49 protein-coding genes and 1 tRNA gene (1 of these 50 running past the window's edge) are annotated in these 57,671 nt (G+C 38.9%); 29 read left to right on the top strand and 21 right to left on the bottom strand.

Features of this window, described 5'->3' with window-relative positions; all coding sequences use genetic code 11:
* The 4 genes from EXE10_RS12425 to carA all read right to left on the bottom strand — a co-directional run.
* A protein-coding gene (locus EXE10_RS12425) for a hypothetical protein (protein ID WP_087553201.1) crosses the window boundary here: on the bottom strand, nucleotides 1–79 show its 5' portion. Its footprint begins 398 nt before the window's first position; the window shows 79 of its 477 coding nt (coding positions 1–79); its start codon is at nucleotides 77–79; the stop codon falls past the left edge of the window.
* Between the two features lie 67 nt (nucleotides 80–146).
* A complete protein-coding gene (gene greA, locus EXE10_RS12420) occupies nucleotides 147–626 on the bottom strand; it encodes a transcription elongation factor GreA (RefSeq protein WP_068973492.1) in 480 nt (159 codons plus the stop codon).
* Between the two features lie 91 nt (nucleotides 627–717).
* Nucleotides 718–3,951 (bottom strand): carbamoyl-phosphate synthase large subunit, encoded by a 3,234-nt coding sequence (gene carB, locus EXE10_RS12415; RefSeq protein WP_130113577.1) that lies wholly within the window; start codon nucleotides 3,949–3,951, stop codon nucleotides 718–720.
* A 13-nt stretch (nucleotides 3,952–3,964) separates the two neighbouring features.
* A complete protein-coding gene (gene carA, locus EXE10_RS12410; protein ID WP_068973494.1) occupies nucleotides 3,965–5,107 on the bottom strand; it encodes a glutamine-hydrolyzing carbamoyl-phosphate synthase small subunit in 1,143 nt (380 codons plus the stop codon).
* 328 nt (nucleotides 5,108–5,435) lie between these two features.
* Between carA and EXE10_RS12405 the strand changes: the two genes are divergently transcribed.
* On the top strand, nucleotides 5,436–6,014 hold the full coding sequence (locus tag EXE10_RS12405; protein ID WP_228256827.1) for a hypothetical protein: 579 nt from the start codon (nucleotides 5,436–5,438) through the stop codon (nucleotides 6,012–6,014).
* Nucleotides 6,015–6,243: 229 nt separating this feature from the next.
* Here EXE10_RS12405 and EXE10_RS12400 read toward each other — a convergent pair whose 3' ends face one another.
* Nucleotides 6,244–6,783 (bottom strand): DOMON-like domain-containing protein, encoded by a 540-nt coding sequence (locus EXE10_RS12400; RefSeq protein WP_068973495.1) that lies wholly within the window; start codon nucleotides 6,781–6,783, stop codon nucleotides 6,244–6,246.
* Between the two features lie 23 nt (nucleotides 6,784–6,806).
* On the bottom strand, nucleotides 6,807–7,130 hold the full coding sequence (gene yhbY, locus EXE10_RS12395) for a ribosome assembly RNA-binding protein YhbY (protein WP_068973496.1): 324 nt from the start codon (nucleotides 7,128–7,130) through the stop codon (nucleotides 6,807–6,809).
* Nucleotides 7,131–7,327: 197 nt separating this feature from the next.
* On the opposite strand from yhbY, the gene rlmE reads away from it, so the two are divergent.
* The 6 genes from rlmE (at nucleotide 7,328) to EXE10_RS12365 (ending at nucleotide 15,593) form a co-directional block, all read left to right on the top strand.
* Entirely contained in the window at nucleotides 7,328–7,978 is a 651-nt protein-coding gene (gene rlmE / locus EXE10_RS12390; RefSeq protein WP_068973497.1) for a 23S rRNA (uridine(2552)-2'-O)-methyltransferase RlmE, read from the top strand.
* 179 nt (nucleotides 7,979–8,157) lie between these two features.
* Nucleotides 8,158–10,047 carry an ATP-dependent zinc metalloprotease FtsH gene (gene ftsH, locus EXE10_RS12385; protein WP_087553203.1) on the top strand — a complete coding sequence of 630 codons (1,890 nt, stop codon included), beginning with the start codon at nucleotides 8,158–8,160 and terminating at the stop codon, nucleotides 10,045–10,047.
* Between the two features lie 263 nt (nucleotides 10,048–10,310).
* Nucleotides 10,311–11,165: a dihydropteroate synthase gene (gene folP / locus EXE10_RS12380; protein WP_130113576.1), complete on the top strand. Its 855-nt coding sequence runs from the start codon at nucleotides 10,311–10,313 to the stop codon at nucleotides 11,163–11,165.
* Between the two features lie 367 nt (nucleotides 11,166–11,532).
* Complete coding sequence (locus EXE10_RS12375; protein ID WP_228256828.1) at nucleotides 11,533–13,032, top strand: vWA domain-containing protein; 1,500 nt, start codon at nucleotides 11,533–11,535, stop codon at nucleotides 13,030–13,032.
* Between the two features lie 437 nt (nucleotides 13,033–13,469).
* Nucleotides 13,470–15,179, top strand: a complete 1,710-nt coding sequence (locus EXE10_RS12370) for a vWA domain-containing protein (protein WP_416346104.1) — start codon at nucleotides 13,470–13,472, stop codon at nucleotides 15,177–15,179.
* A 99-nt stretch (nucleotides 15,180–15,278) separates the two neighbouring features.
* Complete coding sequence (locus tag EXE10_RS12365) at nucleotides 15,279–15,593, top strand: DUF5713 family protein (RefSeq protein WP_068973501.1); 315 nt, start codon at nucleotides 15,279–15,281, stop codon at nucleotides 15,591–15,593.
* Nucleotides 15,594–15,646: 53 nt separating this feature from the next.
* Here the strand turns inward: EXE10_RS12365 and EXE10_RS12360 are convergent, their stop codons facing one another.
* On the bottom strand, nucleotides 15,647–16,048 hold the full coding sequence (locus EXE10_RS12360) for a hypothetical protein (RefSeq protein WP_130113575.1): 402 nt from the start codon (nucleotides 16,046–16,048) through the stop codon (nucleotides 15,647–15,649).
* 160 nt (nucleotides 16,049–16,208) lie between these two features.
* Between EXE10_RS12360 and EXE10_RS12355 the strand changes: the two genes are divergently transcribed.
* Nucleotides 16,209–16,285: transfer RNA gene (locus EXE10_RS12355), tRNA-Met, on the top strand.
* A 174-nt stretch (nucleotides 16,286–16,459) separates the two neighbouring features.
* Here EXE10_RS12355 and EXE10_RS12350 read toward each other — a convergent pair.
* The 4 genes from EXE10_RS12350 to EXE10_RS12335 form a co-directional block, all read right to left on the bottom strand.
* Nucleotides 16,460–17,503 (bottom strand): hypothetical protein, encoded by a 1,044-nt coding sequence (locus EXE10_RS12350; protein ID WP_130113574.1) that lies wholly within the window; start codon nucleotides 17,501–17,503, stop codon nucleotides 16,460–16,462.
* 5 nt (nucleotides 17,504–17,508) lie between these two features.
* Nucleotides 17,509–19,134: an NAD+ synthase gene (locus EXE10_RS12345; protein ID WP_130113573.1), complete on the bottom strand. Its 1,626-nt coding sequence runs from the start codon at nucleotides 19,132–19,134 to the stop codon at nucleotides 17,509–17,511.
* Nucleotides 19,135–19,517: 383 nt separating this feature from the next.
* Nucleotides 19,518–20,021, bottom strand: a complete 504-nt coding sequence (locus tag EXE10_RS12340; protein WP_130113572.1) for a hypothetical protein — start codon at nucleotides 20,019–20,021, stop codon at nucleotides 19,518–19,520.
* Between the two features lie 185 nt (nucleotides 20,022–20,206).
* A complete protein-coding gene (locus tag EXE10_RS12335) occupies nucleotides 20,207–20,998 on the bottom strand; it encodes an alpha/beta fold hydrolase (RefSeq protein ID WP_130113571.1) in 792 nt (263 codons plus the stop codon).
* Between the two features lie 332 nt (nucleotides 20,999–21,330).
* Between EXE10_RS12335 and EXE10_RS12330 the strand changes: the two genes are divergently transcribed.
* The 4 genes from EXE10_RS12330 to EXE10_RS12315 all read left to right on the top strand — a co-directional run bounded on the left by EXE10_RS12330 (nucleotide 21,331) and on the right by EXE10_RS12315 (nucleotide 26,292).
* Complete coding sequence (locus EXE10_RS12330) at nucleotides 21,331–22,287, top strand: metal-dependent hydrolase (RefSeq protein ID WP_130113570.1); 957 nt, start codon at nucleotides 21,331–21,333, stop codon at nucleotides 22,285–22,287.
* A gap of 400 nt (nucleotides 22,288–22,687) precedes the next feature.
* On the top strand, nucleotides 22,688–23,644 hold the full coding sequence (locus EXE10_RS12325) for a metal-dependent hydrolase (protein WP_068973508.1): 957 nt from the start codon (nucleotides 22,688–22,690) through the stop codon (nucleotides 23,642–23,644).
* Nucleotides 23,645–23,677: 33 nt separating this feature from the next.
* Nucleotides 23,678–24,523, top strand: coding sequence for an SDR family NAD(P)-dependent oxidoreductase (locus EXE10_RS12320; RefSeq protein ID WP_087552502.1), 846 nt, complete (start codon nucleotides 23,678–23,680; stop codon nucleotides 24,521–24,523).
* 17 nt (nucleotides 24,524–24,540) lie between these two features.
* Complete coding sequence (locus EXE10_RS12315) at nucleotides 24,541–26,292, top strand: NAD(P)-binding domain-containing protein (RefSeq protein ID WP_130113569.1); 1,752 nt, start codon at nucleotides 24,541–24,543, stop codon at nucleotides 26,290–26,292.
* Between the two features lie 87 nt (nucleotides 26,293–26,379).
* Here the strand turns inward: EXE10_RS12315 and EXE10_RS12310 are convergent, their stop codons facing one another.
* The 3 genes from EXE10_RS12310 to gltA all read right to left on the bottom strand — a co-directional run bounded on the left by EXE10_RS12310 (nucleotide 26,380) and on the right by gltA (nucleotide 31,207).
* Nucleotides 26,380–28,182, bottom strand: a complete 1,803-nt coding sequence (locus EXE10_RS12310; protein ID WP_130113568.1) for an aminopeptidase P family protein — start codon at nucleotides 28,180–28,182, stop codon at nucleotides 26,380–26,382.
* Nucleotides 28,182–29,741 (bottom strand): peptide MFS transporter, encoded by a 1,560-nt coding sequence (locus EXE10_RS12305; protein WP_130113567.1) that lies wholly within the window; start codon nucleotides 29,739–29,741, stop codon nucleotides 28,182–28,184. The genes EXE10_RS12310 and EXE10_RS12305 overlap by 1 nt, the downstream gene beginning before the upstream one ends.
* Nucleotides 29,742–29,932: 191 nt before the next feature.
* A complete protein-coding gene (gltA, locus tag EXE10_RS12300) occupies nucleotides 29,933–31,207 on the bottom strand; it encodes a citrate synthase (RefSeq protein WP_068973513.1) in 1,275 nt (424 codons plus the stop codon).
* A gap of 1,058 nt (nucleotides 31,208–32,265) precedes the next feature.
* Here gltA and sdhC point away from each other — a divergent pair.
* The 9 genes from sdhC to sucD all read left to right on the top strand — a co-directional run bounded on the left by sdhC (nucleotide 32,266) and on the right by sucD (nucleotide 44,023).
* Complete coding sequence (gene sdhC, locus EXE10_RS12295) at nucleotides 32,266–32,664, top strand: succinate dehydrogenase, cytochrome b556 subunit (protein WP_122071964.1); 399 nt, start codon at nucleotides 32,266–32,268, stop codon at nucleotides 32,662–32,664.
* Complete coding sequence (gene sdhD, locus EXE10_RS12290; protein WP_068973514.1) at nucleotides 32,664–33,029, top strand: succinate dehydrogenase, hydrophobic membrane anchor protein; 366 nt, start codon at nucleotides 32,664–32,666, stop codon at nucleotides 33,027–33,029. Before sdhC ends, sdhD begins: the two co-directional genes overlap by 1 nt.
* Before the next feature lie 12 nt (nucleotides 33,030–33,041).
* On the top strand, nucleotides 33,042–34,940 hold the full coding sequence (locus EXE10_RS12285) for an FAD-binding protein (protein WP_130113566.1): 1,899 nt from the start codon (nucleotides 33,042–33,044) through the stop codon (nucleotides 34,938–34,940).
* Nucleotides 34,941–34,954: 14 nt separating this feature from the next.
* Entirely contained in the window at nucleotides 34,955–35,665 is a 711-nt protein-coding gene (locus EXE10_RS12280; protein WP_068973516.1) for a succinate dehydrogenase iron-sulfur subunit, read from the top strand.
* Between the two features lie 579 nt (nucleotides 35,666–36,244).
* Entirely contained in the window at nucleotides 36,245–39,082 is a 2,838-nt protein-coding gene (locus EXE10_RS12275) for a 2-oxoglutarate dehydrogenase E1 component (protein WP_068973553.1), read from the top strand.
* Nucleotides 39,082–40,293 (top strand): 2-oxoglutarate dehydrogenase complex dihydrolipoyllysine-residue succinyltransferase, encoded by a 1,212-nt coding sequence (gene odhB / locus EXE10_RS12270; protein WP_087552497.1) that lies wholly within the window; start codon nucleotides 39,082–39,084, stop codon nucleotides 40,291–40,293. The genes EXE10_RS12275 and odhB overlap by 1 nt, the downstream gene beginning before the upstream one ends.
* Before the next feature lie 59 nt (nucleotides 40,294–40,352).
* Entirely contained in the window at nucleotides 40,353–41,786 is a 1,434-nt protein-coding gene (lpdA, locus tag EXE10_RS12265) for a dihydrolipoyl dehydrogenase (RefSeq protein WP_087552496.1), read from the top strand.
* Between the two features lie 167 nt (nucleotides 41,787–41,953).
* Nucleotides 41,954–43,120 (top strand): ADP-forming succinate--CoA ligase subunit beta, encoded by a 1,167-nt coding sequence (sucC, locus tag EXE10_RS12260; RefSeq protein WP_087552495.1) that lies wholly within the window; start codon nucleotides 41,954–41,956, stop codon nucleotides 43,118–43,120.
* Nucleotides 43,121–43,132: 12 nt separating this feature from the next.
* Nucleotides 43,133–44,023: a succinate--CoA ligase subunit alpha gene (sucD, locus tag EXE10_RS12255; protein ID WP_068973520.1), complete on the top strand. Its 891-nt coding sequence runs from the start codon at nucleotides 43,133–43,135 to the stop codon at nucleotides 44,021–44,023.
* Between the two features lie 122 nt (nucleotides 44,024–44,145).
* Here the strand turns inward: sucD and EXE10_RS12250 are convergent, their stop codons facing one another.
* Entirely contained in the window at nucleotides 44,146–44,907 is a 762-nt protein-coding gene (locus tag EXE10_RS12250) for a 3-oxoacyl-ACP reductase (RefSeq protein WP_130113565.1), read from the bottom strand.
* A 298-nt stretch (nucleotides 44,908–45,205) separates the two neighbouring features.
* On the opposite strand from EXE10_RS12250, the gene EXE10_RS21915 reads away from it, so the two are divergent.
* On the top strand, nucleotides 45,206–45,766 hold the full coding sequence (locus EXE10_RS21915) for a hypothetical protein (protein WP_228256825.1): 561 nt from the start codon (nucleotides 45,206–45,208) through the stop codon (nucleotides 45,764–45,766).
* Nucleotides 45,767–45,905: 139 nt separating this feature from the next.
* Nucleotides 45,906–46,148 (top strand): hypothetical protein, encoded by a 243-nt coding sequence (locus EXE10_RS12240; RefSeq protein ID WP_087552512.1) that lies wholly within the window; start codon nucleotides 45,906–45,908, stop codon nucleotides 46,146–46,148.
* Between the two features lie 82 nt (nucleotides 46,149–46,230).
* Here EXE10_RS12240 and rsmD read toward each other — a convergent pair whose 3' ends face one another.
* Nucleotides 46,231–46,731: a 16S rRNA (guanine(966)-N(2))-methyltransferase RsmD gene (gene rsmD / locus EXE10_RS12235; RefSeq protein ID WP_265937140.1), complete on the bottom strand. Its 501-nt coding sequence runs from the start codon at nucleotides 46,729–46,731 to the stop codon at nucleotides 46,231–46,233.
* A 49-nt stretch (nucleotides 46,732–46,780) separates the two neighbouring features.
* A complete protein-coding gene (mrdA, locus tag EXE10_RS12230; RefSeq protein ID WP_068973522.1) occupies nucleotides 46,781–48,850 on the bottom strand; it encodes a penicillin-binding protein 2 in 2,070 nt (689 codons plus the stop codon).
* A 279-nt stretch (nucleotides 48,851–49,129) separates the two neighbouring features.
* On the opposite strand from mrdA, the gene EXE10_RS12225 reads away from it, so the two are divergent.
* From EXE10_RS12225 to EXE10_RS12210, 4 genes are all read left to right on the top strand, one after another.
* The gene (locus tag EXE10_RS12225) at nucleotides 49,130–49,669 is read left to right on the top strand and encodes a hypothetical protein (RefSeq protein ID WP_068973523.1); all 540 of its coding nucleotides are present in this window, start codon (nucleotides 49,130–49,132) and stop codon (nucleotides 49,667–49,669) included.
* A 72-nt stretch (nucleotides 49,670–49,741) separates the two neighbouring features.
* Nucleotides 49,742–51,061 carry a hypothetical protein gene (locus EXE10_RS12220; RefSeq protein ID WP_087552491.1) on the top strand — a complete coding sequence of 440 codons (1,320 nt, stop codon included), beginning with the start codon at nucleotides 49,742–49,744 and terminating at the stop codon, nucleotides 51,059–51,061.
* A 77-nt stretch (nucleotides 51,062–51,138) separates the two neighbouring features.
* Nucleotides 51,139–51,792: an adenylate kinase gene (gene adk / locus EXE10_RS12215; protein WP_068973525.1), complete on the top strand. Its 654-nt coding sequence runs from the start codon at nucleotides 51,139–51,141 to the stop codon at nucleotides 51,790–51,792.
* Between the two features lie 81 nt (nucleotides 51,793–51,873).
* Entirely contained in the window at nucleotides 51,874–52,107 is a 234-nt protein-coding gene (locus EXE10_RS12210; RefSeq protein ID WP_130113563.1) for a hypothetical protein, read from the top strand.
* A gap of 18 nt (nucleotides 52,108–52,125) precedes the next feature.
* Here the strand turns inward: EXE10_RS12210 and EXE10_RS12205 are convergent, their stop codons facing one another.
* The 3 genes from EXE10_RS12205 to EXE10_RS12195 form a co-directional block, all read right to left on the bottom strand.
* Nucleotides 52,126–52,632 carry a GNAT family N-acetyltransferase gene (locus EXE10_RS12205; protein ID WP_130113562.1) on the bottom strand — a complete coding sequence of 169 codons (507 nt, stop codon included), beginning with the start codon at nucleotides 52,630–52,632 and terminating at the stop codon, nucleotides 52,126–52,128.
* 114 nt (nucleotides 52,633–52,746) lie between these two features.
* Nucleotides 52,747–53,448 carry an endonuclease III gene (gene nth / locus EXE10_RS12200; RefSeq protein WP_130113561.1) on the bottom strand — a complete coding sequence of 234 codons (702 nt, stop codon included), beginning with the start codon at nucleotides 53,446–53,448 and terminating at the stop codon, nucleotides 52,747–52,749.
* The gene (locus EXE10_RS12195) at nucleotides 53,448–54,248 is read right to left on the bottom strand and encodes an RnfABCDGE type electron transport complex subunit B (protein WP_130113560.1); all 801 of its coding nucleotides are present in this window, start codon (nucleotides 54,246–54,248) and stop codon (nucleotides 53,448–53,450) included. Before EXE10_RS12195 ends, nth begins: the two co-directional genes overlap by 1 nt.
* 358 nt (nucleotides 54,249–54,606) lie before the next feature.
* Here EXE10_RS12195 and gdhA point away from each other — a divergent pair, with 358 nt between their 5' ends.
* Both gdhA and EXE10_RS12185 read left to right on the top strand, forming a co-directional pair.
* Nucleotides 54,607–55,950: an NADP-specific glutamate dehydrogenase gene (gene gdhA, locus EXE10_RS12190; protein ID WP_087552488.1), complete on the top strand. Its 1,344-nt coding sequence runs from the start codon at nucleotides 54,607–54,609 to the stop codon at nucleotides 55,948–55,950.
* Nucleotides 55,951–56,129: 179 nt separating this feature from the next.
* Nucleotides 56,130–57,032: an alpha/beta hydrolase gene (locus EXE10_RS12185; RefSeq protein WP_130113559.1), complete on the top strand. Its 903-nt coding sequence runs from the start codon at nucleotides 56,130–56,132 to the stop codon at nucleotides 57,030–57,032.
* A gap of 60 nt (nucleotides 57,033–57,092) precedes the next feature.
* On the opposite strand, the gene EXE10_RS12180 is transcribed toward EXE10_RS12185, so the two are convergent.
* Nucleotides 57,093–57,671: META domain-containing protein (locus tag EXE10_RS12180; RefSeq protein WP_130113558.1), on the bottom strand; the 579-nt coding region annotated here is incomplete at its 5' end.

Below are 57,671 nucleotides of genomic sequence, written 5' to 3'. Positions count from 1 at the left end.
TCAACACTGTAAAATAGAGTGCTGTAGGTAATAATAGACAAAGTAGCAATGTGGAATTAAACAAATTTTTAATTTTCATTATTTAAATCAAAGAAGAAGGGCTGAATGATCAGCCCTAATTTTATCAAATATTTCTAGTTAAATAACTATGAAAGATATTCAACACTGACAACTTCGTATTCTACTTCACCTTGTGGTGTGACGATTTTAACTTCATCGCCTTCGTTCTTACCCAAAAGACCACGCGCAATCGGTGAATTTACAGAAATTTTGTGAATTTTAAAGTCAGCTTCATCATCGCCAACGATACGATAAGTCTTTTGCTCTTCTGTATCTAAGTTTTCGATGGTTACAGTCACACCGAAAACCACACGACCTGTTTGCTCAAGTTCTTTTACATCGATCACTTGGCAAGCACCGAGTTTACCTTCGATGTCCTGAATACGACCCTCACAGAAACCTTGTTGCTCACGCGCTGCATGGTATTCCGCATTTTCTTTTAAATCCCCATGTTCACGAGCTTCCGCAATTGCCGCAGTGATACGTGGACGGTCAACAGTTTTTAACTGCTGTAATTCTTTCTCCAAAGCAACCTTGCCTTCAGGAGTCATAGGATAACGTTGCATTGTTGTCCCTCAGTTTTGTATTTAAAAAATACAGGTTTATAAAATGAAAAAAGCCCGCCACCGAGAGGTGACGGGACTTCTCGGAAACGAATTAACCTAGTGTTTGCAAATCTTGCAAGCGATATACATCCATTGGCAATTTAATTGCTAAAGCTTGGCATACAGCATCAGCACCATTCAAGGTCGTTGTGTAATACACTTTACCTTGAAGCGCAGAGCGACGGATTGAGAATGAATCCTGCTGAGCTTGTTTACCTTCAGTTGTATTGATAATGAGGTGAATTTCGCCATTTTTCAAGCGGTCGACGATATTTGGACGACCCTCAGTGACTTTATTCACACGTTCAACTTCAATACCCGCTTGTTGAATAACATCAAAAGTACCACCAGTTGCGATAATTTTAAAGCCTAGATCAACAAGTTGTTGAGCAATACCCACAACACGAGGTTTATCTGAATCACGTACAGAAATAAATACGTGTTTGATTTCACCTTCAGTTGGTTTACCTGGTAAACGATCATTTGAGCCTAATACAGCTTTATAGAACGCTTCACCAAAAGTAGTACCTACACCCATCACTTCGCCTGTAGATTTCATCTCTGGGCCAAGGATCGGGTCAACACCTGGGAATTTATTGAATGGGAATACCGCTTCTTTCACTGCGAAGTGAGTCGGGATAATTTCTTTTGTGAATCCTTGAGATTCTAAAGATTGACCCGCCATACAACGTGCAGCAACTTTCGCTAAAGATTCACCGATACATTTAGAAACGAACGGCACAGTACGCGATGCACGTGGGTTCACTTCTAAGATATAAACGTCATTACCTTTTACAGCATATTGAACGTTCATCAAACCAACAACGCCAAGTTCTTTCGCCATAGCGATGGTTTGACGACGCATTTCGTCCTGAATTTCTTTAGATAAAGAATAAGGAGGAATAGAACATGCTGAGTCACCTGAGTGAATACCTGCTTGTTCGATGTGCTGCATGATACCGCCGATCACAACGTCTTTACCGTCAGATACGCAGTCCACGTCAACTTCGATCGCATCATCAAGGAAGTGGTCAAGCAGTACAGGCGCTTCGTTAGATGCTTGTACAGCATCACGTAGGTAGCGTTTAAGTTCGTCATCGTTATAGACGATTTCCATCGCACGACCACCCAGTACATAAGAAGGGCGTACAACCAATGGATAACCCACTTTCGCAGCTTCAGCCATACCTTCTTCAGCAGATTTTACAATGCTGTTGTTTGGTTGGCGAAGTTGTAGACGTTGAATCATTTGTTGGAAACGTTCACGGTCTTCTGCACGGTCGATTGCATCAGGAGATGTACCGATAATTGGCGCACCAGCTTCTTCAAGCGCACGAGCCAATTTCAACGGTGTCTGACCGCCGTACTGTACGATGATGCCTTTAGGCTTCTCGATACGAACGATTTCTAAAACATCTTCAAGTGTAATCGGTTCGAAGTACAAACGATCTGAAGTGTCATAATCCGTTGAAACAGTTTCAGGGTTACAGTTCACCATGATTGTTTCATAACCGTCTTCACGCATTGCAAGGGCAGCGTGTACACAGCAGTAATCGAATTCGATACCTTGACCAATACGGTTAGGACCACCACCGATCACCATGATCTTGTCTTTGGTCGATGGATTTGCTTCACATTCTTCATCGTAAGTTGAGTACATGTACGCTGTGTCTGATTCAAACTCAGCAGCACAAGTATCAACACGTTTGTAAACAGGCGTTACACCCAAGTTCCAACGATGTTTACGGAATTGTTTTTGTGAAATGCCCATCAAGTTCGCAATGCGAAGATCTGACAAACCTTTACGTTTGAATGAACGGATATTGTCCGCATTCAAATCACCAAAACCTAAAGTTTTGATTTGGTTTTCAGTTTTGATAATGTCTTCGATTTGAATCAAGAACCAACGGTCAATCTTAGTCGCTTCAAATACTTCATCTAAAGTGAAACCGTGACGGAATGCATCACCCACATACCAAATACGCTCTGGACCTGGAACTTTAAGTTCAACAAGGATCTTTTCACGCGCGCCTTCAGTACCGACAGCGATTTTTTCATCAAAACCACATGCGCCAACTTCAAGACCACGAAGCGCTTTTTGCACAGATTCCTGGAAGTTACGACCAATCGCCATCACTTCACCCACAGATTTCATCTGTGTCGTCAAAGTAGCATCAGCTTGTGGGAATTTCTCGAAGTTAAAACGAGGAATTTTCGTAACAACGTAGTCGATTGCAGGTTCGAATGAAGCTGGAGTTGTACCGCCAGTGATGTCGTTTTTCAACTCATCAAGGGTATAACCAACCGCCAGTTTCGCAGCGATTTTTGCAATCGGGAAACCAGTCGCTTTAGATGCAAGTGCAGATGAACGAGAAACACGTGGGTTCATCTCGATCACAACCATACGACCGTCTTTCGGGTTAATACCGAATTGAACGTTCGAACCACCCGTTTCTACACCGATTTCACGAAGAACCGCTAAAGATGCATTACGTAAAAGTTGGAATTCTTTGTCTGTCAATGTTTGTGCAGGCGCAACAGTGATTGAGTCACCAGTGTGCACGCCCATTGGGTCAAAGTTTTCAATGGTACATACGATGATACAGTTGTCGTTTTTGTCACGAACAACTTCCATTTCGTATTCTTTCCAACCAATTAAAGATTCATCAATCAATAATTGTTTGGTTGGAGAAAGATCGAAACCACGTTCACAGATTTCAATGAATTCTTCACGGTTGTAAGCGATACCACCGCCTGAACCACCCATGGTGAATGATGGACGGATAATCACAGGGAAACCGAAACGAGCTTGAATTTCAAGCGCGTGTTCCATGCTTTCTGCAACGTCAGCACGTGGACATTCCAGACCGATTTTGCGCATTGCGATATCGAAAAGTTTACGGTCTTCCGCTTTTTCGATCGCTTCTTTGGTCGCGCCAATCAATTCAACATTGTATTTTTTAAGAATACCGTTGGCATCAAGTGCAAGTGCACAGTTCAATGCTGTTTGACCACCCATTGTAGGAAGAACTGCATCTGGGCGTTCTTTCTCAATGATTGCTGCAACAGTCTGCCAAGTAATCGGTTCGATATACGTTGCATCTGCCATTGCAGGGTCAGTCATAATGGTCGCTGGGTTAGAGTTCACCAAAATAACACGGTAGCCTTCTTCACGAAGGGCTTTACACGCTTGTGCACCTGAGTAGTCAAACTCACATGCCTGACCGATCACAATCGGACCTGCACCAATAATTAGGATGCTTTTAATGTCTGTACGTTTAGCCATGATCGCTCCTCAATTACTTCTTAGATGCTTCAATAAGTTCGATGAAATGATCGAACAAAGGTGCGCAGTCGTGTGGACCAGGACTAGCTTCAGGGTGACCCTGGAAGCTGAACGCTGGTTTGTCTGTACGATGAATGCCTTGAAGCGTTTGATCGAACAATGACTTGTGCGTTGCTTTTAGATTTGCAGGCAAAGTGTCTGCATCAACAGCGAAGCCGTGGTTTTGAGAAGTAATCATCACAGTCCCTGTTTCAATGTTCTGAACAGGGTGGTTTGCACCGTGGTGACCATGTGGCATTTTGACTGTTTTAGCACCTGATGCTAGAGCAAGAATTTGGTGACCTAAGCAAATCCCAAATACAGGAACATTACGCGCATCTTCAACAATAGTTTTCACTGCTTCAATTGCATAATCACATGCTGCTGGATCGCCAGGACCATTTGACAAGAATACGCCATCTGGATTCAATGCAAGTACTTTTTCAGCAGGAGTTTGAGCAGGAACAACTGTTAGTTTGCAACCACGGTCTGCGAGCATACGTAAGATGTTGGTTTTGACACCATAGTCATATGCAACAACATGGAACTTCGCTTCAGGCTGAGAGAAACCTTGACCAAGTGTCCATGAACCTTCAGTCCATTCGAAACCTTCAGGATCGCAACACTCTTTAGCAAGGTCTAAACCGTTTAAGCCACCGAATGCACGTGCTTTTGCAATCGCTTCTTCTTCAGTGATGTTCTCACCTGCAAGGATGCAACCGTTTTGCGCGCCTTTGTCACGAAGAATACGTGTCAAACGTCGAGTATCAATATCTGCAATGGCAACGACATTATGTTGTTGTAAATATTCGCCAAGAGATTGAGTAGCTCGGAAATTGCTGTGTAATAAAGGCAAGTCACGAATGATTAAACCATTCGCCCAGACTTTGTGAATGCGACCAGACTCAGCGTCTTCGTCATTACAACCAGTATTACCGATATGAGGATAAGTTAAAGTTACAAGTTGCTGTGCATAACTTGGATCGGTCAAGATTTCTTGATAACCAGTCATGGCAGTGTTAAAAACGACTTCACCAGTCGTACTTCCCGTAGCGCCGATCGATGTACCTTTGAATACAGTACCGTCAGCAAGGGCTAAAATGGCGGGGGTGCTCAAACCATAGCTCCTGAACTAAAACCACAAAAATAGGGCTGTAAAAAAGCGAGTAGACGAAAAAAAAGGAAGGTTAATTAAATCCTACCCTCCTCATGTCTGCTCGCTTGTAACTTAACAGCGTATTATACGCATGATGCCCCCGAAAGTCCATTTTATTTGAGATGTATTTTTCAAGATAATGATAGATAAATCCCTTGCTATTTATGATTAATTCTGATTTTTGAATGAAGCTATTGAAATTGTAAGTATTTAAGAATTGTCAGACAAATCAAACTCTAAAATTTAACATTTCACGTTATCTTTATGCCTCACATTCCAGGGGGAATTAATGATGACGATTTCAAAAGAAACTGTGAAAGATGCAGTGAAAGACAATATCGAAAACGTGAAAGAAAGTGTTGAGACTGTGAAAGAAGCAGTCGATACAGCCAAAGATACTGTCGCTAAAAAAGTAGCAAAAGACACCGCTGCGATTAAAGAAGTTGTGGCTGAAACGACTGAGAGTTTAGAGAAAATCAGTGCTGAAACAAAGCAGAAAGTGACTGAAGCTGTGACGGAAACTAAAGCGAATTTGCAAGCAGAAGCTGAACAGTTAAATGCACAAGTTCAAGATCAAGTGCAAAGCTTTAAACAAGAGCTGTTGATGCGTTTGGATATTATTAAAAATCAATTCTCAACATCACCAAAAGATTTAGTTGGTCTTGCAGAGTTGATTAAAACTGAATTGACAGTTTTATTAAAAGATTTAACTGAAGTGGGTAAGGAAATTCGTACAGATGTTTCGCAAATTTCTTCAAAACACAAAGAACATTTAAATGAAACATTTAAGCGTTCTAAAGACAGTACCTTAGATGCTTGGAAAAAAGTGGTGAATAAGGTTGAAGATGAAAGTTCTTCAAAAAGTTAATTTTAAAAATGAAGTATTCAGCATTTTGATTATCATCGAGCAATGCTGATGACTGATTTTAACAATAACTTTGAAATAGACTTTAAAACTGCTTGATAAAAAGGTAGTGATCAATGTCACTGCCTTTTTTATTGAATGCTGTTTGAAAAATATTTGAAAATAGAAAACAAAAAACGAGGCATATCGCCTCGAATCTTATATTTGCGCATAAGTGAATGTGCATCAATAATTAAAAAGTATGCAACCAATCACGCTTATTGTGAAAGTCAGCTTGTTGACCACTATGTTGCATTGCAAAATAATGTTGCCCTTGGGTTGTATTCAAGACAGCAGTTAAACCCAGAAATAAGTCAGACCATTTCAATTTATTTGCCAACATGAACTCGGTTAAATCAATACTGACATTTAAGCCATAATGAGTACGCTTTAATTGATTCAGTTCAATATCATAGGCAACAACGGGCGGCATATTTTCAGGATAGCGATATTCTTCAAACTGATAGGCTTGCCACGCTTGAGAAGGGGAAAGATTGATCTCACGATAATAATCTTCACCTTGTACGCCAATAAAAATCTCGAAGCAGGTATTTTCCCAAAGAAAATCTTGGCGGGGATTTGATGCAACTTGTTCAGGATATTGAATAAACTGATTTGGATCTCTGAGCCAATAACCCACATTCAATGTATATGGGCTGACTTGCTCAATCGCACCAACAAGAGAAATGCTTTGAAAACGACGATCAAAAGCACTAAGTTCGTAACTTGCCATAGTATTGCCAGTAAAATTTAAGCTTAATTAGACAAATGTGCGTGGCGAACTAAGTTAGATAGCTTAGGATTTTGTTTAGGTGCTTTTTTGTAAAGTAATGCAATTTTACCAATGGTTTGTACTACTTCAGAACCTGAAACTTCAGCGATTTCAGCAATTGTTGCTGCACGTGCTTCACGATCTTCACCTGCAATTTTCACTTTAATCAATTCGTGATCATTTAAAGCGCGGCTTAATTCTTCAACGACACTTTCAGTCAAGCCTTTATCCCCAAGCATTACAACTGGGTTTAATGCATGTCCGATTTGACGTAAACGTTTACGTTCTTGGATAGAGAGAGTCGCCATAAAAAATAACCTAAATTTAAAAACGACCTAGTATAACAAAAGCCATTCCACTGCGCTGTAAATTCTGTAGAAATAATCGATCAAGATGATTTAAAAAAACACAGCAATATTGGGTGATTTAAATGCAGATCAATACTGCATTGAAAATGTTTTTAACGTACAATCAGAGGTTAGTTATCGTTTATATCAAGAGAGTTATGGCTACACGCATTACCAACCAGAAGTTATCGAAAAGTAGTCGTGCGTGGATGAGAGAGCATTTGGATGATCCTTTTGTGAAAAAAGCACAAAAAGAAGGTTATCGCGCTCGCGCAGCATATAAGCTACTTGAAATTCAAGAAAAACATAAAATGATCAAGCCTGGTATGACCGTGGTTGACTTGGGAGCTGCGCCTGGAAGTTGGTCGCAAATCGCAGGAAAGCTCGTTGGTGATAAGGGTTTGGTTATTGCTTCTGATATTTTAGAAATGGATGCTTTACCTGATGTAACCTTCTTACAAGGTGACTTCCGTGAAGAAGAAGTTTTCGAAAAATTGTTAAATATTTTAAATGGACGCACTGTAGACGTTGTAATTTCGGATATGGCCCCCAATACATCAGGTAATAAGGCTGTAGATCAACCTCGCCAGATTTACTTGTGTGAACTTGCACTTGATTTTGCCAATAAGGTTTTAGGACCAAAAGGGCAGTTTGTGGTAAAAGTTTTCCAAGGGACTGGTTTTGATGAGTTTCGAAAGCAAGTTGTAGACAGTTTTGATGTGTTAAAAACAGCAAAACCCGCTGCTTCACGTGCACGTTCCAAAGAAGTTTTTTTAATTGGACAGGGCCGTAAAAAAGTATCGCAATAAGTTAGGTATTTAAGGTATGTTCATTGTTGGTAATGAATTGCCAACAAATACTTGCCAAGTTGTTAAAAATTGTGCATTTTGTACGTTTTTAATAATAATTGCGAAATTCATTACTCGCTTTTTGTTACGATCAAGCAAGATTGAGCCTGATCAAAATAGTTATATATGGGAATAAAGCTTTGAGCGATTACTTCAAAAATGCCGTATTGTGGCTGGTCATACTAGGTGTGCTGATCCTTATCTTCAGTAACCTGAGTGACCGCAGTAAGCCTTCTGCAATGAATTATTCAGAATTCATTACAGCGGTGAATGCTGGTCAAATCAGTAAAGTCACAATTGATGGCGAAAGAATAAGTGGCGAAAAAAAGAATGGTTCGGACTTTGAAAGTATTCGCCCAGCAGTTCAAGATCCTGAACTGATGCCAACACTCATCAAAAATAACGTTGTTGTTGAAGGTACTGCACCTCAACGCCAAGGTTTGTTGATGCAACTTCTGATCGCAAGCTTCCCTGTACTATTGATTATTTTATTGTTCATGTTCTTTATGCGTAACATGGGTGGTGGTGCAGGTGGTAAAAATGGTCCAATGAGCTTTGGTAAGTCGAAAGCAAAAATGCTTTCAGAAGACCAAATCAAAGTGACATTTACAGATGTTGCGGGCTGTGATGAAGCGAAACAAGAAGTTGTCGAAATTGTCGATTTCTTAAAAGATCCTGCTAAATTCAAACGTCTAGGTGCAACTATTCCGAAAGGCGTATTGATGGTCGGTCCTCCAGGTACAGGTAAAACTTTACTTGCGAAAGCGATTGCAGGTGAAGCGAAAGTTCCATTCTTTAGTATTTCTGGTTCTGACTTCGTTGAAATGTTTGTCGGTGTTGGTGCATCTCGTGTACGTGACATGTTTGAACAAGCAAAACGCCATGCGCCATGTATCATCTTTATTGATGAGATCGATGCGGTAGGTCGTCATCGTGGTTCAGGTACAGGCGGTGGTCACGATGAACGTGAACAAACCCTTAACCAAATGCTTGTAGAAATGGACGGCTTTGAAGGTAATGAAGGCATTATCGTGATTGCTGCAACAAACCGTGCAGATGTACTCGATAAAGCTTTACTTCGCCCAGGTCGTTTTGACCGTCAAGTAATGGTTGGACTTCCAGACATTAAAGGTCGTGAGCAAATTCTTAATGTTCACTTGAAGAAACTTCCTTCGACTACAGGTGTGGATGTTAAAGTTCTTGCACGTGGTACACCAGGTTTCTCTGGTGCGCAACTTGCAAACCTTGTGAATGAAGCAGCATTGTTTGCAGCGCGTCGTAATAAAAACACTGTCGATATGCATGATTTTGAAGATGCAAAAGACAAGTTGTACATGGGACCAGAACGTAAGTCGATGGTCATCCGTGATGAAGAGCGCCGTGCGACTGCTTATCATGAAGCGGGTCATGCGATTGTTGCTGAGATTCTTCCAGGGACAGACCCAGTGCATAAAGTTACAATTATGCCGCGTGGTTGGGCTTTGGGTGTGACTTGGCAGTTACCTGAGCAAGATGCGATTAGTCATTACAAATCAAAAATGTTGAATGAACTTTCAATCTTATTTGGTGGTCGTATTGCAGAAGAAGTCTTCATTAACCAAATGTCGACAGGTGCTTCAAACGACTTCGAGCGTGCAACGAAAATGGCACGTGCGATGGTAACCAAATACGGTATGTCTGACAGAATGGGCGTGATGGTTTATGAAGAAGAAAACCAAAATGGTTTCTTTGGTAATATGGGCAATCGCACGATTTCAGAAGCAACGCAACAACAAGTTGACCAAGAAGTTCGCCGTATCTTAGATGAGCAATATAAAGTTGCACGTGATATTCTTGAAAATAACAAAGATATTGCACATGCAATGGTAAAAGCTTTGATGGAATGGGAAACCATTGACCGTGATCAAATCCGTGACATCATGGAAGGTCGTGAGCCTCAACCACCGAAAGTTTATGTGGCTGATAATCCAGTGATTGATGTTGTTCCTACTGATGGCCCATCAACACCACCGCCATTACCAGCGACCTGAGCAAACTTAAAGCATGGCTTTAAAAAACTAGCTTAACAATGAGAGTCTCGAAAGAGGCTCTTTTTTTATGTTTGATGAATTTTAACAATGATTAAAATTGATCATTTGACAGATCATTCAAACAGAAATCATAAAAGGTTATAAATAGCCTAAGCAAATTTCATATTCATAAATTGCTCAAATAAAGCTTTAATTAAAAATGATTTAACTTATTTGTTTAATGAGTTGCTAAAATATTGTGAATATGAAATTGGAGCGATGACATGCAACTACAACCACTGCCTAAAAAGATCTTGCAGTGTGGGCGATTATCATTAGATTTATCGCAACCGCATGTCATGGGGATTCTCAATGTCACCCCAGATTCATTTAGTGATGGCGGAAAGCATAACCAGAAAGATCAAGCGGTAGCGCATGCCTTACAAATGGTAGCTGATGGTGCAACAGTGATTGATATTGGTGGTGAGTCTACACGTCCAGGCGCATCACCCGTTGAGCTTGGAGAAGAAATCCGCCGTGTTGTTCCTGTCGTTGAAGCGCTGTCAAAACATGATGTTGTGATCTCGATTGATACTTCTGAACCTGAAGTGATTCGAGCAGCCGTACAAGCGGGTGCACATATCTGGAATGATGTACGTGCTTTGACCCGTCCAAATGCATTGCAAACAGCAGCTGAATTAGATATTCCAGTTATTATCATGCACATGCGTGGTGAGCCAACGACCATGAATAATCTTGATCAATATCACGATGTGACATTAGATGTGATAGCAGAGTTACAACAACGTGTCGATGATGCATTGTTCGCAGGTGTTCGTGCTGAAAATATCATGATTGATCCCGGTTTTGGCTTTGCAAAAAATGCACATCAGAATTTAAAACTTTTAAATGAATTTCATAAACTCAATGAAATGGGTTATCCGATTCTTTCTGCTTTATCACGTAAGCGTTTTATCGGTGAGGCTTTGAATGGTGCAGATGCGCAACATCGTGCGGTAGGTAGTGTAGCGGCACATTTACTCAGTATTCAGCAGGGGGCGAGTATGGTGCGTGCGCATGATGTAAAAGCCATGTCGGATGCAATTAAAGTGTGGCAAGCGATGAATCTAGCAAGCTAATCGTTATTCAGAATTTAAATTTCTACTTGTCCGTAAATCAAGCATGTCTATAGGCATGCTTCTTTTTAATTTATTAAATGTAATGGTATTACATAACACATACAAAATCATGTCAACCAAAGTGGTTTTGCATATTGTGAAAAAATAGTAATGTAATAATATAACAATGAGCTTATATCGATATAACTATAAAAACTGACAATAATTTGAGGGATGAGTGATGAAATCCAAACAAAGTTTACTTGCAATATCATTATTTGCTGTAATGATTGCAGGATGTAGTAAAAAATCAGAAGAAGCTGCGAGTGATGCCTCTGTTTCTGCTGAATATTCAACTGAACAGGTTGCTGTAGATGCGAGTGCTGACATGGAAGCTGCTGCTACAGCTGATGTTGCAGCAACTAGTCCTGTAGTGGGTTCTGCTGAAAATACAGAAAACTATCAAAAGGTTGAAACCAATTCTGTTAAAAGTGTTGCGCAACAACCCATTTCTACATTCAGTGCGGATGTGGATACAGGTAGTTATACCAATGTGCGTCGCTTCCTTGTGCAAGATCGAAGTTTACCTCCTGTCGATGCGGTACGTGTTGAGGAAATGATCAATTATTTTGATTATCAATATCCTCAGGCTACAGGTGTGCATCCTTTTGCTGTGAGTAGTGAAACAGTAGACTCTCCTTGGCAGGCCAATGCTAAAGTGATCAAAATTGGTATTAAAGCCAAAGACATTGACCAACAAAATTTACCTGCTGCAAATCTAGTCTTCTTGGTCGATGTATCAGGCAGTATGAATGAACCGAACAAATTGCCATTGGTGAAAAAGACTTTAAAAATCCTAACCAAACAGCTACGTCCACAAGATAAGGTAACGTTAATTACTTATTCAGATGGTGATAAAGTGGTTTTACCACCAACCAGCGGCGACCAAAAAAATAAGATTCTCAAGGCGATTGATCAGCTTGTTGCAGGCGGTGGTACAGCCGGTGAGCAAGCGATCCAAATGGCATATAAGTCAGCTCAACAGGGCTTTGTTAAAGGTGGGATTAACCGTATTTTAATTACCACTGATGGTGATTTTAATGTGGGTATAACTGACTTTGATACCCTAAAAAATATGATCGCAGAAAAACGTAAAACAGGTGTTTCATTTTCAACCTTAGGTTTTGGCTCAGGTAATTATGATGAGCAGTTGATGGAACAACTTGCTGATGCTGGCAATGGGAATTACAGTTACATTGATAATGAAAATGAAGCAAAAAAAGTCCTACAGCGTCAAATGTCCTCTACTTTGGCAACTGTTGCACAAGATTTAAAATTACAGGTGGAATTTAATCCTGCAACGGTGAAAGAGTACCGTTTAATTGGCTATGAAAATCGCATGTTAAAAGAGGAGGATTTTAATAACGATAAAGTCGATGCGGGAGATGTGGGTGCAGGGCATACCGTGACCGCTTTGTATGAAATTATTCCAGTAGGGCAAAAGGGGTGGTTGGCAGATTCACGCTATGCGAAAAATGATGCGAGTTCGGGTAAGAAATCTGAGTATGCCTATTTAAATATTCGTTATAAATTGCCGAATCAGAAAAAAAGTATTTTACTGACACAACCGATTTCCGCTTCAAGTAAGCCTTTGAGTCAAGCCAATGCAGACACACGTTTTGCTATCGCGGTTGCTGCTTATGGTCAACAGTTAAAAGGCGGTCAATACAATGCTTCGATGGGTTGGAATGACATTATAAACTTGGCGCAAAGCGCTAAACAGAATGATGCTTATGGTTTAAAAGCTGAATTTATTGATTTGGTAAAAAGAGCCAAAAGTTTAAGTCCAAGTGCGACCAAGACTGTACAGATCAATAAAGCTTCTTAAATTCTAAAATTTCTTAAATTTAAAAGGCTATAAAAAACTGAATCATTGATCTACCTTATTCATGAAACAGGCGTTTTGCAATAAAGCGCCTTTTTTGCTCAAAAAATTACAAATTATTCATTATAAATACTGTTTTAATTGGCAGTGTAGCGTTATATATTAGACTTTTTGCGAAAGTTATTTTCGGCGAGATCTGAAGCGATATTAAATGTTCCCTCTCCTTTCAGGAGATGAGCAGTATTACTGCGCAAGGGAGAGGTTCTCTATTTAAAAGCTCCCTCATCCTAGCCTTCTCCCAAAGGGAGAAGGAACTCCCAATATACTTTTGAATATGTTTTGTATATAAAATTTAAACACTTTCTGGCTTGCGCAAGAGCTCTATTCGTCATTATTTAACATGACTTGAACAATCAAAATTTTAAAAATAAGGAAATACAATGAACTTTCATTTGAAGACCCAATTTACGATATTAAGTTTGGCTATAGTGAGTTTGGCTGGTTGTACTCAGATGCAACATAACCAGTCAGCTACGGTTGTTGAAGTTGCACCTATTGCACCGATGCCTGTGTCAGCAGCACCGATGTCTGATGCTAAAGCTTTAGCAAAGCAAGCGGCTTATGCAGCACATAATCGAAAACTAGTTCAGAGTTCTGCTACTTCTGGCTCTCGTGTCAGTATAAGACAGCCTGAAATGATTGTTCGAGAAAAACCACAACCTGTACAGAATACTGAAAAATATCAAGAAAATGAGATCAATCCTGTAAAAAGTGTAGCGCAAGAAGCAGTTTCAACTTTTAGTATTGATGTGGACACAGGAAGCTATTCGAATGTTAGACGTTTTTTAAATAGCAATGGTCAATTACCACCTGTGGATGCAGTACGTATAGAGGAATTGATCAATTACTTTAATTATGACTATCCATTGCCGACAGGGCAGCATCCATTTTCAGTCACCACTGAAACTGTAGATTCGCCGTGGAAAAATAATGCCAAAGTGATCAAGATTGGCATAAAAGCCAAAGATATTGATCCGAAAAATCTCCCTCCAGCAAATCTAGTATTCTTGATCGATGTTTCAGGCAGTATGAATGATTCGAATAAATTACCTTTGGTGAAAACCACACTCAGAACGCTAACTGAACAGCTACGTCCTCAGGATAAAGTCACGATTATTACCTATGCAAGTGGTGAGAAATTGGTGCTTGAACCGACGTCTGGTAAAGAAAAAGACAAAATTCTCAGCGTGATTAATAAATTACAAGCGCAGGGTTCAACCTCTGGAGAACGTGCGATTCGTATGGCTTATGAAGAAGCTGAAAAATCCATGATCAAGGGCGGGATTAATCGTATTTTAATCGCGACGGATGGTGATTTTAATGTGGGCATTACCGATTTCAACACCTTAAAAGGCATGGTGGCGGAAAAGCGTAAAACGGGTATTTCATTTACAACTTTAGGCTTTGGAACGGACAACTATAATGAACAATTGATGGAGCAATTGGCTGATGCAGGCGATGGCAACTATAGTTATATTGATAATGAAAAAGAAGCCAAGAAAGTTTTGCAACGTCAATTGTCATCGACACTTGCAACAGTCGCACAAGATGTAAAAATTCAAGTTGAATTTAATCCGCATACAGTCAAAGAATATCGCTTAATTGGCTATGAAAATCGTCTATTAAACCAAGAAGATTTTAATAATGATCAAGTGGATGCAGGTGATATTGGTGCAGGGCATACTGTGACGGCATTGTACGAAATCATTCCTACAGGTCAGGCAGGATGGTTAAATGAATCACGCTATCAAGCAGCTGCAAAATCTACTGATGCCAATAAGAATGGTGAATATGCATTTTTAAAGCTACGTTATAAACAACCGAATGAAAAAACCAGTATTTTGCTCAATCAACCGATCAAAGTACAAAGTAAAGCCTTGTCACAAGCCAGTACAGACACCCAATTTGCAATAGCGGTTGCAAGTTATGGGCAAAAGTTGCAGGGTGGAAAATACAGTGCAAATCAGACATGGAACGATATTCAAAAACTAGCGAAACAGTCAGATCAACCAGATCCTTTTCAAATCCGCTCTGAATTTATTGATTTAATTGGGATTGCAAAAAGTTTAAGTGCAAATGCAAAAGAGTGATTTGTAAATTCGATCATGAAAAGCGGTATATCAATTTGGTGAATTGTATCGTTTGTGTTATATAAGCAGGTCAATTGCTGTCAGATTTTTTTGGTCGCTATGTTTAATGATTTACTCCTCCCAATGTTCGATGATGAATATTATCCAGATATTCTGGTTGCTGAAGTCAAGCAACTGATCGAACAATTTGCTAAGAAATTAGCGAAAACCAGTTTTAGTGATGCTGAGGTGTATGCTTTAGCAAACTCGACTGTGCTTGATATTAATGAAATGAAGCCACAGTTTGAAGACCTTGATTCTTCACTGGATGATACTGCTGCGGATTATATTGCAGAAGCGATGATGATGGTGGTGCAAGATCAAGGCTATCTTGATATTGAAATGGAAGAACTTGTTGCAAATAGAGAGTGGTAAGTCACTCTCTATTTTTCTATTGAATATCAGAAAAATAAAAAGAACGATATCCATTATTCGCACTGAATAGCATTTACATCCAATTTTAACTTTGGAAATTTTTGATCATAGATGTCTAAAATTCTTTGTTTATCATCACCAAAAATTTGCTGTTGTAGTTGACTGATTTGAGACTCAGTTAAATGTTGTTGTGCGCAATGCATGGCAATACTATTGTCTTTGGCAATGGTTAATTTCTGTGTTTCTGAAATATTATCAATACGTTGTAGTTGTTGTTGAGCTTTGCTCAGTTGTACCATGCTTCGTTTTTGTTGCATGCTGAGAAGTTGATGCTGATTAATCCATTTTGCTACATCCATTCGCACACCGTTGTAGTCCACAAAGATTGGGCTGATCGTCTGGCAAGCAGTTAGTAGCGTTAAAGATAAAATGAGAACTAAACTTTTGATTTTCATAGAGGGCTCAAAGAAAAATTTCTTCTATTTTGCCTCAATAATTTTATAAATATGTATTAATTTTAAACATTTAATTATCAATTGTTTAAAGCGTGATCATTAGTGCTTTTCGGTGCTTGACGCATGCCAGATAAATCTAGATAATGCCCACACAGTTTAAGGCTATGTAGCTCAGTTGGTTAGAGCACCGCACTCATAATGCGGGGGTCACAGGTTCAAGTCCCGTCATAGCCACCATTTTTATAGACCATGCTCACCGCATGGTCTCTTTTTTTATATTTTTGAAAATAAATAAAATTTAAGCAAAATTAATAACTTAATAACTTAATAACTTAATAACTTAATAACTTAATAACTTAATAACTTAATTATTTTATTGAAAATATAGAACGACGTGATGCAAAAGTAAAATTAAGCTTTCTCAGCCAAATAATTTTCAATAAAGCGCTGGGTCTGTGTATCTAAATAGAAAGGTGCAATTAGCGATTTGATGATGTCATCAAGTAACTGATGCTGATCTAAAGCGCCTAGGCAATGTGGCACAAAGCGATCTGCTTCTGCGAATAAATCATTTTCATCTAAACCAACAGAGTGGAGTAATTCTTGTAAGCTGTATGCACTAAAATATTCGTAAAAGGCTTCAACAATATTTAAAATCACTTGTTGCATGAATTCAGTTTGGCGTAACTCTTTCCATGATTCATAAACAAGAATAAAGAATTCTTCAAAATCAATGGATTGTACTTGTGAGAATGTTTCTTTTAATGTGCGTTGTTTAATCTCCGACCAAATATGTGTCGCAATATCCGCTAAGTCTTCATTGGGTAAAAGAATAATCTGACTCAGTTGTTTACGAATCGCATGAGCCAGTTGGTGTTCTAGCTTTAACTCTATATTTTGTTGCTGGTCTTGGATAAAGCTGATGACTTTTGAGCTGAGTTTATTCTGTTTAACCGTGTATTGACGTAATTGATTGAGCCAAGGTGTATTGCTTTCCAAAATTTGATTGGCAAGTTGTAAGCTGACTTGTTGAATTTGAGGATTATGTTGTAAATTTTCCTGAATGTAATCTTTAAGTTGTTCTAATTCTAAAATTTTAAATAGCCATAATTCAAATGCTTCATCAGACAAAAGATCATTGAAAATCGTATGGCTATGAATCGCTTCACGGTGAATTTTTTGTGCAGCAACGCCAATAAACTCAAGAATATCCGCGCCTAGATTTAATTCAAATGCATACTTCTGAACAACAGATTGTAGTTGTTCGAGTTGAATGACATCTTTTAAAAGGATTTGATCGGCATTTTGATAACTTTGAGAAATAAAGTTTCGAATGTATTGAGGATTATTTTGATCTAAAAGTTGTTGTTTAATAAAGCGAACTTGCTCAAGCAACAAGGCTTGAGCAAATTCCTGAGCAAAGCTCGAAGGTGGAAGTGAATTATTCACATTCACGAGGCTTATACACCTGCTTTCCAGCCGTTCACAATTGGGTAACGACGTTCACGGCTGAATGCACGTGAGCTGATGCGTGGACCAATTGCACCTTGACGACGTTTATATTCATTACGATCAACCAGACGAATGATTTTTTCAACCACGTCTTTTTCAAAACCTTTGGCAATGATGTCATCTTGGCTTTGATCTTCTTCAATATAAGCATAAAGAATTGCATCAAGTACATCATAAGCAGGTAACGAGTCTTGGTCTTTTTGATCTGGACGAAGTTCTGCTGATGGTGGGCGCGTAATCACACGTTCTGGAATCACTGGCGCGTCTGCAATGCTATTACGATATTTTGCCAATTCAAATACGATGGTTTTATACACGTCTTTCAGCACAGCATAACCACCGACCATGTCACCGTAGAGTGTGCAATAGCCGACAGCAAGTTCAGATTTATTTCCTGTTGAAAGGACTAAGTTACCAAACTTATTCGACAAGCCCATAAGTAAAGTACCTCGTGCACGTGCTTGAAGATTTTCCTCAGTCGCATCCGCAGGTGAGTTACCGAAGAACGGGAACAGGGTTTGCATGAAACTGTTCACGATCGGATGAATTTCAGCGATACCGAAAGTTACACCCATACGTTTTGCTTGTTCAGTGGCATCTTCAACACTGATTTGTGATGTATAAGTATAAGGCATCATTACAGCTTGAACTTTATCCGCACCAATTGCATCTACAGCAATCGCCAGTGTCAACGCAGAGTCAATACCACCTGAAAGACCTAAAATTACGCCAGGAAAACCTGAACGTTGAACATAGTCACGCGTTCCGAGAACCAAGCTTTGGTAAATTTCAGCCATCGTATCTAATGCAGGAGCAGCTTCTACAACTTCATAAGCTTTATTTTCAACTTGATAATTGGCAATCAGTAACTCTTCTTTAAAACTTGATGCTTGAGATGCTACATCGCCAGAATTGTTAATGACAAAGCTTGTACCATCAAAGATCAAATCATCTTGACCACCAACTTGGTTCACGTAAACCAAGTTGATATTCATTTGTTTTGCCAACTCTTTAAGTGTCGTTACGCGATGTTGAGGTTTGCCTACTTCATACGGTGAAGCATTCAATACAAGAATAGTCTCAACATTCAATTGAGCAACTTGCTGAACGGTATTGAGTGACCAAATATCTTCACAAATCAAGACGCCAAATTTATGACCAAGGTATTCAAATACAAGGTGTTGATGACCTTCATTAAAATAACGCTTTTCATCAAATACGCTGTAGTTTGGTAAGTTTTGTTTATTATAAATACCCAAAACTTGCCCGTCTTTCATTACAGCCGCTGCGTTATAGCATTGACCATCTTCAGTATGATTGGCAAAACCGAAAACAAGAACAATATCTTTAACTTCTGCTAATTTTTCAAAAGCTTGGGCTGTACGTTTTGTTAAGCTTGGACGTAATAATAAATCTTCGGCAGGGTAACCAATAGTAGATAGTTCTGGAAAAACAATAATTTCAGCATTCTGTTTTTTTGCTTCATTGGCTTGTTCAATCATCTTTTGAACATTTGACTCAATATCACCAATGAATGGAGAGAATTGCGAGAGAGCAATTTTAAAACTTTTCATTTAAATCAAATCCTATTCCAATAGGTTAATTTATATATATTCTGTTGATTTTTAAAATATAGTTATTCAACAAAGCATATATAGTTACAACGTCATATTGCCAAATGGCGAATCTATAAAATCATCAAATAATGATCAAAAATCTCTATGTTCTTGCAAGGCAAAAATTTTAGACAATGCGTATTTTAACTAAAAAAACGTTAGAAGCTAGTGATTCATTCGGTTTATTCAGTATTGCGTCAAAATACACTTGAATTTAGTCGATTTTTTTAATAGAAACCAGTGATTTTTCAATATTTTTTGTATTTGTATCATAATAGAAAAACTTTAGGATATTTCTGTGAGTTTAGTCACTTTATAAGTATTTTTCGTAGTTGAATAAGCTAGTTTGATGAGTTTTTATTCAAAATGATGTTTTCGATTCGATTTAAATAAATGTCTTTGGCAATATCGCCTTGTTGTTCAATATTATAATCAAAATAAGATTTGCCTGTGATAAAGGTATAACGGTAGGGATTGTACTTACCAAAAGAAAGATACATTGCGGATTGTAAAATTGCACCTTTGAGCAATACATTTTCATGGCGCTGATACTGATAAACATGTGCCATCTCATGAATAAAAACAGCTTGATAACCCAGACTCAGGCATGAAAAATCTTCACAATAGTCAGCATCTTTTAAATGAATATAGCCATTGGGCGCCATCAAAATACCCACAGGTTGCCAAGGCAAATAGGGGTGATTCATGACTTTAACCTTTTGATAATCAATTAGATCACCAAAAACAGTTTTACTGATCAGAATTTCACCCTCAGTAAGACTTCGATATTTAAATTGATCGAGTCGAAGCAATTTGGCTAAAAGTCTGGTGAATATCGGTATCATTGAAAATTTCTAATGAGTATATGTGATCAATATTAACATTGATCAACATGCTATATGTATTTTTAGCTTTTCATTCGCTTAGCTTTTCATTCGCGATGTCATTTATATTTTCACAAAGTCATGATGAAATAATGGCACTATTCATGATTTAGAAGCATCAAACGATCTGCTGATTAAACAAGAATTTAAGCAATATTAAGGGAATTAAGAAAACCTTGGATTAAGCTTAAAACCAATTCAGGTTGCTCATTATGTGGCATATGATGCGCACCCAAAATAATTTCTTGCTGACTTTTGCCTTGTGTATGATCCATAAATCGTTGAGGCTGTGCTAAAGAGCCGTATTCATCTAGTTCACCATGAATAACCAATAAAGGGCTATGCACCTGATGGAGGAATGAGTCTAAAGACCAGTCTTTAAATTCAGGTGATAACCATGTTTCAGTCCATGCATTTAATACCCATTGGGCTTTTTCTCCGTGATATTTCTTTAGGCGATCTAGTTGTCCTGCTTGCTGAAACATTACTTTGGCTTCGCGGATTCCAGAAAGGGTAAGCTCTTCCACCATTGCTTGTGCAGACATGGTTATTAAGGCCTTACAATGGTCTTGATAATGTGCCGCACAACAGCTTGCCATACCTCCGCCAACACTATGTCCCATCACAATAAAATCTTGAATATTGAAATGTTCGAGTACTTTTGCAAAATGAGTTGTTGCTTCAGTCGAAACAAAATCGACTTTTAATGTTTCAGGATTTGCAGAAGATTGACCAAAGCCAAGTCGATCATAAGCAATCACTTTTCGCCCAGTCATTTGTGCAAGTTGCTCAGGAAAATCACGCCATAGTGCTACAGAACCGAGTGAGTCATGTAATAAAATAATCGGTATTTGATGCTGAAGCTGCTCAGGTGTCCATGATTTTACATAGAGTTGTAAATGAGCGGTGAGATCGATCCATGATTCAGCAGTTTGCATATCCATTCCAACAGGTATTGTTATAGTTCAATGTACTTACCATAACGATTTTTTAAACAACTATTCAAGTAATGTCAGTGCAAATCCACTGTCCTCATGGGTCATGATTTATTTTGAAATATTCAATAGAAGAATAACGAAGAGCGATTTGTCAGACAATTTTAATGAATAGTCATGTATTGCTAATCAATTGACCTAAATTGCTAACGGTATTTTGAAAGGAATCCTTTATTTTTTTTGTGCATAAAACATGGTTTTTGCTGAATTTGTGAAATTGTTCCGCTTAAGCAATCAAACTCATGATCCATGAATGAATCCAGAGCGTACTCTCTATGTTATTAGCAAAGCCAGTCAAAAAAGTATTTACCAAAATATTTCCACAAGCAATGCCTGATCTTACAGGTCGTTTAGCCAATATTCCGATTCGTCATTTCAACTTCAAATTTGAATCGAAAGACATCGATGCGAAGTTCTTTATGCAAAAAGAATGGGGTACGGCTTATTTTGCTGCACTGTCTATTTTCTTAACTTATGGTGAAGAGTTGGTTATTGAAACTGCACGTTATCATCGTGATCTAATAAAAGATCCAGTGTTAAAACAACGTCTCACCAGTCTAATTGGGCAAGAAGCAATTCATTCAAAAATTCATGAAGAATATAACGATGCGATGATCCCTCGTAATTTCCCTGTGCAATTTTACCGTTTCCTTGCAGAACAAGTGTTTAATCATACTTTCTTGAAGTTTCCACAACCCTTAAAACTTTCAATGATGGCAGGAATTGAGCATTTCACTGCGGTATTTGCACAGTATGCGATGAATCATGAAGACATTTTTAATCATTCTTTAGATGAAAAGACACGTGCGCTGTGGATGTGGCATATGTTGGAAGAATCTGAGCATAAAGATATTGCTTACGATACTTATCAAGTGCTTTCAGGTGATTATCCGCTACGTATCGCAGGTTTCTTTATTGCTTTAGCAACTTTGGGGCTTGGGGTAGGCGCCGGTGCTTTATTCCTCCCATTTTTACGCCGTCCAAAGAATGCCTTAAGTCTTGATTTTTGGAAAGAAGCCAAAGGCAGTTGGGACTTATTATTTGGTTTAAAAGAGGGCGTATTTGGCAGTAGCTTAGGTCATATTTTTGATTATTTACGCACAGATTTTCATCCAAATGATCATGATACCAATGCGCTTTTAGAACATTACAAAAAAGAATTACTTGATCCTGTGACAGGGACTCTAACCCCATTCTTTGTTAAAGAATTTACCCCTGCTTTACGTGTGTAATGTGCATAGATCGATGCCTAGAAAGTGGCTGAATTGACTGTGCGATTGAGCCACTTTTAAAACATTAAATTTGTCCAATAAAAAATGCTGTGAGATACGTTTCTATGTGCTTTTAGGGGCAAAATTAAAATGTCATTTCAGCCAATTTTGTTGTGAAAATGAAAATCAAATATTGTCTTTATAGGACATTTTCTATCAGTTGAAACCATTCTCAAATATTTTGTCTAACAAAGCAGTGATGTTGTCATAATTTGCTAATCAAAAGAAGAAATGTGCCAATGGTAATTGATAAAGCATGGCGTAATTTTCATGCATAATCTGGAGTTTTTACTCTAAAAAATAAATCTTTTAGCTTCAACAGAAATTGGATTTCCATTTTCATGAATAAAGGGTATTTGCAATGATCTTAGCTAAACCAATCAAAAAAGCATTTTCAAAAGTTTTTTCAGCGGCACCTTTTAGTCTGGAAAATCAAACACCAATTATTCCTATTCGTCATATGAAGTTTGATTTTGAACCTGAAAAATTGGATCACAGATTTTATATGGATGCGGAATTAGCCAGTGCATATTTTGCATCTTTATCTATTTTTCTGACACTCGGCGAAGACTTGGTGATTGATACGGCACGTTATCATCGTGATTTTATTAAAGATCCATTGTTAAAGCAGCGTGTGACCTCTTTGATTGGGCAAGAAGCAATTCATTCTAAAATGCACGAAGAATTAAATGATGCGTATATGGAACGTGATTTGCCAGTGAAATTATTTCGCTTTTTAGCAGGTTATGTTTTTGAGTATGGTTTTAACCGTTTACCACAACCAATGAAATTATCCTTAATGGCAGGTATTGAGCATTTTACTGCGGTTCTGGCTGAATACATGATGAATCATGAGTCGGTCTTCTTCCGTTCTACAGATGAAAAACAACGTGCGATTTGGATGTGGCATATGTTAGAAGAGTCTGAGCATAAAGATATTGCTTTTGACGTTTTCCAAACTTTATCAAATAATTATGCATTGCGTATTGCAGGATTTTTTCCTGCATTGATCACGATTCTTGTGTTGATCTCGGCTGCATCGACGATTGTACCGTTCTATCGTGATCCTAAAAACCTGATTCGTTGGAGTTATTGGAAAGAGATTCCACATAGTTTCCGTTTGATTTTCGGTTTAAAAGATGGTGTTTATGGTAGTTCTTTAAAGCATATATTTGATTATTTGCGTCCAGACTTTCATCCAAATGACCACGATACCAGTGAGTTTTTGGCATATTACAAAGAAACTTTGTTGAATCCTGAAAATGGTGTTCTGACGCCATATTTGACCAAAGAATTTATTCCAGCACTACGTTCTTAAAACGTCCTTACAATAATAAATGGATTGAAATACATGGGAATTTTTTCTAAAAAATTAAAACCGAGTCAACATGCTTATGCTGTGGTGACGGGCGCTGGCAGTGGGATCGGTCGTAGCTTTGCGATGGAACTGGCAAAGCGTGGTGGTACGATTGTTTGTGCGGATATTAATCTTGCAGCAGCTGAAGAAACAGTGAATTTAATTCAATCTCAAACCACAGGCAAAGCATTTGCTGTGCAATGTGATGTGACGGATAAAACACAAGTCAAAGCGTTGTCAGAGCAAGCTGAAAAGTTAATGAACCATTCAGTGACTTTAGTGATTAATAATGCGGGCGTAGGGCTCGGTGGTAAGTTTGACGAAGTATCACTCGAAGATTGGCAATGGTGTGTCAACATCAATCTTTGGGGAGTGATTTATGGTTGCCATTATTTTGTACCGAAGTTTAAACAACAAGGTTATGGTGCAATCATTAATGTTGCATCGGCAGCAGGCTTTACGGCAGCGCCTGAAATGACTGCATACAACGTCACAAAGTCTAGCGTCTTGGCTTTATCTGAAACACTTTCAGCAGAGTTACGCAAAGATAAAATCAGTGTCAATGTACTTTGCCCAACACTTGTTCCAACCAATATCATGAAAAATGGTCGCTTGCCAAAACAGTATGCAGGATTGGCTGATGATTTATTGATGAACCATGCTTTCACAACCAGTGAAAAAGTCGTGATTAAAACATTGAATAATTTAGATGCTGGCAAACTTTATACCGTACCTCAACCTGATGCGAAATTATTCTGGTTAATGAAGCGCGCTTCACCTGCCTTATACGCAAAAATGTTGGGTATCGGTTATCCATTATTTAATAAATATGTAAAATAATTGTAGAGTGAATCAAGATGACAACTGAACAGACTGTAGATACGCTTCCTGAAGATAAAAGCGAAAAAAAGACCAATAAACAAACTACTGTTGAAGAAATTAAACAGGTGATCCAGCCTGCAGAAGTGAAGAAAGCTGAAGTAAAGACTGAGCCAAAAGTTGAAGCAAAAGTCGAAATAAAAGCACCAACTAAGGTTGCGATTTCTAAGACCACTGCGACGAAAGCAGTTAAAACTGAAAAAGTGGATCAAACACAAGAAAGTAAAAAGCCAGTTTCAAGTACTAAAAAACCTGAATCTGTACATGTGTACGATACAATTGTGATCGGTGCTGGGATTTCTGGAATCGCTGCTGCCTATAAAATGAATCAAGCGGGTTATCACGATTATATCGTCCTTGAAAAAGCAAGTCGTGTCGGTGGAACTTGGCGTGACAATAATTACCCTGGTTGTGGATGTGATGTGCCATCGGCATTGTATTCATTTTCATTTTCACCGAGTCATAAGTGGAGTCACTTATTTGCCAAACAACCTGAGATTTTAACCTACTTAGAAGAAGTGGTTGAGAAGTATAACTTAGGCGGTAAGATTGACTTTAATAATGAATTGACCAGTGCTAAGTGGGATGAGTCGCAACATATTTGGAATTTAGAAACATCAAAAGGAAAATATCAAGCCAAAACGGTTGTATTTACCACAGGTCCAATCACTGAACCATCGATGCCAAAATTAAAAGGGATTGAAAGTTTCAAAGGTGAAATGTTCCATTCCGCACGTTGGAATCATGATTATGATTTAACAGGAAAACGTGTAGCGGTGATCGGAACTGGCGCTTCAGCGATTCAGTTTATTCCACAAGTTCAACCTTTAGCAAAATCAGTCGTGGTATTCCAACGTACTGCGCCGTGGGTATTGCCAAAAGCAGATATGGAATTGAGTGATACAGCAAAAGGTATTATTTCTAAATTCCCTGTGATTCAACAAACATGGCGTAACAGTATTGCGCAAATTTTAAATGGTATTAATTTTGGTTTGCGTAATCCAAAAGTATTAAAACCAATTAATTTCCTCAGTAAGCAATTGCTTAAATTGCAAATTCAAGATGATCAATTACGTAAAGATGTTACGCCAAACTTTGATATAGGTTGTAAGCGTCTTTTGTTCGCCAACAACTATTATCCAGCACTTCAACAAGACAATGTCAGTTTAGTGCCACATGGTTTGGTGGAGATAGATGGCAATACTGTTGTCGCGGCGAATGGTGAACGTCACGAAGTTGATGTGATCATTTGGGGGACTGGTTTTGAAGTATCACATCCACCAATTGGTAAACGTGTTTATGATGCCAATGGTCAGGTTTTAGCAGATCGTTGGAAGAATAGTTCACCTGAAGCGTACTTGGGTGCAAGTATTGAGAATGTTCCAAATGCATTCTTGGTACTAGGTCCAAATATCTTGGTTTACGATTCATTTATTGGTATTGCTGAAGCGCAAGTGGGTTATATTGTAGATGCCTTAGTGAAAATGCGTAATCAGAAGTTCACTCGTTTTGAAATTAAAGGTGATGTGGTTGAAGCACACAATAAGCGTTTACAAAAGCATTTAAAAACAACGGTATTTAATGCGGGTGGTTGTAAGTCTTATTATTTGGATGAAAATGGTCGTAACTTTGCGGCTTGGCCGTGGTCTTTACAAGAACTGCGTAACCAGTTAAAAGTTTGGAATACCGACCATTATTCAGTTGAAACAAAGAAGACGACTGTGAATTGATGGTTATTCTACTTCATCATTCAGCTGTAATTTAATCAGCAAAGCCCTAAAAGATTTAGGGCTTTGTTTTATTCGTGGATAAATTATCTAGATCGCCTGAGTATTCTCAACTAACCAATTTAAAACATCACCTTGTAAAAGTGGCGATAAACGCTCACGTACAGTCTGGTGATATTGATTCAACCATGCTTTTTCATCAGTCGTCATCAAATCCAGAACAATACACTGGGTATTGATTGGGCAAAGCGTTAAAGTTTCAAACTCTAAAAAATCACCATAGGTTTTGTCTGCAAAAACTTTAGGTTGATTGACCACTAAATTTTCAATACGAATGCCATATTTCCCTTCATGGTATAAGCCTGGTTCATTTGATGTGATCATGCCTGCACGCATCTTGGTATTTTCTGTTGGTGGTGCATAGCATGAAATCACTTGTGGACCTTCATGCACATTCAGCGCAAAGCCTACGCCGTGACCAGTACCATGACGATAATCTAAACCATATTTCCATAAAGTTTGGCGGGTTATACTGTCTAATAAAGGTGATGCAATTCCTTCAGGGAAAACAGTTTGTGCTAATGCAATATGACATTTTAAAACCAAGGTATAGTCACGTTTTTGTTCATTAATTGGTGTGCCAATAGGAACGACACGGGTGATGTCTGTGGTGCCATCTGCATATTGTGCACCTGAATCAATCAGTAATAAGCCATCACCTACAATTTGACTAAAATGATCTGGAGTTGCACGGTAATGCGGAAGTGCGCCATTGGCATTAAAACCCGCAATTGTTGAGAAACTTAAATCAATAAAACCTTGTTGTTGTTTACGAAAAGCTGTGGCTTTTTCATCAATGCTCAGTTCATTGATGCTTTCACCATTCTTAAGCGCAGTATCTAACCAATGAAAGAAATGACACAGTGCAACACCATCTTTGATCATGGCATTTCTGATATGTGCAATTTCAGATGGATGTTTGCATGATTTAAATAAAGTGCTTGGGTTGATGTCTTGAATCACTTGATTATGTAGGGTAATTGCTTGAGCATGTAATATTGAAACTTTTGCAGGATCAATGAGTACAACTTGATTTTGAATTTGTTTTAGAAACTCAGCACTCTGCGCATAAGCAATAATTTCAATATGATCTGCTTCTAAGTTTGCCTGTAATTCAGGAGAAAGTTTTGCATCATCAATAAAAAGCACAGTACGAGAGTGATCAATATATAAATGTGCTAAGAACACGGGATTGTATTCAACATCGCGACCACGGCAGTTAGTGATCCATGCAATATCATCTACGGAAGAAACAAAATGAGCAGATGCATTTTTTGTTGATAAAGCATCACGAATTGCGGAAATTTTTTCTACACGTGTGAATGCATTTAAACCATCTGCCATTTGCCACACTGTTTGTAGAGGTAAGGCAGGGCGATCATGCCAAATTTCACTGATCAGATCAAAATGGCTTTCGAGTTTAAATTGCTGTTGTTTCGCAATATCCTCTAAAGCATTATATTGCTGTACAGAAATATTTTGTCCATTCACAGAAATTTTTGCATCTTTGCTTAAATGCTGTGCCAACCAAGCAAGGTGCGTTGTAGCTGGATCATGGCTTTGTTTCTGCAAGATATAGCCCGTATTGTTCAGTTGTTGTTCAGCTTGTACCCAATAACGCCCATCGACCCAAAGTCCAGCGAAGTCTTGAGTCACCACCACAGTTCCGACTGAACCCGTAAATCCCGTGAGCCAAAGTCGAACTTGCCAATATTCGGGTAAATACTCAGACATGTGCGGATCAGCACTCATGGCAATGAAAGCATCAATCTGATGCTGCTGCATATGGCTTCTCAATAAACTGAGTTTTTCATTTGGCGTTTGAGTGTTCATTAGGTTTCCACTTGAGAATTTTGTATAGGTGTAGGTTTAGTTGACGCAGTTTGATCAAGAAGTTTACGAATCGGCATTCTTAATAACCATAAAATCACAGCACCAATAAGTAATGCAATCACACAGCGCATGAATAAGGTTGGTAATTGATTAATTTCATCAGTAGAAACATGTCCACCAATTAACCCTGCCATTAAATTACCGAGTGCAGATGCAGTAAACCATAAACCCATGATTTGTCCACGTAGAACATTTGGTGCAAGTTTAGTCATTGCGGAGAGGCCAACAGGGCTTAAGCATAGCTCACCTAAGGTTAAAAATAACATTGCACCAATGAGCCACAATGGTGAAACCGTATTTTCGTGATTTTGGATCACAGAATGGCTTGCAAGAACCATTAACCCAAAGCCGCAAGCTGCCAATACCAAGGCAATAATAAATTTGCTGATATAACTTGGGTCACGATTGGATTTGCCTAATTTCATCCATAACCACGCAGCGATGGGTGCAAAAATTACAATAAGAATTGGGTTGACAGACTGGAACCAAACCGCAGGAATTTCAAATCCTAAAAATTGTCGATTGGTAAAATCCTGAGCAAATAGGTTGAATGAGGTTGGTTTTTGTTCAAAAGCAGACCAAAACAGCGCCGCAGTCATGAGAAGTACAAAACAAATAATAATTTTCTTTTTTTCAGTCGTATTTAGATTTGCAAACAGAAGTAGGTAAGCAAAATATGCAATGATCGCAATACAGATTGAAACGGTTAAATATTTTACGATGATAACTGGATTGATGTGTAAATAACCTATGGAGGTTAAAATAACAACCACAGCGACCAAGACAAGGAATAGAGCTACGACTTTTGGTGCATTTTTATCATAATGTACTGCTTTGTCCCATGTTGTCTCTGCACCTTGTAAAGCATTGAACTTTTTTAGTTGGGGTACTGTCATGACACGGAAAATAATCAATGAAATGAGCATGCCTATTCCACCAATTCCAAAACCCCAATGCCAACCATAATCTTTAACCAAAAGCCCAGTAACTAAAGGGGCGAGGACAGAACCTAGGTTAATTCCCATATAAAAGATTGAAAAGCCTGCATCGCGTCGAGTGTCCTGTGCTTTATACAATGTACCCACAATGACTGAAATACAGGTTTTGAATAGACCAGATCCGATCACAATCAGAACTAAGCCAAAGTAAAAAAAGAAATGGCTAAACAGTGCGGTCAAAGCAATAGAGATATGTCCACAAGCAATAATCAGAGAGCCGTACCAAACTGCTTTTTCTTGCCCCAGCCATCGGTCAGCGACCCAGCCACCTAAAACGGTCATGAGATACATCGAACCAGCAAATAAACCTACGATTGCAGATGCTGAAGGGCGGTCTAGTCCAAGTCCACCATCTGCAATCATTGCTGCCATGTAGAGAATAAGTAGTGGTCGAATGCCATAATAGGAAAAGCGTTCCCATAATTCTGTGAAAAATAAGCCTTTTAGTGGTTTGGGGTGTCCCATAAAGGCCTGATCATATTGTTTTAAATCTTGTGACATCTTCAATTCCTTTGAAAATGATTAATAAATATAAGTTATGCAATATATAAAAATATTTTAATTTAAAGTGTTTCTATTGGTGTTTATTTGTAATTCTTATAATTCATGAAATTAAACTTAAACTACCCAAATAGGGCATAAAAAAACCACCCCAAAGGGTGGTTTCTTGTTCGATCTAAACGCGTAACGAATTAACGTTGGATATCGCGTTGAGTTTCGCCAGTATAAAGCTGACGAGGACGACCGATTTTGTAAGGTCCGCTGTGCATTTCTAACCAGTGGCTGATCCAACCAACAGTACGTGCAAGTGCGAAGATTACAGTAAACATTTCTGTTGGGATACCAATCGCTTTAAGGATGATACCTGAGTAGAAGTCTACGTTCGGGTAAAGTTTACGTTCGATGAAGTACGGGTCGCTTAACGCAATACGCTCAAGTTCCATCGCAAGTTCTAATTGAGGATCGTTGATACCAAGTGCGCTTAACACTTCGTCACAAGTCTCTTTCATTACTTTCGCACGTGGATCGAAGTTTTTATAAACTCGGTGACCGAAGCCCATAAGTTTAACTTCTTTAGTTTTTACTTTTTCCATGAACGGAGCAACGTTTTCTACAGAGCCGATTTCATCAAGCATCTTAAGAACAGCTTCGTTCGCGCCACCGTGAGCAGGTCCCCAAAGTGCAGCAATACCCGCAGCGATACATGCGTATGGGTTAGCACCAGTAGAACCCGCTAAACGTACTGTAGATGTAGACGCGTTTTGCTCATGGTCAGCATGAAGCGTAAAGATACGATCCATTGCTTTTGCAAGAATAGGGTTAACTTTGTAGTCACGATCTGCTGGAGTAGCAAACATCATGTACAAGAAGTTTTCAGCATAGCTTAAATCGTTACGTGGATATACGAACGGTTGACCGATTGTATATTTGTAAGTCCAAGCAGCTAAAGTAGGAATCTTAGCAACTAAACGAACTGCAGTGATTTCACGGTGATCAACATTTTCAACGTCAAAACCATTGTGATAGAACGCAGATAACGCACCAACTACACCACACATAACAGCCATAGGGTGAGCATCACGACGGAAACCATTGAAGAAACGGCTAACTTGGTCGTGAACCATAGTGTGATTGCGGACTTTGTTTTCGAAGTCTGTTTTTTGTTCAGCAGTTGGAAGCTCACCGCTTAACAATAAATAGCAAGTTTCTAAGTAAGAAGCTTGAGTTGCAAGTTGTGCAATTGGATAACCACGGTGTAAAAGAACGCCTTTGTCACCATCGATGAAAGTGATTTTAGACTCGCAAGAAGCAGTAGCCATAAAACCAGGATCAAAAGTAAAGTGACCTGAAGCCAACACATCCTTAACGTCGATTACATCTGGGCCCAATGTGCCGCTGTAAATTGGTAATTCAATTTTTTTGCCATCAAGCTCTAGAACGGCTTTCTTGCCAGTTGCTGCAGACATTCAATAGATCTCCTGTCCTGGTGGATATTTTATCTAACTTGCTTAGTCATCTTGTAATGCACAAGTCAGACGGATCAAAAATTGCTATTAAGCTTAGTGAGTACTGAAATTTTGTCAATTATACTTATGGATGAACAGATAATGTTTTCGTAAGTATTTTAGTCAAAATGCGATAATGAATAAATATTGATCATTGAATTTCAGAGTCGGTCAGTATAATAAGGCAAATTCTGAGGAAGTTGCATAAAAATAATTATGATTGCGAGGCGGGGAATGGCATTTTTAACCAATATTTTGATGCTTTTGTAATTAAGCCCTGTTTTTTTTATGTTTTAAAATCATCTAAATTTCATGACTTACATAGCTTTGGGTGTTGTTGCTGTATGAAAAATATGCAAATAAATTGATGAAATATTTATTTTCATTTTTGTGCTTAATTGATTAAAAAATAATATTTAATGTACGAAAAACACTCAAATAATGCGATAAATTTGTATTTAAATGTTTTATAAATAATCAATTGACATCAAAATTAAATAAAAATCGAGAATTATTCACACACTAAGTTGTTCTTTCTTATTGTAAAGCTTTAAGTCAAATCAAGGGTTTGAATGGCAACCATTTAAAATATAAATAAAGGTTTATTTAGAAAGAACATAATGACTATCTTATAAATGCTTAAATTATTTCAAAGTAAAATAAGAGGTAGTTATCATTTATGGAACATTATTGTCCGTAATCTTGTGCTTTAGTCTAAATTTAAAAAATATTATAAGTTGTAAATATGTATAAGTGGTTTAAAGTTAATTTTCTTATAAAATAGATAGATAGCTTAGGTTGTGTGGTTGGAATTATCGAGTTTAGCTTTCAAGTTGATGTAAATGATTCTTATTTGAGTGATTTTTAAAGAAAAAGCCAATTTCGATGGTTTGTATTTTGACAGTTCACGTTTTATAATTCAGTGTCGTTTAAAGTTCAGGCAAATGAATTTGTCTGACAATGCTAGCTTTCCTTCGAATTAATTCCAACAAACTCCGGATGGAGTTTTTACTTACAGGATGCCCGCTGTGAAAAGCAACAGACCTGTCAATTTGTCCATGGGTCAAGTTTTAGATGTAAACTTAAAATCCCCTGTGGCTATTGCATCAATTCTACACCGTCTTTCTGGTGTCATCGTATTTTTACTCGTACCGGTACTTTTGTGGCTTTTAGACAAATCATTGTCTTCACCAGAAGGTTTTGCTCAAGTTCAAGCAATCTTTGGTGGCTTCGTTGTACGTTTCATCGTATGGGTGTTTGTAGCAGGCTTATTATTCCATTTCATTATGGGTATTAAACACTTATTTGCAGACCTTGGTTTTGCTGAAGAACTTCAAAGTGGTCGCGTTGTAGCTACAATTGCATTAATTTTGGCTGCGATTTCTGTAATCGCATCATTTGTATGGATTGTTCTCTAATGAAAAGTGCTACAGGTTTAACGGGTTCAGGTTCTCGTGATTGGTATATCCAACGTGTGAGTGCTGTTGTGCTTGCTGTTTATACTGTTGTGGTTTTAGGTTGGATTCTCTGCAATGGTGGATTTAACTATGAGCAATGGTTTGGCTTCATGATGACACTTCCGATGAAGATTTTATCTTTATTGGCTGTTTTGTCTTTAGTTGCACACGCTTGGATTGGTATGTGGCAAGTATTCACTGACTATGTGACTACACGTCAAATGGGTCCTTCGGCTTCAGGTTTGCGTTTGGTATTGACTTCTGCAGTGATTATTGCAGTTTTTGCATACGCGATTTGGGCAATCCAGATTTTTTGGGCGAATTGATAGGAAACAATCATGGGCGCTATAATCCCTAAAGAAGATTACACAAATATTCCACACGAAACTTTCGATGCAGTCATCGTTGGTGGTGGTGGTTCAGGTATGCGTGCTTCTTATCAGCTTGCTCAAGCAGGTTTGAAAGTTGCTGTGCTAACCAAAGTATTCCCAACTCGTTCTCATACAGTTGCGGCTCAAGGTGGTATTGGTGCATCTCTTGGTAATATGCAAGAAGATAACTGGCACTATCACTTCTATGACACTGTTAAAGGTTCAGACTGGTTAGGTGACCAAGACGCAATCGAGTTTATGACTCGTGAAGCGCCTCAAGTTGTATATGAACTTGAACACCTTGGTATGCCATTTGACCGTAACGCTGACGGTACAATTTACCAACGTCCTTTCGGTGGTCATGCTGCGAACTATGGTGAAAAACCAGTTCCACGTGCTTGTGCTGCTGCTGACCGTACAGGTCACGCACTTCTTCACACGCTTTATCAAAGCAACGTGAAAATGGGTACTCAATTCTTTGTTGAATGGATTGCATTAGATTTAATCCGTAATGAAGAAGGTGATGTGCTTGGTGTAACTGCGATTGACCAAGAAACGGGCAAAATTGCAGTATTCCAAGGTAAAGCAACATTGTTTGCTACAGGTGGTGCGGGTCGTGTTTACCGTGCATCTACGAACGCATATATCAACACTGGTGACGGTCTTGGTATGGCGGCTCGTGCAGGTATTCCATTACAAGATATGGAATTCTGGCAGTTCCACCCTACAGGTGTAGCGGGCGCAGGCGTATTGTTGACTGAAGGTTGTCGTGGTGAAGGTGCAATCCTTCGTAACAAAGACGGCGAACCGTTCATGGAACGTTATGCACCAACTTTGAAAGATTTGGCTCCACGTGACTTCGTATCACGTTCTATGGACCAAGAGATCAAAGAAGGTCGTGGTTGTGGTCCTAAAGGTGATTATATCCTTCTTGATATGACTCACTTAGGTGCGGACACGATCATGAAGCGTTTACCATCTGTATTTGAGATCGGTAAAAAATTCGCGAACGTTGACATCACGAAAGAAGCGATTCCTGTAGTACCAACAATCCATTATCAAATGGGTGGTATTCCAACGAATATTCATGGTCAAGTTGTTCTTCCTGAAAGTGCTGAAACTCAAGAACTTGTTGCGAACTATAACAAAGAAACTGGTGTGTATTCACACAATGGTGGTGAACGTAACTTCACTAAACCAGTAAAAGGTTTCTATGCAATCGGTGAATGTTCTTGCGTATCTGTACATGGTGCAAACCGTTTAGGTACGAACTCACTTCTTGACTTGGTTGTATTTGGTAAAGCTGCAGGTGAACACATCATTGATTACGTGACTAAACATCACGGTGATGAGTACACACCATTACCTACAACTGTGCTTGCGAATACAGTAAATCGTATTAAACACCTTGATGATTCAACTTCAGGTGAAAATGCACAAGAAGTTGCTGATGCAATCCGTGACATCGTTCAAGATCACGCGGGTGTATTCCGTACTCAAGCATTACTTGACAAAGGTGTTAAACAGATTCTTGCAATCGAACCTCGTGTACGTAACATTCACTTGAAAGACAAATCTAAAGTATTCAACACAGCACGTATTGAAGCTTTGGAAGTTGAAAACTTATACGAAGTAGCGAAAGCAACCTTGATTTCTGCTGCTGCACGTAAAGAATGTCGTGGTGCGCATACGGTTGTAGATTACGAGTTACCACCTGATCATGCAGATTACCCATATGGTCGTCGTGATGATGAATGGATGAAACACACATTGTGGTTCTCTACAGACAATCACTTGGAATATAAGCCAGTGCGCTATAATCCATTGAAAGTTGATCCAATTCCACCTAAACCACGTACATTCTAATTGGGAGAAATAAGATGAGTAGAGGTACCCGTACATTCGAAATCTACCGCTATGATCCTGATAAGGATAAAGCACCGTACATGCAAACTTTTAAACTTGAATTGACTGATAAGCACCGTATGTTGCTTGATGCTCTTCTTGCATTAAAAGTAGAAGATGAGTCATTAACATTCCGTCGCTCTTGCCGTGAAGGTATTTGTGGTTCGGATGGTGTGAACATCAACGGTAAAAATGGTTTGGCTTGTCTTTGGAACTTGAACGATTTACCAGAAAAAATCGTGATTCGTCCATTGCCTGGTTTACCAGTGGTTAAAGATTTAGTTGTGGATATGAATCAGTTCTACGATCAGTATGACAAAATTCAACCATTTCTAATCAATAATCAACCTGCGCCACCGAAAGAGCGTTTACAGTCTCCTGAAGATCGTGAACATCTTGATGGTTTGTATGAATGTATTCTTTGTGCATGTTGTTCAACTTCATGCCCATCATTCTGGTGGAACCCTGATAAATTCTTAGGTCCATCTGCATTGTTGAATGCGTATCGTTTTATCATCGATTCTCGTGATACAGCGACTCAAGATCGTTTAAGTCGTCTTGATGACCCATTCTCATTGTTCCGTTGTAAAGGGATTATGAACTGTGTGTCTGTATGTCCTAAAGGTTTGAACCCAACAAAAGCAATCGGTCATATCCGTAGCATGTTGCTCGACCAAGCTGGTTAATACGACGTGAAAAGGAGGGCGCGCATCTTTAGATGTGCGCTCTTTTTTATTGATTTTTGAAAAGCATTGAAAAATACGATCTTCGCCATCATTATTTTATATAAATGGGCTGATGATAATAGATTATTCTTTGTATGTATTTAGCTAATTTATGGATGGTATGTGTCAAAAAAATCAATTGGGCCGACAGTTCATGTTAGGATTTAACAAACCACTATATGTGAAAAACGGACTGCTTTTTTAGTACATTTTATCTACATAAGTGTGATTCATAACGGTTTATAAATATTTTTATAAACTAAGCTTAGAACCGCTTTAGAAAAAGCAAATTTACGCTTTGTTTTTTCTAAGTCGATTTGCAAAAAATTGCTCAGCTGCGGTTGAGTATATAGATGAGTGATGATGCCAATGAAGGCGTTATGATTCATTGTGTGCATTGGTTATTAGCCAATGTTGTTAACGCCCCTTGGTCATTAGCGCCTGATGGGTGAATGTCAATTTACCGATTTGGCATTATCAATCATGGGAGTGCTTAAAAAGCACCCTCTAATGTTTTTGCAATAGGAAATGGGTCCACAAATGCAAGAAGTTGCTGACGCACTGCGTCTTGACACTGAACTTTCCGCTGATAGTGCAGCGTATATTGAAGAGCTTTACGAACAGTACCTTTCTTCTCCAACCTCAGTAGGTGAGGACTGGCAGCAATATTTCGATAAATTCCCTAAAGGTGATCAACCACACGGAAATATTCGTGAGCAATTCTTATTATTAGGTCGCAATTCGAACCGTGTTCAGCCTGTTGTGCAAAGTGAAGTAAGTACTGAGCATGAACGTCGTCAAATTGGTGTATTGCAATTAATCGCGGCGTATCGTAACCGTGGGCATCAAAAAGCAAAATTAGATCCACTTGGTTTGGCAAAACGCGAAGATGTGCCAGATTTGGATCTTGCTGCACACGGTTTAACAAAGTCTGATTTAGATACAGTTTTCAATGCTGGTAATTTAGCAATTGGTAAAACTGAAGCGACTTTGGGTGAATTGGTAAATGCCATGGAAGCGACATATTGTGCTTCTATCGGTGTTGAATACATGCACATTGTTGATACCAAAGAAAAACGTTGGATTCAACAACGCCTTGAAGGTGCGCGTGGTCAATTCAATTTCTCTGCTGATCAAAAGAAACATGTACTTGAGCGTTTAACAGCGGCTGAAGGTCTTGAAAAATTCCTCGGTAATAAATATGTAGGTGCTAAACGTTTCGGTGTTGAAGGTGGTGAATCTTTCATTCCTATGGTCAACGAACTGATTCAACGTGCAGGTTCTGTAGGTTGTAAAGAAGTTGTGATCGGGATGCCACACCGTGGTCGTTTGAACTTACTTGTCAACATCATGGGTAAAAACCCAGCTGACTTGTTTGGTGAGTTTGAAGGTAAAGCACTCAACAAAAAAGGTTCTGGTGACGTTAAATATCACCAAGGTTTCTCTTCAAACGTAATGACTCCAGGTGGTGAAGTTCACTTGGCATTGGCGTTTAACCCATCACACTTGGAAATCGTTGGACCTGTAGTTGAAGGTTCTGTACGTGCACGTCAAGTCCGTCGTAAAGACATTGGTGGTGATGATGTATTGCCAATCATTGTTCACGGTGATGCTGCATTTGCAGGTCAAGGTGTAAACCAAGAAACTTTCCAAATGTCACAAACTCGTGGTTACACAGTCGGTGGTACAGTTCACATCGTGGTCAACAACCAAGTGGGCTTTACAACTTCTGATCCACGTGATGCGCGTTCTACAGAATACTGTACTGACATTGCGAAAATGATCCAAGCACCGATCTTCCATGTAAATGGTGATGATCCAGAAGCTGTATTATTTGTTTCTCAATTGGCTCATGATTTCCGTCACACATTCCGTAAAGATGTTGTGATTGATATGTTCTGTTACCGTCGTCGTGGTCATAACGAAGCAGACGAACCAGCAGCAACTCAACCAATGATGTATCAAGTAATTAGCAAAAAAGCGACAACTCGTACGCTTTATGCAGATCAATTGGTACAAGAAAAAGTATTAGATCGCGCGGCGGCAGATGCTTTGGTTGAAAAATATCGTGAAGATCTTGAAGCAGGTAACCATGTTGCAAACGCACTGGTACTTGAACCAAACAAAAAAATGTTTGTCGATTGGTCTCCATACTTGGGTCATGACTATACAGACGAATGGGATACACGTTTCCCAATCGAACGCTTAAAAGAGCTTGGTCAAAAAATGCGTCAATTGCCTGAAGGCTTTGTGATGCAACGTCAAGTTTCTAAAGTGATTGATGACCGTTTGAAAATGCAAACAGGCGAAATGCCATTGAACTGGGGTGCTGCTGAAACTTTAGCGTATGCGTCTTTGCTTGATGATGGTTTCCTTGTTCGTTTAACTGGTGAAGACGTAGGTCGTGGTACATTCTCACACCGTCATGCGAAACTTCATAACCAAGTTGATGGTTCGGTTTATATTCCACTTTGTCATATCAAAGAAAACCAACCACGTACTGCAATTTATGACTCATTATTGTCAGAATTGGCTGTACTTGCATTTGAATATGGTTATTCAACTACATTACCGAAAAGCTTGATCGTTTGGGAAGCTCAGTTCGGTGACTTCGCAAACTGTGCGCAAATGGTGATTGACCAATTCATCGCTTCTGGTGAAACCAAATGGGAGCGTGTTTGTGGTTTGACCATGTTGCTTCCACACGGCTTTGAAGGTCAAGGTCCAGAGCATTCATCTGCACGTTTAGAACGTTATCTACAGCTTTGTGCTGAAGAAAACATGCAAGTGATCACACCGACTACACCTGCACAGATCTATCATGTTTTACGTCGTCAAGCGATTCGTCCTTTACGTAAACCATTGATCGTGATGTCACCTAAATCATTACTTCGTCACAAGCTTGCAACGTCTACTTTAGATGAACTTGCTACTGGTACATTCCAGACTGTGATTGATGAAGTGGATAACATCAACAAACAAGATGTAACACGTGTTGTGCTTTGTGGTGGTAAAGTTTATTACGACTTACTTGAAAAACGTCGTGAAGAGAACTTGAACATCGCAATCGTGCGTGTTGAACAATTGTATCCATACCCAGAACAACGTCTTGCAGAAGTTCTTGCAGCATATCCGAACGTGAAAGAACTCGTTTGGTGTCAAGAAGAACCGAAGAACCAAGGCGCTTGGTTATTCATCGCTCCACGTTTATATGAAGGCGTGATGAAGTCTGGTCAACAAGTTCAAATCAGCTACGCAGGACGTGAAGCTTCAGCTGCACCTGCATGTGGCTCACCTTATTTGCATGCAAAACAACAAGCTCAGCTCGTAAATGACGCTTTAGCGATCGTCGCTGAACAATCAGGAGAATCTAAATAATGGCAACCGAAATTAAAGCACCGGTGTTCCCAGAGTCAGTTGCTGACGGAACAGTTGCAACTTGGCACAAACAACCAGGTGAAGCAGTATCACGTGATGAAGTGATTTGTGATATTGAAACGGATAAAGTTGTTTTAGAAGTTGTTGCTCCTGCTGACGGTACAATTGCATCTATCGTTAAAAATGAAGGCGATACAGTTCTTTCTGCTGAAGTGATTGCAACGTTTGAAGAAGGTGCTGTTTCTGGCGCTGCTCAAACTGAAGCAGTTCAATCAGAAGAGAAAGTTGAACAAGCTGCTTCACAAACTCAAGCAGGTAATGCGCCTGTAGTTGAACGCGCTCAAGTTGCTGATCAAGCGCCTGCAGTTCGTAAAGCGTTAACTGAAACTGGTATTGCTGCATCTGATGTAGATGGTACTGGTCGCGGTGGTCGTATTACTAAAGAAGATGTTGCAAATCATCAAGCTAAACCAGCTGCTTCTGCAACTCCATTGAGCGTTGCTGTTGGCGAACGTATCGAAAAACGTGTTCCTATGACTCGTCTTCGTAAACGTGTTGCTGAACGTTTACTTGCTGCGACTCAAAGCACTGCAATGTTAACAACGTTCAACGAAGTCAACATGAAGCCAATCATGGAAATGCGTGCGCAATACAAAGATGCATTCGAAAAACGTCATGGTGCTCGTTTAGGCTTTATGTCTTTCTTCGTTAAAGCGGCTACTGAAGCGCTTAAACGTTACCCAGCTGTAAACGCGTCAATTGACGGTGATGATATTGTTTATCACGGTTACTATGACATCGGTGTAGCTGTTTCTTCTGAGCGTGGCTTGGTTGTTCCTGTATTACGTGATACAGACCGCATGAACTATGCGGAAGTTGAAAATGGTATCCGTGCATATGCTGGTAAAGCGCGTGACGGTAAATTAGGTATCGAAGACATGACTGGCGGTACGTTCACTATTACTAATGGTGGTACTTTCGGTTCATTACTTTCTACACCTATTTTAAATACACCACAGACTGCAATTTTGGGTATGCATAAAATCCAAGAGCGTCCAATGGCTGTAAATGGTCAAGTAGAAATTTTGCCAATGATGTATTTGGCTCTTTCTTATGATCACCGTTTAATTGATGGTAAAGAAGCTGTAGGTTTCCTTGTAGCAATTAAAGAATTGCTTGAAGAGCCAGCACGTTTAATCCTTGATCTTTAATTCTTAAGAATAACAATACGAGCTTAGGGTGATCCTCTAAGCTCGTTTTTGGAGATAACATGTCTCAGTTTGATTTAGTTGTAATCGGCGGTGGACCAGGTGGTTATGAAGCAGCGATTCGTGCTGCACAGCTTGGTTTCAAAGTTGCGTGTATCGAAAAACGTGTACACAAAGGTAAGCCATCTTTGGGTGGTACTTGCTTAAACGTGGGTTGTATCCCATCTAAAGCACTTTTAGATTCTTCACATCACTATGAAGATACGCTTCATGGCTTAGATGTACACGGGATCTCTGTTGAAAATGTTCAACTAGACCTTCAAAAGCTTCTTGCGCGTAAAGATAAAGTTGTTGATAACCTGACTGGTGGTGTTGCTCAATTATTAAAAGGCAACGGCATTGAATGGTTACAAGGTACTGGTAAATTACTTGCTGGTAAAAAAGTTGAATTCACACCATTAGAAGGCGGTGATGTTCAAGTTTTAGAACCTAAATTTGTCATCCTTGCGACGGGTTCTGTACCTGTAAACATTCCTGTAGCAAAAGTTGATGAAGACTTAATTGTTGATTCAACTGGTGCGTTGGAATTCCAAGAAGTACCTAAACGTCTTGGCGTAATCGGTGCGGGTGTTATTGGTCTTGAACTTGGTTCAGTATGGCGTCGTCTAGGTTCTGAAGTTGTTGTGTTTGAAGCATTAGATGCATTCTTACCAATGGCAGACAAAGCTTTGGCTAAAGACTACCAAAAACTTTTGACTAAACAAGGTTTAGACATTCGTGTAGGCGCTAAAGTTGCGGGTACTGAGATTAACGGTCGTGAAGTGACTGTTCAATATACTCAAGGCGGCGAAGACAAAACTCAAACTTTCGATAAATTGATTGTTTGTGTAGGTCGTAAAGCGTATGCAGAAGGTTTATTGGCTGAAGATTCAGGCATTAAACTCACTGAACGTGGTCTTGTTGAAGTCAACGATTGGTGTGCAACTTCTGTTGAAGGCGTATATGCAATTGGTGACTTGGTTCGTGGTCCAATGCTTGCACATAAAGCAATGGAAGAGGGCGTAATGGCTGTTGAACGTATGCATGGTCATGCGGCTCAAATCAATTACGACACGATCATCAGTGTAATTTACACACACCCAGAAGCGGCGTGGGTAGGTTTGACTGAAGAACAAGCTAAAGAAAAAGGTCATGAAGTTAAAACAGGTCAATTCCCATTTGCGGTGAATGGTCGTGCTTTAGCTGCCAATGAATCTGCTGGTTTCGTGAAGTTTGTTGCTGATGCGAAAACTGACCGTTTACTGGGTATGCATATTATTGGTCCTGGTGCTTCTGACATCGTTCACCAAGGTATGATTGCACTTGAGTTTGTATCTTCTGTTGAAGACTTACAGTTGATGACTTTTGGTCACCCAACCTATTCAGAAGTGGTTCATGAAGCTGCACTTGCAGTCGATGGACGTGCGATTCACGCGATTCAGCGTAAACGTAAATAACACAAAAAAGAGCGGTTTCGACCGCTCTTTTTACATTTGATGGTTGTTTTTAAGTGAATAATCATCTAAAAATAAAAGAACAAATTTAATAAATGCCAATAGTTATTGCGATGGAAGTTTAACTATTAGTGTGTCATAACAACGTGAAAAGTAGTAAAAGGTAAAAAATGAATCTACATGAGTATCAATCGAAAGCGCTGTTAAAAAAATATGGTATGCCAGTTCAAGAAGGCATTTTAATTACAACTCCTGATGAAGCTTCTAAAGCATTTGCCCAAATCGGTGGCAAATTTGCAGTCATGAAAGCTCAGGTTCACGCAGGTGGACGTGGTAAAGCAGGTGGCGTTAAAGTTGTGAAATCTGCCGAAGAAGCAGCAGAATATGCAAAAAATCTATTAGGCACGAATTTAGTGACCTATCAAACAGATGCAAATGGTCAACCTGTAAATAGTATTCTTGTTTGTGAAGATGTCTATCCTGTAGAGCGTGAGCTTTATTTGGGTGCTGTGGTTGATCGTTCAAGCCGTCGTGTGACATTTATGGCATCGACTGAAGGCGGTGTTGAAATTGAGAAAGTTGCAGAAGAAACTCCTGAAAAAATTATCAAAGTAGAAGTAGACCCATTAGTCGGTTTATTGCCATTCCAAGCGCGTGATGTGGCATTCCAATTGGGCTTGAAAGATAAGCAGATTGCTCAGTTCGTGACGATTATGACAGGCGCTTATCAAGCATTTGTAGAAAATGATTTTGCTTTATTTGAAATTAACCCATTATCTGTTCGTGAAAATGGTGAAATTTTATGTGTCGATGCCAAAATTGGTATTGACTCAAATGCGCTATACCGTCTTCCTGAAATTGCGGCGATGCGCGATAAATCTCAGGAAAATGAACGTGAGTTGAAAGCATCTGAATTTGACCTAAACTATGTTGCGCTTGAAGGTAACATTGGCTGTATGGTCAATGGTGCAGGCCTTGCAATGGCGACCATGGACATTATCAAACTGTATGGTGGTCAACCTGCAAACTTCCTTGATGTCGGTGGTGGTGCAACCAAAGATCGTGTGATTGAAGCATTCAAAATTATTCTTTCAGACTCGTCTGTGCAAGGTGTTTTGATCAATATTTTCGGTGGAATCGTACGTTGTGACATGATTGCTGAAGCAATTATTGCAGCGGTTCAAGAAGTAAATGTCACTGTACCTGTGGTTGTTCGCTTAGAAGGGAACAATGCAGAATTAGGTGCAAAATTACTTGATGAATCAGGTTTAAAATTAATTTCTGCGAACGGTTTAGCTGATGCCGCAGAAAAAGTTGTTGCTGCAGTGAAAGCGTAAGGAGTATCAATCATGAGCGTATTAGTAAATAAAGACACAAAAGTATTGGTACAAGGCTTTACAGGTAAAAATGGTACTTTCCATTCTGAGCAATCAATTGCTTATGGCACGAAAGTGGTGGGTGGTGTAACACCAGGTAAAGGTGGTCAAACTCATATTGGTTTACCTGTATTTAACACCATGCGTGAAGCTGTGAAAGAAACAGGTGCAAATGCAACTTCGATTTATGTGCCTGCACCATTTGTTTTAGATTCAATTATTGAGTCTATTGATTCAGGTATTGAGTTGATTGTGGTGATTACTGAAGGGGTACCTACTTTAGACATGCTGAAAGCAAAACGTTACCTTGAAACTTATGGTAATGGTGCACGTTTAATTGGTCCGAACTGTCCAGGGATTATCACACCAGGTGAATGTAAGATCGGGATCATGCCTGGTCATATTCACCAACCTGGTAAAATCGGGATTATTTCACGTTCAGGTACACTGACTTATGAAGCGGTTGCGCAAACGACTAAGCTTGGTTTAGGTCAGTCAACTTGTATCGGGATCGGTGGTGACCCAATTCCAGGGATGAACCAAATTGACTGCTTGAAATTGTTCCAAGAAGATCCACAAACTGAAGCCATCATTATGATCGGTGAAATTGGTGGTACTGCGGAAGAAGAAGCAGCTGAATATATTCAATCGAATGTAACGAAGCCAGTTGTGGGTTATATCGCAGGTGTGACCGCGCCGAAAGGTAAGCGTATGGGGCACGCAGGTGCAATTATTTCTGGTGGTAAAGGTACAGCAGAAGAAAAATTTGCGGCATTTGAAAAAGCGGGTATGGCATATACCCGTAGCCCAGCAGAATTGGGTTCTACCATGTTAGAAGTTTTGAAAAAGCAAGGTTTGGCTTAATTTAGAATTGATTTTGAATAATTAAATTCAAATAAATTTATCCAAATAGCTTAACTGAGTTGAAAAATGGGCATCACAGGATGCCCATTTTTTATGATTGTAAATTGATGAAAAATAAATGATTAGCCTTTCACTAATCCGCCATCAACAATCAAATTTTGTCCTGTCACGGCACGTGACCATGGTGATAAGAACATTAAAATTGCATCTGCAAATTGTTCAGGTGTGGTCACTTCTTGGAGTGGTGTAGAAGCTGCAATTAAATCGAATACTTGATCTGGAGTTGCACTGCTGGCATCGGTTTTACGAAGTAAACCACCAGACAGCATATTGACATTGATCCCGTATTGTCCCAAGTCATGAGATGTAGTGCGTGTAAAAGCCAAAAGAGCCGCTTTGGCAGCCGTATAGTCATGATAAGGTACAACAGGGTTTTGGACTAAATTGGTTCCAATATTTACAATACGTCCGAAATGCGCTGCTTTCATATCGTCTAAAGCTGCTTGTGTAGTATTTAGTGCAGCTTTAACAGCACTGTCCAATTGCTGTTGCATCGTATTCCAACTCAAAGTTTCAACTTTAGGGCGAGCATCACCATCAAATTGAAAAGACAATAGAGCATTGTTGATCACAGATGTAATTGCATGACCAAAGTGCGTTTTGGCTTGAGTGAACATGGTTTTGACTTGTTCAGCATCAGTAATATCGGCTTTATAGATAAAAACTTGATCAGCATATTTTTGCATAAGCTGTTGAGCAGACGCTTCACTACTGAAATAATTCACCACGACACGTGCGCCTTCACGAATTAAGGCGTGTGTAATCGCCAGACCTAAGCCTCTAGCCCCACCTGTAACTAAGACAATTTGATCACGTATTTCCATGGTTTATGCCTAAATTTGAATGATTGAAGATAGTAGCATTGTTCTTAAGTTGAATGATAAATTGGAAGGGTTTAATAGGGTTTGTTGACAATTCTTCTATGTTTAGGACTTTGTGTATTTTTAGCTGATACTAGGCGTGAAATACGAAACTTAGTCATTCTAAGTGAGTAATATTTTAATGCATGGTTATGCTATATTTTGTGTGAAGAAAATCGTAAAAATAAAGTAAAATTTTTGAATGAGACAACCAAGCATCACATTATGCATCTTGAGTGGACTAAGCTTATTATTGAGCGTGATGAGCTATGCTGATTCATCTTTTCCAGTGGCGCTGATGCAATTAGAACAGCAAACGGGATCTTCGGATTCATCGTCAGAAGATGTGCGTATTGATGAAAAGCAAATAGAAAACCAAGCAGAAGATTCTGTCGAGAATTTAGCACAAGAGATTCTTGAGCCTGAGCCTATTTTTCAAATAGAGCCTGAAAATCAAAACATACCAGAAGTTGAAGATCAGCAAACACAAGTTTTTGAGACACAAGAAGACATCCAAAAGAAAATTGCTGTAGAGCATGAACAGCAGGCAACGGATTATTCAATTTTAAATAATAACTTTTATCAAAATGATCGTTTCCGCATTTTTAACTATACTGCTTATAATGTAGAACAGTTAAAGAGCTCTTTAGTAAATCCTACTGTAGCTGGCTCAGGCTCAAATGAGTTTTATATTTCATTTGGTTATGGCATGGAGTTTAAAATCAATGATGACAACAGAATTGGTTATGAATACCTCTCCTCATTTCCCTATGATCGTGGGCAGATTATTCGTTTTTTTTGGGCGAGACGATTAAAGTATTGATTATAATTAAATGATGATGAACAGCGATCAAAAAAAGAATAAATAATGTTGAAATAAATACAACTTGAAACATGACCTGACGTCAAAACACATATTAAATCGATATGTTTATCGCAATGAGATAAAAATGGTGATGAACATGTTACAGAAAATTCTTTTATTAGGTGTTCTTGGTGTATCCCTTACAGGGTGTATTGTTGCACCGTATGATGATGGCTATGATCGCGGCGGTTATGGACACCGTCATGATTCTGATAGACGTTGGGATCAACGTCGTGATGATAAACGCGGTGACGATCATCGTTGGGATAAGCGTCAAGGAAATCAAAATAATCAAGATGATCGACGGAATCGACCTGATTGGAATTGGAATGGTCGTTGATAATATTGCGATGCTGAAAATCAAAATAGGCTGAATGAGTTCAGCCTATTTTTTTAAAGTGAGTGATTCAGTTAAGATCTTCTTAGATTTTTTTAAATAAGCCTGCTTGTACAACACCAGCTCTGGTTTGTTTTTGCAATTGCCATGTCGTAGGTAAGTTTAACTGATGTAAGGGGCAATCTGCTTCAACATAAATCAAAGCATCATTTGCCAATAAAGGATCAACTTTTTCAGCCAATTCATTCCACAGATTTAAACTATATGGCGGATCTAAAAATACTAAATCAAATTGTTCATTCAAACTAGATAATGCTTGTTGTGCTGTTTGAACTTTTAACTGACAATTTTCTGCTTTGAGCAAAGTGATATTGTCTTTTAAAAATTTAGCCTGAGTTGCATTGGGTTCAATCATCACCACATGACGAGCGCCACGAGAAAGTGCTTCAAAGCTTAAGGCGCCGGAACCAGCACATAAGTCTAGCACTTTCGCATTTTGCACATCCCACATTAACCAGTTAAATAAAGTTTCACGTACACGATCTGGGGTAGGGCGTAATCCTTCAATATCCGCAAATGGAAGCATGCGACGTTTCCATTCTCCACCAATAATACGTAATTGATTTTTTCCTCTATTATTCACTAATGTCTGCCTGTGTTGCTGGGGCTGTATGGGTTTGTGGTGCAGGACGATTTGTGGTCGTATTGCGTTGATTGTTTGCAGTCGGTTGAGAGCCTTGCGCATTTGGCTTTGGTTTAGGCATGGCATTTGGATCTGCAGAAAGTGAGATGTCACCACTTGGTAATTCACCAGGTTTAATACCTGCTGTCATTAGACCACCGCTTAAGTGATGGTTTTGTGGAACAATTGGTTTTTTCTTACGTGTTAACATCCAGTAATCAAATACTGGACGGGCAATCTGCGCTGCCGAGCCACCATGCTTACCATTTTCCCAAATCACAGCAATGGCTATTTCTGGATTATCAGCGGGTGCAAACCCGACGAATAAACCATGATCGAGCTGACGGTCTGTGAGTAAGGCTTCATTATAACGCTTACCTTGGGCAATACTTTTAACCTGTGCTGTACCTGTTTTACCTGCAATTTTATAGGCATTGGTACGAATACCACGACCTGTACCACTTTGAATTACATCCACCATGGCATCCTTCATTTTGACCCAGTCTTCATCCGTGCCATTAAATTGAATTTTACCTGTTGGTGCATTCAATACAGGATGATGTTTTGCACCTTTGGATTCACGTAATACATGTGGGATAACATGCGCACCATGATTGGCTGTAATCGCAGTTGCCATTGCGAGTTGCAGAGGTGTTGCAGTAAATGCCCCCTGACCAATACTCACTGAAATGGTTTCACCTTTTAGCCATTTGGATTTTCGAGTACGCATTTTCCATTCAGGGCTTGGATATAAACCTGTACTTTCACTTGGCAAATCCACACCTGTTTTTTCACCAAAGCCAAACTGACGCATCCAAGCGTTCATTTTATCAATACCCATTTGATAAGACAGGATATAGAAATAAGTATCACAGGATACAATCTGTGCTTTGTGCATATTGACAGAACCGTGCCCAGTTTTTTTATGGTCACGGAATTTGTGTGAGTCACCAGGTAAGTGGAAATAACCTGGGTCAGAAATTGCAGTATTCCAATCTACTGTTTTGTAATGAATACCACCCATACCAAACATTGGTTTAATGGTAGAGCCAGGTGGATATGTACCTTGCACTGCACGGTTATATAAGGGCTGATCTAAATTATCTCTTAAACCACTATAATCCTTTGAACTGATGCCTGTGACAAATAAATTGGGATTAAAACTTGGACTTGAAACCAATGCCAAGATTTCACCTGTACGAGGGTCTATGGCAACAACAGCACCACGACGACCAATTAATTGTTCAGCAGCAACAGTTTGTAAGCCAAAATCTAATGACAAATAAAGATCATTACCGCGAATGGCTTCCTTACGACCAAGATGACGCAATACATTACCATGTGCATCCGCTTCGATTGACTCATAACCCGGAACGCCATGTAGCAAATCTTCATAAGATTTTTCTACACCGATTTTCCCGATTAAGTTGGTTCCTGCGTAACTGTCTTTATCAATTTCTTTGAGTTCTTTATCGTTAATACGTCCTACATAGCCAATAACGTGTGCGAACAATTCACCATGTGGATAATAACGGGTCATTTGGGTTTCAATATCTACGCCAGGGAATTGAAACTTCACTTCACTAAAACGGGCAATATCTTGTTCGGTCAAATTCAGTTTTAAGGTCACACGTTCAGTTTTTTTAGAGGTTTTGATTCGGCTATTAAAACGATCAATATCTTCTTGGTTTAGACTTAAGATCGGAACTAAACGTTGTACTGTCCCATCGATATCTTCAACATCGGCTTTACTTAATGTTGCTGTAAAGACAGGGTAATTATCGGCAAGTAAAATCCCATTGCGGTCATAAATATAACCGCGAGCAGGTGCAATCGGTTGTAAGCGTATACGGTTTTTATCAGAAGCTTCACTAAACTCTTGGTGATGAAAAATTTGCAAATAGGCATAGCGTGCAATCAATAAGCACATAAAAAATGAAACAATACCGATAGCAAAAAAGACACGACTACGAAAGATGCGTTTTTCTTGTTGAACATTTTTAAGAGGAAACTGCTGCTTCATACGTGGTCGGCTTTTAAAACTTAAAGATTGCTGAATTTAAGGCGAAATATTTTAACCTAGATTTGAAGTTAAATATTAAAAAACATAAATAACCTATCAAAATATATTCTAACCAAAAATATCGCTTAAATATGTTGTAACTCGTTGACCAAATTTGACCATAGCGACAATAAATTTATAGTGATTTGTATATGAGTGAAAAAATAATTCTGTTAAAGTCGGACTTTAAGGATAAATAAATTCGACCTAAGTCAAACTTTAGGGGTAATGGAGAAAATAATGAAAACAATCTTTCCCTTATTAATGTTAGTTGCAATTGGGAATGTTGCACATGCTGATGTTAAAGATTATTTACCAGATTTAAAGGGAATTTTACCAGAAGCGAAATTTAAACCTGAAGATGCTTCTAAGTTGAACTTCGGTGCAGGTGTTACCCAACAAATGGTTCATGGTAATGCTGAGTGGGTCAATCCTTATGGAATTGCCTATGCGAAATTAGGTGCTTTCTACAATGGTGATCATTCATTTGCAGGGCAAGTCGGTTATAGAATACCTGTTGCATTGAATGGAAAAGACAAAAATGGTTTCTACTTAGGTGTCTATGGTGGATCACTAAAAAGCCGAGTCATCGACGGTAAAGATGAGGTTCAATACGGTGCAGGTGCAGACTTAGCCTATGTTTTATTAGACAAAGAGCGAATTAGTACTTTTAGTGTGGGTATGGGCGCGGGTAGTGAATTGCATGATAAAAATGGCAATATGGTGCTTGAAACACGACCACAGATACAGATTTCCTATACCTTAAGTGTAGGCTTCTAAAATACTATGATGATGAATTTATATTTATACACATTTTTCGACCGCGAATAGAAATAATTACGAGAGTCATGCATGTTGGAATACGTTATTGGTTTGTGGCACGCTTTTTTTGATCGCCCCGATCATCTCGCGATATTGAGTATTGTCCCCGTGACTGCGTTCGTTACATGGGCGCATGTATGGATGGCACTCAAAATGGTGTTCTATCCACTTACGTTTTGGGGGGTTCATATCGGCCCATTGCCTGTGGGATGGCAGGGTATCGTGCCGCGTAAAGCAGGGCGAATCTCAGGCATTATCACAGATAATACATTGTCTAAACTCGGCTCTTTGCGTGAATTTCTTGACGCAATGGATCCTGAAGATATGGCGCGTATCATCGGTGAACAAGTTGGTTTTGAACTTGAGCACCTCATAGATGAAGTCATGTTAGATCGTAATGCGGTGTTATGGGAAAACTTACCTTATTCGATTAAGCGTCGTATTTATGGGCAAGCACATAAACAATTGCCAGGTACTTTAAAGGAACTCGTGACCGAACTGACCATGAACGTCGAGTCACTTGTAAATATGCGTGATATGGTCGTGAACCAAATGGAAGGTGACCGCCGTTTGATGGTGCGCATGTTTTTGAAAGTTGGTCAAAAAGAGATCAATTTTATTTGGCATATTAGTGCATTAATCGGAATATTTTTCGGTATTATTCAAATGTTTGTGTATGTTTTCATCCCACAACATTGGACAGTACCGTTCTTTGCAGCGATTTGGGGCTTTTTAACCAACTGGATTGCAATTTGGATGGTATTCAATCCTGTTGAACCACATTATGTCCGTTATCCGCAATTCTTTGAATTGACAAAAGATCGAAAATTTCCGTGGATTAAGCCTGTTATTCCGCGCATAGGGACTTATAATGTGCAAGGCGCGTTTATGAAACGCCAAGAAGAAGTCTCTGAAGTTTTTGCGAGTGTAGTCACTGAAGACCTAATTACGTTAAAATCCATCATGACCGAAATGATGTATGGTCCAAAGAAAGACAAAACCCGCCGTATTGTAAAACGTCATGTGAATGAAATAATGGAAACTCCATTGGTTCGTACTTCTTTACAATTGTCGTTAGGTCCAAAAGAGTATGCAAAACTCAAGACAGACTTGATTGATCGGTCGATTGAAATTACGATGGTGCCAGTAAGCGACCCTGCTTTTAACGCAAGTCGAGCGCAGAAAATCTTTTCTATGTTCAAAGAGCGTATTCGCGAATTAACGCCTAAAGAGTTTCAGAACTTATTACGTCCTGCATTCCAGGAAGACGAATGGATTCTGATTGTGCTGGGTGGTGTCACGGGCTTTTTTGCTGGTTTAATACATTTATTTTTGGTTTTTATAGAATAGATACCAACGCAGTGCCAGTGGTCTAGCTGACAAATACAAGGTATCAAATACATAGTTTTAAATGAGGATGTTTTTTTATGCGCATTATATTACTCGGACCACCTGGAGCAGGTAAAGGTACACAAGCTCAGTTGATCTGTAAGCGCTACAATGTCCCACAAATTTCAACCGGTGATATGCTCCGTGCTGCGATTCGTGAAGGTACTGAATTAGGTCTTAAAGCTAAAAGCGTGATGGAGTCAGGTGGCTTAGTCTCTGATGAGCTGATCATTGGTTTAGTGAAAGAACGTATTGCACAACCTGATTGTGTCAATGGATGTATCTTTGATGGTTTCCCACGTACGATTCCTCAAGCTGAAGCTTTAGAGAATGAAGGGATTACAATTGATCACGTGATCGAAATTGATGTACCTGACGAAGAAATCGTAAAACGTCTTTCTGGTCGCCGTCAGCACCCAGCTTCTGGTCGTATTTATCATACGATTTACAATCCACCAAAAGTGGAAGGTAAAGATGATGAAACTGGTGAAGACCTTGTTCAACGTCCAGATGATTTAGAAGCAACAATTCGTAAACGTTTAGGTTCTTATCATACCGAAACTGAACAACTTGTAGGTTTCTATCAAGGTCGTGCAGCTTCTGGTGAAAATGCACCTACCTATGACAAATTGAATGGTTTACGTCCAATCGAAGAAGTTCAAAAAGATTTATTTGCTATTTTAGATAAATAAGATCGAACTCAAAGTTTTTAAACTTTGACAAAAAAAGAGACCTGATCCATATTAGGTCTCTTTTTTTATGGGCGATAGACGATGAAAATTGCACTTATTGGATTGGTTATTGTAAGCGTAATTGTTTTGCTTGGTTTATTGTTTATGAGTTTCAAGTTGTTACGTAAAACACAAAAAGAAGAGTCTGCTGTGCGTAAAGAAATGCGTAAATCTGGCAATTATCAAGTTCATCCGCAAGTGGCTGAAGAGTTAAAACGCTTAGATCAGTTAAAAAAAGATTTAGAGAATAAAAATAAAGAGCATCAGAATAAATAGAGATGATGTGTATTAAGTTCAGTTCCTATGTAGATCACTTGTCATATGAGGGCGGGAATAAATGAAAAACATGCCAATTTCATTGTTTTCTATTGTATCTATGTCGATTTGAAAGCCTAATTTTTTATAGAGCTGAATAGCAGGAGCATTTACTGCAATCACAGAGAGTACAATTTTATCTACATACTGCTGACCATACTGAATAGCTGCGTGTAGAAGCTGTGTAGCAACGCTTTGATGTCTAAATGTGGATTCGACATAGAATCCATATAAGTGCGCTTGAGGCTTCGCTCCTAAATCATCGTCTATATGAAATATCAGTACGCCAATAATTTGTTTTTGTGAATAAGCCGCAAAAATAATATTGTTGGAAATAACTTCTGAAAAGACACTCAGTGGTCGTTCAATTTCAATCGCATAGATTGCACCAAACATTTCAGGTGAATTTTTGAGTGCAGACAAACGGATGGTCTTGAAGTCATGCACGTCATCGACACTCAGCTGTCGAATTATAATTTCAGTCATTTTTAGTAATTTGTTATTGAACTGGATTATGATAATAGATGAAATTTTATTTCAATACTTATGTTTGTATCTATAAAAGTTGAGTATATAGAATAAAATCGCTCTGATTTTATTCTATGATTCTACACTTTTCACTTTAATTTCTCTAACAGCACCAAACTCATATTTATCATTCCAATTGCATACATCGGACACGATACATTCGCCACATTTAGGTTTGCGCGCAATACAGCAATAACGTCCGTGTAAAATCAACCAATGATGCGAGTCAATGATGAATTCTTTAGGAATGACTTTAATTAAGCGTTGTTCCACTTCAAGCACATCTTTACCAACAGCCAAGCCTGTACGGTTCCCCAAGCGGAAAATATGTGTATCTACCGCCATTGTCGGCTGTCCAAAGGCGGTGTTCAGCACCACATTGGCTGTTTTACGTCCCACACCAGGTAAAGCTTCCAAATCCTTACGATTGTCAGGAACTTGGCTGTTATGCAGCTCGATCAGCATTTTGCAGGCTTTAATGACATTTTCAGCCTTAGAATTATATAAGCCGATGGTCTTAATATATTCCTTCAAGCCATCGACACCGAGTGCATAAATCGCTTCTGGCGTATTGGCAATCGGGAAAAGTTTATCGGTTGCCTTATTCACACTGACGTCAGTCGCTTGCGCAGATAAAGTCACGGCAACTAAAAGCTCAAAAGGATTTGAATAATTCAGCTCAGTTTCAGGATGCGGACGTTGTTCACGTAATCTTTCAAAGAAAATTTGAATTTGTTTTTTGGTCATGTTTTTTGTCGGTTTTTCTACTGCCATTACTCAGCATCTCCTTGTAAAACAGACAATTGTGTTTGTAACTCATTCAATTGGTTTTGTTTGTTTTGATCAGCACGAACGCTGAGTTGTTTTTCTAATTTTTTAATTTGTGTACGGATTTTTGCCAATTCAATGGTAGTTTTTGCATCATGAATCACAGGGGTTTTGATTGGAGTTTCTACAACTTCAATGGTAGGCAAAGCTTGAGATTGTTGGGTGATTTGCGCAAATAATTCAGTATCAATTTCGGCACGAACGACAGGGCCTTTACGGTGAATACGTCGCTTTTCCTCACGTTGAATATGTGCGTAATAACGATTACGTAGATCCTCTTGCTCTGAAATTCGTTGTTCATCATTTGGAGTCGGTTGAATATCTTCAACTAAATCAATGCAATCTACAGGACAAGGTGGAATACACAGTTCGCACCCTGTACACAAATCGGTCAAAATTGTATGCATCAATTTACCTGAACCGATAATGGCATCGACAGGGCAGGCACTGATACATTTGGTACAGCCAATACATTCATCTTCACGAATAATGGCTTTCATCCGTTGTGGACGACCATCGCTTTGAATGTCCCATACACTCGGTTCAGCAGTTAATTTTGGACGTGCCAATAACTCTGCTAAAGCATCTGCAACAGGTTGTCCGCCAGGTACACATTTATTGGCATCCTCACCTTCAACAATTGATTTTGCATAAGGTAAGCACCCATCACGATGACCACAGAGTCCACATTGGGTTTGAGGCAAAATTGCGTCAATTTGCTGGATGAGAGAGAGGGACGAATTCATGTGAAACAACTTCAAAGAAATAAAAACGCATTTCAAAAATGAAATGAGAGTGGGATTTTATCATGAATTATCAATAAAATCTTTGCTCCATTTCTGCACTATTTTTGCTCTAATATTGTGCTAATTATGCCTTAAATTAAGTCAAATTTAACAATAATTGATAAATAATATTAATAATTTATAAAATAATAAGTTATAGATGGTTTTAATTATATTATTGAATAAAAGTATAAAATTAAAATAATGAAAAAAAATGTTGTGGATTTGAAATAAAAGGGCTTAAATACTTTGCGCCAAAATAATTCATTAATTGAACTATTTGAACCATTTTGAATCATTTTCTGCTGAGGAATGAACGTTGAAATATACTAGCCTGAATGACTTCTTAAATTACGTAAAAGCACGTGATCCAAATCAACCTGAATTTCTGCAAGCTGTAGAAGAAGTAATGACCAGCTTATGGCCATTTATTGAAAAAAATCCACAATATGCAGATTATGGTTTGCTTGAGCGTCTTGTAGAGCCTGAACGTGCTATTCAATTTCGCGTTTCTTGGTTAGATGACCAAGGTCAAACTCAAGTGAATCGTGCTTTCCGTGTCCAATACAACTCTGCGATTGGTCCATTCAAGGGCGGTATGCGTTTCCACCCATCTGTAAACCTTTCGATTTTAAAATTCTTAGGTTTCGAACAAACATTTAAAAATGCCTTAACAACACTTCCTATGGGTGGTGGTAAAGGTGGTTCTGACTTTAACCCGAAAGGTAAGTCAGAAGGCGAAATCATGCGTTTCTGTCAAGCCTTGATGGTTGAGTTATATCGTCACCTTGGTTCTAACACAGATATTCCTGCGGGTGATATCGGTGTTGGTGGTCGTGAAGTCGGCTATATGGCAGGTATGATGAAGAAGCTCAGCAATGACACTTCATGCGTATTCACAGGTAAAGGTCTATCTTTCGGTGGTTCTTTGGCCCGTCCTGAAGCGACTGGTTTCGGTACTGTATATTTTGCTGAAGAAATGCTAAAAACTCGCAGTGACAGCTTTAAAGATAAAGTTGTGACTATTTCGGGTTCTGGTAACGTTGCACAATATGCTGCTGAAAAAGCAATGTATTTGGGTGCGAAAGTGGTTTCACTTTCTGACTCAAACGGTACTGTTTACGTGAAAGATGGTTTCACCACTGAACTTCTTTGTGAAGTGATGGAACTTAAAAACGTAAAACGTGGTCGTATCTCTGAGTTTGCGTCTAAACACGGTTTTGAATACCTTGAAGGCAAACGCCCTTGGGGTATCAAGTGTGACATCGCGCTTCCATGTGCAACTCAAAATGAGTTAACTGAAGAAGATGCAGTTGCATTACTTGCAAACGGCGTGATTTGTGTGGCTGAAGGTGCAAATATGCCTTCTACACTTGAAGCTGTTGAGAAATTCGTTGAAGCGAAAATCCTTTATGCACCAGGTAAAGCGTCAAATGCAGGTGGTGTAGCAACTTCAGGTCTTGAAATGTCACAAAACTCAATCCGTTTGGGTTGGACATTTGAAGAAGTGGATGAGCGTTTACATGCGATCATGAAAGAAATTCACCGTAACTGTGTGAAATACGGTACTGAAGAAGATGGTACTGTGAACTATGTAAACGGTGCAAATATTGCAGGCTTCGTAAAAGTAGCTGATGCAATGTTAGCGCAAGGTGTATTCTAAGTTTTAATTTAGAATCATAAAAAAACCGATGCTTTTGCATCGGTTTTTTTATGCCGAAAATTTAGTTTTGTATATTTTGTTAGGTATTTACCCATTTCAATGATTTTTAAAAATATCAGCCAATTCGATTCATGCAGAATGTGATTAAGGTAGAGTGACAACAAAAAGGAAAAAATAAAGTGTCAAGCTATCAATCTCACATTGCGATGTTGTTATTTAAACAACAAAAAAGAATGTTGCTTTTGCATAAAAATAATACTCAATTTTTACGTAGTTTTTTTGAGAAAGGTACACAACTTGCGCCATTGCCGGCGTTTTTTAAGGCTAAAAAAGTGCAGTTTGGTAATGTTCCTACCATGCAAATTGAAAACCTGCGCCCCAATAAAAATCCAAAACGAATCTTGGTCTATATTCATGGCGGTGGTTTTGTCGTGGGTAGCCCGAAAAGTTATAAGGGCTATGTGGCAAGTCTATGTCAGTTGGCACAAGCGAGTTTTGCTTATTTACCCGATTATCGTTTAGCACCTGAGGCACGATTTCCTGCTGCGATTGATGATGTATTTACAGCATGGCAAGCCATTGTTGAAAAATATCAAGGTTATGAAATTGTCTTAGGTGGTGATTCTGCGGGTGGAAATTTAGCACTTGCTTTGTGTGTTCGTGCACGTGATGCAGGTGTTGCTTTGCCACAGCGTGTTTATCTATTGTCGCCGTGGTTGGATTTAACTCTGACCTTGCCAAGTCATAAGAAACAAGATCATCGTGATCCATTTTTAGGGACATATTTCTTGGAAAGAGATTTTGCACGACATTATGTACAGGAGCAAGATCGTAAAAATCCTCAAATTTCGCCCTTATTTGCCGATTTTAGTGGTTTGCCACCTTTTTATGTACAAGTGGGTTCAAAAGAGGTTTTGTTGGATGACAGCCGTGAGTTTGCCCGTAAAGCCAAGCTACAAGGTATCGATGTACAACTCGATATTTGGACAGGCATGTGGCATGCATGGACAGTTGTGCCTTTTGTCCCTGAAAGTAAAATCGCTTTGAAAAAAGCAGGTTATTGGTTGGGGCAAAGAGGTTAATCATTTAATTCAGGCATTACAATTGTGTATTTGGATTGAAATCAGGTCTAAGCCTCAGATTTATGTTTCAGGATAATGTAATGCTTTTTTTCTTGGAATCGCTTGAAAGATCATATTGGGTTGATACTTGGATTCTAAAATTAATTTTGGAAAAGTGGTGGAATAATCAAACTTAAAATGAAAAGGTTTGGCACTTAACTTTTCAAATTGTTTTTCTTGCAGGTTAATGGGGCACATCATCACAGTACCTCCATAGTGTCCCAAGTGAAAAATAGTATTATTTTCAATGGAGTATTTGTAATAATTACGGTTGCAACCACTATAATATCGAACACGATCAGGATCGAAGTTTAAGAGTAATGCCTGTTTTTGAACTTGGTTTTGATCGTCTGTAATGTGTTGCCATGTGAATTTTGTTAAAACCTCAAGATCAGATTGTTCTAAATCTTCTCTTTTAGGCTTGGCTTTGAATAGATAGTGTTGATGATTGCTATGTTCTAATTTTAAAACCATTTCACCTATAGAGTTTTGTTCTAAAGTAAATGAATGCGGTTGTAGAAATAAGCCATAGGTCAAACTTTCTTGTTTTTCTAATTCTCCACAAGCTTTCGTTGAACTCAAAAGATAATCAAAAAGCAT

The sequence above is a fragment of the Acinetobacter sp. WCHAc060033 genome (assembly GCF_004209125.1).
GTDB classification, from domain to species: domain Bacteria; phylum Pseudomonadota; class Gammaproteobacteria; order Pseudomonadales; family Moraxellaceae; genus Acinetobacter; species Acinetobacter wuhouensis.
The sequence above is the reverse complement of the archived record's forward strand: the minus strand, read 5'-3'. Positions and strand labels throughout refer to the sequence as shown.

Bases quoted from the DNA above. Each gene is read 5' to 3' on its own strand.
- sdhD (WP_068973514.1), top strand. From the start codon at position 32,664: ATGAAAAGTGCTACAGGTTTAACGGGTTCAGGTTCTCGTGATTGGTAT.
- folP (WP_130113576.1), top strand. From the start codon at position 10,311: ATGCAACTACAACCACTGCCTAAAAAGATCTTGCAGTGTGGGCGATTA.
- rlmE (WP_068973497.1), top strand. From the start codon at position 7,328: ATGGCTACACGCATTACCAACCAGAAGTTATCGAAAAGTAGTCGTGCG.
- EXE10_RS12345 (WP_130113573.1), bottom strand. From the start codon at position 19,134: ATGAAAAGTTTTAAAATTGCTCTCTCGCAATTCTCTCCATTCATTGGT.
- EXE10_RS12285 (WP_130113566.1), top strand. From the start codon at position 33,042: ATGGGCGCTATAATCCCTAAAGAAGATTACACAAATATTCCACACGAA.
- carB (WP_130113577.1), bottom strand. From the start codon at position 3,951: ATGGCTAAACGTACAGACATTAAAAGCATCCTAATTATTGGTGCAGGT.
- EXE10_RS12240 (WP_087552512.1), top strand. From the start codon at position 45,906: ATGTTACAGAAAATTCTTTTATTAGGTGTTCTTGGTGTATCCCTTACA.
- EXE10_RS12320 (WP_087552502.1), top strand. From the start codon at position 23,678: ATGGGAATTTTTTCTAAAAAATTAAAACCGAGTCAACATGCTTATGCT.
- sucC (WP_087552495.1), top strand. From the start codon at position 41,954: ATGAATCTACATGAGTATCAATCGAAAGCGCTGTTAAAAAAATATGGT.
- EXE10_RS12325 (WP_068973508.1), top strand. From the start codon at position 22,688: ATGATCTTAGCTAAACCAATCAAAAAAGCATTTTCAAAAGTTTTTTCA.
- EXE10_RS12375 (WP_228256828.1), top strand. From the start codon at position 11,533: ATGGAAGCTGCTGCTACAGCTGATGTTGCAGCAACTAGTCCTGTAGTG.
- EXE10_RS12210 (WP_130113563.1), top strand. From the start codon at position 51,874: ATGAAAATTGCACTTATTGGATTGGTTATTGTAAGCGTAATTGTTTTG.
- sucD (WP_068973520.1), top strand. From the start codon at position 43,133: ATGAGCGTATTAGTAAATAAAGACACAAAAGTATTGGTACAAGGCTTT.
- EXE10_RS12360 (WP_130113575.1), bottom strand. From the start codon at position 16,048: ATGAAAATCAAAAGTTTAGTTCTCATTTTATCTTTAACGCTACTAACT.
- EXE10_RS12310 (WP_130113568.1), bottom strand. From the start codon at position 28,182: ATGAACACTCAAACGCCAAATGAAAAACTCAGTTTATTGAGAAGCCAT.
- EXE10_RS12250 (WP_130113565.1), bottom strand. From the start codon at position 44,907: ATGGAAATACGTGATCAAATTGTCTTAGTTACAGGTGGGGCTAGAGGC.
- EXE10_RS12400 (WP_068973495.1), bottom strand. From the start codon at position 6,783: ATGGCAAGTTACGAACTTAGTGCTTTTGATCGTCGTTTTCAAAGCATT.
- EXE10_RS12315 (WP_130113569.1), top strand. From the start codon at position 24,541: ATGACAACTGAACAGACTGTAGATACGCTTCCTGAAGATAAAAGCGAA.
- EXE10_RS12370 (WP_416346104.1), top strand. From the start codon at position 13,470: ATGAACTTTCATTTGAAGACCCAATTTACGATATTAAGTTTGGCTATA.
- EXE10_RS12365 (WP_068973501.1), top strand. From the start codon at position 15,279: ATGTTTAATGATTTACTCCTCCCAATGTTCGATGATGAATATTATCCA.
- mrdA (WP_068973522.1), bottom strand. From the start codon at position 48,850: ATGAAGCAGCAGTTTCCTCTTAAAAATGTTCAACAAGAAAAACGCATC.
- yhbY (WP_068973496.1), bottom strand. From the start codon at position 7,130: ATGGCGACTCTCTCTATCCAAGAACGTAAACGTTTACGTCAAATCGGA.
- EXE10_RS12405 (WP_228256827.1), top strand. From the start codon at position 5,436: ATGATGACGATTTCAAAAGAAACTGTGAAAGATGCAGTGAAAGACAAT.
- nth (WP_130113561.1), bottom strand. From the start codon at position 53,448: ATGGCAGTAGAAAAACCGACAAAAAACATGACCAAAAAACAAATTCAA.
- EXE10_RS21915 (WP_228256825.1), top strand. From the start codon at position 45,206: ATGAGCTATGCTGATTCATCTTTTCCAGTGGCGCTGATGCAATTAGAA.
- odhB (WP_087552497.1), top strand. From the start codon at position 39,082: ATGGCAACCGAAATTAAAGCACCGGTGTTCCCAGAGTCAGTTGCTGAC.
- sdhC (WP_122071964.1), top strand. From the start codon at position 32,266: ATGCCCGCTGTGAAAAGCAACAGACCTGTCAATTTGTCCATGGGTCAA.
- EXE10_RS12330 (WP_130113570.1), top strand. From the start codon at position 21,331: ATGTTATTAGCAAAGCCAGTCAAAAAAGTATTTACCAAAATATTTCCA.
- EXE10_RS12225 (WP_068973523.1), top strand. From the start codon at position 49,130: ATGAAAACAATCTTTCCCTTATTAATGTTAGTTGCAATTGGGAATGTT.
- rsmD (WP_265937140.1), bottom strand. From the start codon at position 46,731: ATGCTTCCATTTGCGGATATTGAAGGATTACGCCCTACCCCAGATCGT.
- gltA (WP_068973513.1), bottom strand. From the start codon at position 31,207: ATGTCTGCAGCAACTGGCAAGAAAGCCGTTCTAGAGCTTGATGGCAAA.
- EXE10_RS12275 (WP_068973553.1), top strand. From the start codon at position 36,245: ATGCAAGAAGTTGCTGACGCACTGCGTCTTGACACTGAACTTTCCGCT.
- EXE10_RS12205 (WP_130113562.1), bottom strand. From the start codon at position 52,632: ATGACTGAAATTATAATTCGACAGCTGAGTGTCGATGACGTGCATGAC.
- EXE10_RS12280 (WP_068973516.1), top strand. From the start codon at position 34,955: ATGAGTAGAGGTACCCGTACATTCGAAATCTACCGCTATGATCCTGAT.
- EXE10_RS12340 (WP_130113572.1), bottom strand. From the start codon at position 20,021: ATGATACCGATATTCACCAGACTTTTAGCCAAATTGCTTCGACTCGAT.
- EXE10_RS12220 (WP_087552491.1), top strand. From the start codon at position 49,742: ATGTTGGAATACGTTATTGGTTTGTGGCACGCTTTTTTTGATCGCCCC.
- adk (WP_068973525.1), top strand. From the start codon at position 51,139: ATGCGCATTATATTACTCGGACCACCTGGAGCAGGTAAAGGTACACAA.
- EXE10_RS12335 (WP_130113571.1), bottom strand. From the start codon at position 20,998: ATGCAAACTGCTGAATCATGGATCGATCTCACCGCTCATTTACAACTC.
- greA (WP_068973492.1), bottom strand. From the start codon at position 626: ATGCAACGTTATCCTATGACTCCTGAAGGCAAGGTTGCTTTGGAGAAA.
- EXE10_RS12195 (WP_130113560.1), bottom strand. From the start codon at position 54,248: ATGAATTCGTCCCTCTCTCTCATCCAGCAAATTGACGCAATTTTGCCT.
- EXE10_RS12305 (WP_130113567.1), bottom strand. From the start codon at position 29,741: ATGTCACAAGATTTAAAACAATATGATCAGGCCTTTATGGGACACCCC.
- lpdA (WP_087552496.1), top strand. From the start codon at position 40,353: ATGTCTCAGTTTGATTTAGTTGTAATCGGCGGTGGACCAGGTGGTTAT.